General features: G+C 38.0%; 55 protein-coding genes (2 of these 55 cut by a window edge). 35 read left to right on the top strand and 20 right to left on the bottom strand.

The window, feature by feature from the left end; translation table 11 throughout:
• From cyoB to alr, 11 genes are all read left to right on the top strand, one after another.
• A protein-coding gene (cyoB, locus tag F959_RS07095; protein WP_004878648.1) for a cytochrome o ubiquinol oxidase subunit I crosses the window boundary here: on the top strand, positions 1 to 1640 show its 3' portion. It extends 352 nt beyond the left edge of the window; 1640 of the gene's 1992 nt are visible here — the last part of the coding sequence; the start codon falls outside the window, past its left edge; the stop codon is at positions 1638 to 1640.
• A 4-nt stretch (positions 1641 to 1644) separates the two neighbouring features.
• Entirely contained in the window at positions 1645 to 2265 is a 621-nt protein-coding gene (cyoC, locus tag F959_RS07090) for a cytochrome o ubiquinol oxidase subunit III (protein ID WP_004878646.1), read from the top strand.
• A complete protein-coding gene (locus F959_RS07085) occupies positions 2265 to 2594 on the top strand; it encodes a cytochrome o ubiquinol oxidase subunit IV (protein ID WP_004878644.1) in 330 nt (109 codons plus the stop codon). Before cyoC ends, F959_RS07085 begins: the two co-directional genes overlap by 1 nt.
• Before the next feature lie 10 nt (positions 2595 to 2604).
• Positions 2605 to 3483, top strand: coding sequence for a heme o synthase (cyoE, locus tag F959_RS07080; RefSeq protein WP_004878642.1), 879 nt, complete (start codon positions 2605 to 2607; stop codon positions 3481 to 3483).
• An 86-nt stretch (positions 3484 to 3569) separates the two neighbouring features.
• A complete protein-coding gene (locus F959_RS07075; RefSeq protein ID WP_004878640.1) occupies positions 3570 to 5681 on the top strand; it encodes a PA5441 family protein in 2112 nt (703 codons plus the stop codon).
• Positions 5682 to 5687: 6 nt separating this feature from the next.
• Entirely contained in the window at positions 5688 to 6425 is a 738-nt protein-coding gene (locus F959_RS07070; RefSeq protein WP_017196925.1) for a DUF3142 domain-containing protein, read from the top strand.
• Positions 6426 to 6554: 129 nt separating this feature from the next.
• On the top strand, positions 6555 to 6938 hold the full coding sequence (gene rpsF / locus F959_RS07065; RefSeq protein ID WP_004878637.1) for a 30S ribosomal protein S6: 384 nt from the start codon (positions 6555 to 6557) through the stop codon (positions 6936 to 6938).
• Positions 6939 to 6949: 11 nt separating this feature from the next.
• Positions 6950 to 7177 carry a 30S ribosomal protein S18 gene (rpsR, locus tag F959_RS07060; RefSeq protein ID WP_000090661.1) on the top strand — a complete coding sequence of 76 codons (228 nt, stop codon included), beginning with the start codon at positions 6950 to 6952 and terminating at the stop codon, positions 7175 to 7177.
• 9 nt (positions 7178 to 7186) lie between these two features.
• The gene (rplI, locus tag F959_RS07055) at positions 7187 to 7633 is read left to right on the top strand and encodes a 50S ribosomal protein L9 (RefSeq protein ID WP_004878635.1); all 447 of its coding nucleotides are present in this window, start codon (positions 7187 to 7189) and stop codon (positions 7631 to 7633) included.
• A 170-nt stretch (positions 7634 to 7803) separates the two neighbouring features.
• Positions 7804 to 9249 (top strand): replicative DNA helicase, encoded by a 1446-nt coding sequence (gene dnaB, locus F959_RS07050; RefSeq protein WP_004878633.1) that lies wholly within the window; start codon positions 7804 to 7806, stop codon positions 9247 to 9249.
• 56 nt (positions 9250 to 9305) lie between these two features.
• On the top strand, positions 9306 to 10376 hold the full coding sequence (gene alr, locus F959_RS07045) for an alanine racemase (RefSeq protein ID WP_004878632.1): 1071 nt from the start codon (positions 9306 to 9308) through the stop codon (positions 10374 to 10376).
• Between the two features lie 41 nt (positions 10377 to 10417).
• Here the strand turns inward: alr and F959_RS07040 are convergent, their stop codons facing one another.
• From F959_RS07040 to F959_RS07025, 4 genes are all read right to left on the bottom strand, one after another.
• Positions 10418 to 11152, bottom strand: coding sequence for a proteasome-type protease (locus F959_RS07040; protein WP_004878630.1), 735 nt, complete (start codon positions 11150 to 11152; stop codon positions 10418 to 10420).
• A gap of 16 nt (positions 11153 to 11168) precedes the next feature.
• Entirely contained in the window at positions 11169 to 11948 is a 780-nt protein-coding gene (locus F959_RS07035) for a transglutaminase family protein (protein WP_004878629.1), read from the bottom strand.
• The gene (locus F959_RS07030; RefSeq protein WP_004878627.1) at positions 11945 to 12547 is read right to left on the bottom strand and encodes an alpha-E domain-containing protein; all 603 of its coding nucleotides are present in this window, start codon (positions 12545 to 12547) and stop codon (positions 11945 to 11947) included. The genes F959_RS07035 and F959_RS07030 overlap by 4 nt, the downstream gene beginning before the upstream one ends.
• Positions 12548 to 12634: 87 nt before the next feature.
• Positions 12635 to 14188 (bottom strand): circularly permuted type 2 ATP-grasp protein, encoded by a 1554-nt coding sequence (locus F959_RS07025; RefSeq protein ID WP_004878625.1) that lies wholly within the window; start codon positions 14186 to 14188, stop codon positions 12635 to 12637.
• A gap of 213 nt (positions 14189 to 14401) precedes the next feature.
• Here F959_RS07025 and F959_RS16790 point away from each other — a divergent pair, with 213 nt between their 5' ends.
• Together F959_RS16790 and F959_RS07015 are read left to right on the top strand one after the other, a co-directional pair.
• Positions 14402 to 15406, top strand: a complete 1005-nt coding sequence (locus tag F959_RS16790; RefSeq protein WP_004878623.1) for a helix-turn-helix transcriptional regulator — start codon at positions 14402 to 14404, stop codon at positions 15404 to 15406.
• Positions 15407 to 15579: 173 nt separating this feature from the next.
• The gene (locus tag F959_RS07015; protein WP_004878621.1) at positions 15580 to 16536 is read left to right on the top strand and encodes a hypothetical protein; all 957 of its coding nucleotides are present in this window, start codon (positions 15580 to 15582) and stop codon (positions 16534 to 16536) included.
• A 369-nt stretch (positions 16537 to 16905) separates the two neighbouring features.
• On the opposite strand, the gene F959_RS07010 is transcribed toward F959_RS07015, so the two are convergent.
• The 6 genes from F959_RS07010 to F959_RS06985 all read right to left on the bottom strand — a co-directional run bounded on the left by F959_RS07010 (position 16906) and on the right by F959_RS06985 (position 22929).
• A complete protein-coding gene (locus F959_RS07010; RefSeq protein WP_004878619.1) occupies positions 16906 to 18225 on the bottom strand; it encodes an adenylosuccinate synthase in 1320 nt (439 codons plus the stop codon).
• A gap of 61 nt (positions 18226 to 18286) precedes the next feature.
• The gene (locus F959_RS07005) at positions 18287 to 19453 is read right to left on the bottom strand and encodes an ATP phosphoribosyltransferase regulatory subunit (protein WP_004878617.1); all 1167 of its coding nucleotides are present in this window, start codon (positions 19451 to 19453) and stop codon (positions 18287 to 18289) included.
• A gap of 205 nt (positions 19454 to 19658) precedes the next feature.
• Positions 19659 to 20753, bottom strand: coding sequence for a hypothetical protein (locus tag F959_RS07000; RefSeq protein ID WP_004878616.1), 1095 nt, complete (start codon positions 20751 to 20753; stop codon positions 19659 to 19661).
• A gap of 138 nt (positions 20754 to 20891) precedes the next feature.
• The gene (locus F959_RS06995; RefSeq protein ID WP_004878614.1) at positions 20892 to 21419 is read right to left on the bottom strand and encodes a GNAT family N-acetyltransferase; all 528 of its coding nucleotides are present in this window, start codon (positions 21417 to 21419) and stop codon (positions 20892 to 20894) included.
• Between the two features lie 143 nt (positions 21420 to 21562).
• A complete protein-coding gene (locus F959_RS06990) occupies positions 21563 to 21874 on the bottom strand; it encodes a hypothetical protein (RefSeq protein WP_004878612.1) in 312 nt (103 codons plus the stop codon).
• 29 nt (positions 21875 to 21903) lie between these two features.
• Positions 21904 to 22929 (bottom strand): type I glyceraldehyde-3-phosphate dehydrogenase, encoded by a 1026-nt coding sequence (locus F959_RS06985; protein ID WP_004878610.1) that lies wholly within the window; start codon positions 22927 to 22929, stop codon positions 21904 to 21906.
• Positions 22930 to 23184: 255 nt separating this feature from the next.
• Between F959_RS06985 and alaS the strand changes: the two genes are divergently transcribed.
• The 3 genes from alaS to csrA all read left to right on the top strand — a co-directional run bounded on the left by alaS (position 23185) and on the right by csrA (position 27680).
• Positions 23185 to 25833, top strand: a complete 2649-nt coding sequence (gene alaS / locus F959_RS06980; protein WP_171056577.1) for an alanine--tRNA ligase — start codon at positions 23185 to 23187, stop codon at positions 25831 to 25833.
• 63 nt (positions 25834 to 25896) lie between these two features.
• Complete coding sequence (locus F959_RS06975) at positions 25897 to 27177, top strand: aspartate kinase (RefSeq protein ID WP_004878607.1); 1281 nt, start codon at positions 25897 to 25899, stop codon at positions 27175 to 27177.
• A 239-nt stretch (positions 27178 to 27416) separates the two neighbouring features.
• On the top strand, positions 27417 to 27680 hold the full coding sequence (csrA, locus tag F959_RS06970; protein ID WP_004878605.1) for a carbon storage regulator CsrA: 264 nt from the start codon (positions 27417 to 27419) through the stop codon (positions 27678 to 27680).
• 70 nt (positions 27681 to 27750) lie between these two features.
• Here csrA and rnhB read toward each other — a convergent pair whose 3' ends face one another.
• The 3 genes from rnhB to F959_RS06955 all read right to left on the bottom strand — a co-directional run bounded on the left by rnhB (position 27751) and on the right by F959_RS06955 (position 29271).
• The gene (rnhB, locus tag F959_RS06965; RefSeq protein WP_004878602.1) at positions 27751 to 28317 is read right to left on the bottom strand and encodes a ribonuclease HII; all 567 of its coding nucleotides are present in this window, start codon (positions 28315 to 28317) and stop codon (positions 27751 to 27753) included.
• A gap of 151 nt (positions 28318 to 28468) precedes the next feature.
• Positions 28469 to 28747, bottom strand: a complete 279-nt coding sequence (locus F959_RS06960; protein WP_004878600.1) for a hypothetical protein — start codon at positions 28745 to 28747, stop codon at positions 28469 to 28471.
• A gap of 149 nt (positions 28748 to 28896) precedes the next feature.
• On the bottom strand, positions 28897 to 29271 hold the full coding sequence (locus F959_RS06955) for a hypothetical protein (RefSeq protein WP_017196753.1): 375 nt from the start codon (positions 29269 to 29271) through the stop codon (positions 28897 to 28899).
• Between the two features lie 212 nt (positions 29272 to 29483).
• Here F959_RS06955 and F959_RS06950 point away from each other — a divergent pair, with 212 nt between their 5' ends.
• A complete protein-coding gene (locus F959_RS06950) occupies positions 29484 to 30038 on the top strand; it encodes a cytochrome b (protein WP_004878597.1) in 555 nt (184 codons plus the stop codon).
• Positions 30039 to 30081: 43 nt separating this feature from the next.
• Here F959_RS06950 and F959_RS06945 read toward each other — a convergent pair whose 3' ends face one another.
• The 4 genes from F959_RS06945 to F959_RS06930 all read right to left on the bottom strand — a co-directional run bounded on the left by F959_RS06945 (position 30082) and on the right by F959_RS06930 (position 35581).
• The gene (locus F959_RS06945; RefSeq protein WP_004878596.1) at positions 30082 to 31080 is read right to left on the bottom strand and encodes an adenosine deaminase; all 999 of its coding nucleotides are present in this window, start codon (positions 31078 to 31080) and stop codon (positions 30082 to 30084) included.
• A 114-nt stretch (positions 31081 to 31194) separates the two neighbouring features.
• Positions 31195 to 32514, bottom strand: coding sequence for an NCS2 family permease (locus tag F959_RS06940; protein WP_004878594.1), 1320 nt, complete (start codon positions 32512 to 32514; stop codon positions 31195 to 31197).
• Between the two features lie 325 nt (positions 32515 to 32839).
• Complete coding sequence (locus tag F959_RS16855; RefSeq protein WP_004878590.1) at positions 32840 to 33040, bottom strand: hypothetical protein; 201 nt, start codon at positions 33038 to 33040, stop codon at positions 32840 to 32842.
• 333 nt (positions 33041 to 33373) lie between these two features.
• Positions 33374 to 35581 carry a TonB-dependent receptor gene (locus tag F959_RS06930; RefSeq protein ID WP_004878589.1) on the bottom strand — a complete coding sequence of 736 codons (2208 nt, stop codon included), beginning with the start codon at positions 35579 to 35581 and terminating at the stop codon, positions 33374 to 33376.
• A 599-nt stretch (positions 35582 to 36180) separates the two neighbouring features.
• Between F959_RS06930 and F959_RS06925 the strand changes: the two genes are divergently transcribed.
• The 3 genes from F959_RS06925 (at position 36181) to F959_RS06915 (ending at position 38283) form a co-directional block, all read left to right on the top strand.
• Positions 36181 to 36402 (top strand): DUF6500 family protein, encoded by a 222-nt coding sequence (locus tag F959_RS06925; RefSeq protein ID WP_004878587.1) that lies wholly within the window; start codon positions 36181 to 36183, stop codon positions 36400 to 36402.
• A 160-nt stretch (positions 36403 to 36562) separates the two neighbouring features.
• Positions 36563 to 37573, top strand: coding sequence for an AraC family transcriptional regulator (locus tag F959_RS06920; protein WP_004878585.1), 1011 nt, complete (start codon positions 36563 to 36565; stop codon positions 37571 to 37573).
• A gap of 86 nt (positions 37574 to 37659) precedes the next feature.
• Positions 37660 to 38283, top strand: coding sequence for a sterol desaturase family protein (locus F959_RS06915; protein WP_004878583.1), 624 nt, complete (start codon positions 37660 to 37662; stop codon positions 38281 to 38283).
• A 73-nt stretch (positions 38284 to 38356) separates the two neighbouring features.
• Here the strand turns inward: F959_RS06915 and mnmG are convergent, their stop codons facing one another.
• A complete protein-coding gene (gene mnmG / locus F959_RS06910; RefSeq protein ID WP_004878581.1) occupies positions 38357 to 40237 on the bottom strand; it encodes a tRNA uridine-5-carboxymethylaminomethyl(34) synthesis enzyme MnmG in 1881 nt (626 codons plus the stop codon).
• 252 nt (positions 40238 to 40489) lie between these two features.
• Here mnmG and F959_RS06905 point away from each other — a divergent pair, with 252 nt between their 5' ends.
• From F959_RS06905 to F959_RS06865, 9 genes are all read left to right on the top strand, one after another.
• Complete coding sequence (locus F959_RS06905) at positions 40490 to 40879, top strand: hypothetical protein (protein WP_004878577.1); 390 nt, start codon at positions 40490 to 40492, stop codon at positions 40877 to 40879.
• Between the two features lie 175 nt (positions 40880 to 41054).
• The gene (gene prmA / locus F959_RS06900) at positions 41055 to 41960 is read left to right on the top strand and encodes a 50S ribosomal protein L11 methyltransferase (RefSeq protein WP_004878576.1); all 906 of its coding nucleotides are present in this window, start codon (positions 41055 to 41057) and stop codon (positions 41958 to 41960) included.
• 14 nt (positions 41961 to 41974) lie between these two features.
• Positions 41975 to 42838: a DUF3426 domain-containing protein gene (locus F959_RS06895; RefSeq protein WP_004878574.1), complete on the top strand. Its 864-nt coding sequence runs from the start codon at positions 41975 to 41977 to the stop codon at positions 42836 to 42838.
• A gap of 375 nt (positions 42839 to 43213) precedes the next feature.
• Positions 43214 to 43483 (top strand): DNA-binding transcriptional regulator Fis, encoded by a 270-nt coding sequence (gene fis / locus F959_RS06890; RefSeq protein ID WP_001086304.1) that lies wholly within the window; start codon positions 43214 to 43216, stop codon positions 43481 to 43483.
• A gap of 74 nt (positions 43484 to 43557) precedes the next feature.
• Positions 43558 to 45132: a bifunctional phosphoribosylaminoimidazolecarboxamide formyltransferase/IMP cyclohydrolase gene (gene purH / locus F959_RS06885; RefSeq protein ID WP_004878570.1), complete on the top strand. Its 1575-nt coding sequence runs from the start codon at positions 43558 to 43560 to the stop codon at positions 45130 to 45132.
• 104 nt (positions 45133 to 45236) lie between these two features.
• The gene (gene purD, locus F959_RS06880) at positions 45237 to 46523 is read left to right on the top strand and encodes a phosphoribosylamine--glycine ligase (RefSeq protein ID WP_004878568.1); all 1287 of its coding nucleotides are present in this window, start codon (positions 45237 to 45239) and stop codon (positions 46521 to 46523) included.
• Between the two features lie 599 nt (positions 46524 to 47122).
• Positions 47123 to 47998, top strand: coding sequence for a MetQ/NlpA family ABC transporter substrate-binding protein (locus tag F959_RS06875; RefSeq protein WP_004878566.1), 876 nt, complete (start codon positions 47123 to 47125; stop codon positions 47996 to 47998).
• Positions 47999 to 48068: 70 nt separating this feature from the next.
• The gene (locus F959_RS06870) at positions 48069 to 49094 is read left to right on the top strand and encodes a methionine ABC transporter ATP-binding protein (RefSeq protein ID WP_004878564.1); all 1026 of its coding nucleotides are present in this window, start codon (positions 48069 to 48071) and stop codon (positions 49092 to 49094) included.
• Positions 49091 to 49786 carry a methionine ABC transporter permease gene (locus F959_RS06865; RefSeq protein ID WP_004878561.1) on the top strand — a complete coding sequence of 232 codons (696 nt, stop codon included), beginning with the start codon at positions 49091 to 49093 and terminating at the stop codon, positions 49784 to 49786. The genes F959_RS06870 and F959_RS06865 overlap by 4 nt, the downstream gene beginning before the upstream one ends.
• Positions 49787 to 49839: 53 nt before the next feature.
• Here the strand turns inward: F959_RS06865 and F959_RS06860 are convergent, their stop codons facing one another.
• Together F959_RS06860 and F959_RS06855 are read right to left on the bottom strand one after the other, a co-directional pair.
• A complete protein-coding gene (locus F959_RS06860) occupies positions 49840 to 50706 on the bottom strand; it encodes an arginase family protein (RefSeq protein WP_004878559.1) in 867 nt (288 codons plus the stop codon).
• Positions 50700 to 51686 carry a hypothetical protein gene (locus tag F959_RS06855; RefSeq protein ID WP_004878558.1) on the bottom strand — a complete coding sequence of 329 codons (987 nt, stop codon included), beginning with the start codon at positions 51684 to 51686 and terminating at the stop codon, positions 50700 to 50702. The genes F959_RS06860 and F959_RS06855 overlap by 7 nt, the downstream gene beginning before the upstream one ends.
• Before the next feature lie 369 nt (positions 51687 to 52055).
• Here F959_RS06855 and gloB point away from each other — a divergent pair, with 369 nt between their 5' ends.
• The 6 genes from gloB to F959_RS06825 all read left to right on the top strand — a co-directional run.
• Complete coding sequence (gene gloB / locus F959_RS06850; protein WP_004878556.1) at positions 52056 to 52787, top strand: hydroxyacylglutathione hydrolase; 732 nt, start codon at positions 52056 to 52058, stop codon at positions 52785 to 52787.
• Between the two features lie 296 nt (positions 52788 to 53083).
• Positions 53084 to 53290 carry a hypothetical protein gene (locus tag F959_RS06845; protein ID WP_004878555.1) on the top strand — a complete coding sequence of 69 codons (207 nt, stop codon included), beginning with the start codon at positions 53084 to 53086 and terminating at the stop codon, positions 53288 to 53290.
• 297 nt (positions 53291 to 53587) lie between these two features.
• Positions 53588 to 54970 (top strand): adenosylhomocysteinase, encoded by a 1383-nt coding sequence (ahcY, locus tag F959_RS06840; RefSeq protein ID WP_004878553.1) that lies wholly within the window; start codon positions 53588 to 53590, stop codon positions 54968 to 54970.
• Between the two features lie 73 nt (positions 54971 to 55043).
• Positions 55044 to 55880, top strand: coding sequence for a methylenetetrahydrofolate reductase [NAD(P)H] (gene metF, locus F959_RS06835; protein WP_004878551.1), 837 nt, complete (start codon positions 55044 to 55046; stop codon positions 55878 to 55880).
• Positions 55881 to 55902: 22 nt separating this feature from the next.
• Positions 55903 to 56625, top strand: coding sequence for a 16S rRNA (uracil(1498)-N(3))-methyltransferase (locus F959_RS06830; RefSeq protein ID WP_004878549.1), 723 nt, complete (start codon positions 55903 to 55905; stop codon positions 56623 to 56625).
• Positions 56626 to 56737: 112 nt separating this feature from the next.
• On the top strand, positions 56738 to 57671 hold the beginning of the coding sequence (locus F959_RS06825; protein WP_004878547.1) for an EAL domain-containing protein. 1943 nt of this gene lie beyond the right edge of the window; 934 of the gene's 2877 nt are visible here — the first part of the coding sequence; its start codon is at positions 56738 to 56740; its stop codon lies beyond the right edge, outside the window.

Raw genomic sequence — 57671 nt, 5'->3', positions numbered from 1 at the left:
TGGGTCTCGTTGTAGGTATGATGAACATTTCTGTTCCATTACAGATCGGTGCTCGTGACGTAGCATTCCCATTATTAAACTCTTTAAGCTTCTGGTTATTCGCAGGTGCTGCTGGCTTAATGATGGTTTCACTTGTATTAGGTGAATTCGCTGCAACAGGTTGGATGGCTTACCCTCCTCTTTCTGGTATTCAGTATTCTCCTGGTGTTGGTGTTGACTACTATATCTGGGCACTACAGGTTTCTGGTCTAGGTACGCTTTTATCTGGTGTTAACTTCTTTGTTACCATCATCAAAATGCGTGCACCTGGCATGAAATTGATGGATATGCCTATTTTCACGTGGACTTCACTTTGTACGGCTGTATTAATCATTGCATCATTCCCTGTATTAACAGGTACACTTGCAATGCTTACTTTAGACCGTTACTTCGGCTTCCATTTCTTCACAAATGAGCTTGGCGGTAGCCCAATGCTTTACGTGAACTTGATCTGGACATGGGGTCACCCAGAAGTATATATCTTAGTATTACCAGCATTTGGTCTTTACTCAGAAATCGTTGCAACCTTCTCTCGTAAAGCGTTGTTCGGTTATAAGTCTATGGTGTATGCAACTATCGCGATTACTGTACTTGCGTTCGTTGTATGGCTTCACCACTTCTTTACTATGGGTGCTGGTGCGAACGTGAACGCGTTCTTCGGTATCATGACCATGGTTATTGCGATTCCTACAGGTGTGAAAATCTTCTCTTGGTTATTCACTATGTATAAGGGTCGTATCACGTATACAACACCTATGCTTTGGACACTTGGCTTCCTTGTGACTTTTGGTATCGGTGGTTTAACTGGTGTACTTATGGCTGTTCCACCTGCGGACTTCCTTGTACACAACTCATTATTCTTGATCGCTCACTTCCATAACGTAATTATCGGTGGTGTGGTGTTCGGTATGTTTGCCGGCATCATCTTCTACTGGCCGAAAATGTTTGGTTGGAAGCTCAACGAAGCATGGGGTAAAGCTGCATTCTGGTTCTGGTTCATCGGTTTCTATTTTGCATTCATGCCACTTTATATCCTTGGTTTCATGGGTATGACTCGTCGTTTGAATACATATGACAACCCTGAGTGGGACCCATACTTAGCAATTGCGTTGTTTGGTGCTGTTCTTATCGCTATTGGTATTGCATGTTTCTTAATGCAAATCATCGTTGGTTTCTTACAACGTAAGGACAACATGGACCATACTGGCGATCCATGGGATAGCCGTACCCTTGAATGGGCGACTTCGTCTCCTGCTCCATTCTATAACTTTGCGCATGTACCAGATGCTAGCGGTGTTGACCGTTTCTGGACTGACAAAGAAAATGGTGTAGCATACGCGCGTAACACTAAATATGAAGATATCCACATGCCGACTGATCGTGCTGCGGGCTTCGTCATTGCAATGTTCATTACTGTTCTTGGTTTTGCATTAATTTGGCATATTTGGTGGCTTGTCGTTGTTTCATTCGTTGCTGCTGTAGTTAGCTTGATCGTAAGCTCATTCACTAAGAATGTTGATTACTACGTTCCTGCTGCTGAAGTTGAGCGCATTGAGAATGAACGCTACGCGTTACTTGAAAAACACTTGAAGAAGGACTAAGGAAATGGCTGAAGTACTTCATCACGACAACCACGGCCATGATGGTCATCATGAACATGATGATACTGACTTAACGGTCTTTGGTTTCTGGACATACTTGATGAGTGACTTGATTCTTTTCGGATCACTCTTCATCGCATTTGCTGTATTAAGCAGTCATATTCCACCGGGCACACCAAGTCCAAAAGAATTATTTGGCGAGTCATTAGGTTTTGTACTTACTGAAACTTTTGCCTTATTGATTTCTTCGGTTACTTTTGGTTTTGCTGTACTTGCATCTTATAAAAAGAATGTAAATCAAGTAATCACTTGGTTATTCATTACATTCCTTTTCGGTGCATCGTTCATTGGTATGGAAGTCTATGAGTTCCATCACCTTGTACACGCAGGTCATGGTCCAACTCACAGTGCATTCTTATCATCGTTCTTTACTTTGGTTGGTACACACGGTATCCACGTAACTTCTGGTTTAGTGTGGATGTTGGTATTGATGTATCAAATCAAAAAGAATGGTTTGACATTACCGAATACACGTCGTCTTGCTTGCTTAAGCTTGTTCTGGCACTTCCTTGACATCGTTTGGATCTGTGTATTCAGCGTCGTTTACTTACTGGGAGTTGTCTAATGAGTAGTCATGACCATAATGCTGCAGGTGCATCACACGGTAACTTCAAGCAATACACTGTTGGATTTATCCTATCTGTTATCCTCACCATCATCCCTTTCGGGATGGTGATGGCTGGCGGTTTCAGTCGTGGCATTTTAGTTACAGTAATTGCAATCACTGCTGTTGCTCAGGTTCTTGTACAACTTGTGTACTTCTTACACATGAATACATCGTCTGAACAACGTTGGAATCTTATTGCATTTATCTACACAATCTTATGTATCGCTGTACTCTTAGTCGGCTCTGTGTGGATTATGAATTACTTACACTACAACATGATGATCTAAACTGATTGTCATGTGGAAAAAGTATTTATTCCTGACTAAACCAGGAATTCTCTTCGGTAATTTTATTACCACCTTGGGCGGCTTCTTCTTAGCCGCCCAAGGCTCTATAGACTGCCTCTTATTATTACTTACACTGATTGGAACAACTTTTGTAGTTGCCTCTGGTTGTGTCGTAAATAATGTAATTGATCAAGATATCGATCAAAAAATGCAACGCACCATGAACCGTGCACTTGTTAAAAAAACGATTTCCCCTACTGTTGCGATGTTTTATGCATTGGTCTTAGGTGTCATTGGATTTAGCATTCTTTGGTTCTATGTGAATGCTTATGCTTTTTTATTCGCTGTGATTGGTTTTGTTGTCTATGTCGGTTTTTATAGTTTGTGGACAAAACGTACTACAATCCATCAAACCGTCATTGGTAGTATTTCTGGAGCGAGTCCTCCTGTTATTGGTTATACGGCTGTAACGCATCAGTTCGATATGGCGGCCTTGTTGATTTTTGTTGCATATGCTTTATGGCAAATGCCACATTCTTGGGCGATCGCGATTTATCGTTTTGATGACTACAAAAATGCAGGTGTACCAATTTTACCCGTAGCACGTTCTATTCTTAGAACAAAAATTGAATCACTAATTTATGTGGTTTTATTTACACTTGCTATGAATGCACTATATTTTTATGGATATACCAATATTATTTTCTTGGTGATCTGTAACTTATTATGCGCATATTGGTTCTATATTGGTGTTTTAGGATTTAAAGCTGAAAATGATCAGCTTTGGGCAAAGCGCTTTTTCTTATTTTCAGTAATTTTAATTACTGTGATCAGTTTGAGTTTTAGCTTTACTTTCAAAAGTCCTGCACCTATGTTCCCTCTTTTCTAAAAAAGATAGAGGATATCTCTATCTTTTTATTCTCTGCTTCTATTGTTATCATTTTGCTGAATAATTAATTAATATTTATCACCATAATGAATCTACATAAAAATCTAATCTCAAAAGTTATCATTTATTCGTGCTTTTCATTCATTGCTTATCATAGCCATATTGCATATGCAGGTGCGGATATCACTTGTGAACCTGATTTCGCTATGAATAGCAATGAATATCAATCTTGCAGCAATTTACCCATTCTCTACCCAGCCAATGATAATCAAACTAATATGTTGTTATTGCTCAGCGATTCAGGCTTAGCAACGATTGCACCATTATCCGCTGATCCAAATTTATGGGATGCTTTTTATGGCTCAGTTCCATTTGAAGCCTCTTCTTTCCCTTATGTTGTCAGTAATAAAATTCCAAATCAAAGAAAACAACTTGATAGTGACGATACGTTTTTTGATGAACGCTGTGCAACATTGAGTTCAGGTAAACAAGTTTTTAATTCCCAAGTAAAAAAACAAAAATTAATTCCTGAAAATGAAAAACAAATTCTGATTCAAGCGAGAGAAAAAGTAGATCAATGTGGTGACAAAATTGAGCTAATTGCGGTAGACCCAAATTGGTCTGTAACCACTAGGCAATATGCATCCTATCTCAATGCCAGCATTTTATTTTATAAAGCAAATTATGTAGCAGCTACTAAAATATATACCGTTCTCGCGACCGTTGAAGATACTTGGTTAAAAGAAACTTCGCAATATATGCTCATTCGTACATCGCTTAATGCCGCTTATGCAACTGGCATGAATCAATACGGCGACGTAAATTTAGACAAAATTAACGCCCCTCTCATAAAAGCCTTTTTAGATCACATTAGCACCTATTTAAAGACCTATCCAAATGGGCAATATGTCGCGAGTGCTCGTGGTTTTATGCGTCGTGGTTTTTGGCTTGCTGGACGACAAGATTTACTGATTAATGAAATTGTATGGCAAATCCAAAATCCAAAATCAAAGTTTTACAATCTGACGGTCAATCAACTCCCTGCTGAAGTTAACCGCCGTATTTTTGAAAGCCGGAATTTCGATCCCAAACAGCTCAAAGATCCATTCTTTTTGGCAACCTATGATCTCATGTATATGAGGAAATCATCCTCTGATCAATATCGTCCAATTTCATGGACACAATTGAATGCTCAAAAGCCTTACTTCAAAGATCAGCAGGAATTGTTTCAATATTTACAGGCGACGCATCTATTCTTTATTCAAAATAAAGCCAAAGAAGCGCTTAGTTATCTTCCACAAGAAAGTTATACCGCTAAAAACTATTTGCAACTCAGTCAGATTTTTTTGAGAGGTCAAATTTTAGAAAAAACTGGGCAAAAGAATACTGCTGAGGCGTACTGGGGACAATTACTTGCACATGCAAAAGATAACTATCAAAAATCGCTGTTTGAAACCGCTCTCTCAAATCACCTAAATGCAAAACAAGACTATTCTGCATTTATTGGTAAAACTGCAAAAATTAGCCAAGCAAATCTTCAAAGAAACTTTATTACTCTAGTTGCTGACGCAAAAAGCTTACAAGCGATTATCCAGTCAGATAAAAGTACGATTGATCAAAAACAAGCAGCAACTTTTACCCTATTAAGTAAAAGTTTAATCCACCAAGACTATGCATTATTCAAACAAACTTATGCTTACATGCCAAAAAATGCAGATCAATACCAAGGTTATAACAGCCCAAACGAACAATTAAAAAGCAAGCCTGAATTTGCAGAATTTATATGGAATGGAACAACAATTACGCCTCAACTCAAATGTAATCGTCTTGAAACGCTAATTACACAACTCATTTCCTCACCCAAAGATCCATTATTAAATGTATGTTTAGGTGAATATATTCGGAGTGAACAAGGATATTCATTACAGCAACTTACTTACGCCGAAAAGCAACATTCAAGTTTTTCTGGACAGATTTTTTCTCGTGGGCAAGTGTATAAAGACATTATCAAGTCTTCATCAAAAGGTGACTTGCAAGCTTATGCTCTTTATCGTGCTGTACAGTGTTATGCACCAAGCGGAATAAATGATTGCAATGATGCTGAAGTGAGTTCAATAACACGAAAAAATTGGTTTGATCGGATTAAAAAAGAGTATCCAAATACGTCGTGGGCAAAATCACTGAAGTATTATTGGTAAATCAATATGTTGAAGTTAATAAAGCTTGTTGCGTGCTTCTTTCTCATGTTTAGCATAAATGCATGCCAACCCACACAGTCAGCGACTTCAACAATTGATGCAAATAATTTTGACAGTTTCTGGATTTGGGGTGACATTAAAACCGCCTCTTATCTAATCAATGCAAAAGAGCTTTATATCTTACAAGGTGAGATTCGCTACGTTAAACAAAAGCAAAGTTCTATCCTTATTCCACAAGGTATTTCTGTTTTAAAACTCCCCCATCAAAAAATCTGGTTAGTGTTTAGGACTCATCATTTAAATTGGACTGAACAGGACTACCAAAATATTTTTAATCGTCTCGCTCAGTGGAAAAATCAAGGAAACAATGTCATTGGTATTCAAATTGATTTTGATAGCAAAACCAAGAATCTTAGAGATTACGCCTTATTCCTACAAAAACTAAGACATAAACTTCCTCAAAACTATCAATTGAGTATTACTGGCTTGCTTGATTGGACTAATTTTAAAGATCAAACGACCTTAGCTATTTTTAGACAAAATATTAATGAGTTAATTATTCAAACCTATCAAGGTACAACCACGATTCCGAATTATTCACAATACTTAAAGCGAATTTCGAGCTTAAAGCTGCCCTATAAAATTGGTTTTGTACAAGGTGGTCGCTATCAAAAAGATGTGAAATACACCAACGATCCCAATTTTAAAGGCTATGTGATCTTTTTGCTTCGATCAAAAACATGAATTAACTTGCGATTTTAGTGAAAGGTGTCTAAAATCGCAGCTTCGCAATTTGCGACATAACTTTTTAGTTATGACTCCTTGCTTCTAATTTTTATATTTAGGGGCTGCTTAAACCGTAAGGAGCTGACAATGCGTCACTACGAAATCGTACTATTGGTACATCCAGACCAAAGCGATCAAGTTGTAGGTATGGTTGAACGCTATATCTCTCAGATCAAAGAAGCTGAAGGTCAAATTCACCGTTTAGAAGATTGGGGCCGTCGCCAATTGGCTTACCCAATTAACAAAATTCACAAAGCACACTACATTCTTATGAATGTTGAATGTGGTCAAACGACTCTTGATGAATTAGAAGAATTATTCCGTTATAACGACGCAATCATTCGTAACATCATCATCCGTCGTGAAAACGCAATTACTGAAGAATCTTTACTTGCTAAGAGTGCTGAAGAAAAACGTGCGCGTAAAGCTCAACGTGAAGAAGCACAACAAGCAGTTCAAGAAGCTGAATAAGGAGAACATCAATGGCACGTTTTTACCGTCGTCGCAAGTTCTGCCGCTTTACAGCTGAGAATGTTGCGTACATCGACTACAAAGATATCGACACTTTGAAACAGTACATCACTGAAAATGGCAAGATTGTTCCTAGCCGTATTACAGGTACTAAAGCTCGTTATCAACGTCAATTAGCGTTAGCAATTAAACAAGCTCGCTATTTGTCTTTGATTCCTTACACTGACAATCATAAGTGAGGTTGAGCCGTGGATATTATCTTATTACAACGCATTAAGAACCTTGGTAAATTAGGCGACAAAGTATCAGTTAAAGCTGGTTACGGTCGTAACTTCTTGATCCCTCAAGGTAAAGCTGTAGCTGCAACTGAAGCAAACACTGCTGCATTTGAAGCTCGTCGTGCTGAACTTGAAAAACAAGAAGCTGAAGTATTAGCTGCTGCGAATGCACGTGCTGAACAATTGAACGAAGTTAACATCGTGATCACTGCTAAAGCTGGTGACGAAGGTAAACTATTCGGTTCTATCGGTACTCGTGACATCGCTGATGCTTTAACTAATGCTGGTCTTGTTGTTGACCGTGCAGAAGTTCGTTTACCAAACGGTGCGCTTCGCCACACTGGTGAATTCAACATCGCAATCCAATTGCATCATGATGTTGTTGCTGAAGTTCTCGTTACTATCGTATCTGAGTAATTTCTGCAAAGAAAAGAGCATGTTTTACATGCTCTTTTTTTATGCCTAAAATTTAGGCTGTACTTTTTCACCAATTAAACAATTTTATTCCAATTAAACCCTCCTGTTTGAATCCATTTGGATTAAGATAGTCATTCATTTACGGTTTCATTTTTTTATTAGGTCTAGTTATGTCACAGGCAAATGCCAATTTTGCAAAAAATACTCCCAACACAGAGAGTAAAGTGAATGACTCAGGTCAACTCAAAGAATTCAGGACCCCCCCCCATAACCTTGCAATTGAACAAGCAGTTTTAGCAGCACTAATGACTGTTGCAGAATCATTTGAGCAAGTGGGTGATTTACTCAAAGAAAATGATTTTTACGCGACGCGCCACAAATATATTTATCGCGCAATTGAAAAGCTTGCTCAAGAAAACTCACCTTATGATGCTGTACTCGTTAATGACTGGTTGCTCAAGCAAAACCTATTAGATGCAATTGGTGGTGAAGAATATTTAATGCAACTCATGGCAGACTCCCCTTCAAGTTTTTATAACTTGGAAACCTATGCCAATAAAATTAAAGAATTCTCAACCCTACGCAGCATGATTAAAGTCAGTAGTGATATTTTACAAAATGCTTATGATACGAAAGGTCGACCTGTCAGTGAAATTTTAGATTTAGCTGAAACCAATATTTTTTCGTTAGCAGAACAGCACAATAACAATAAAAAGGATGCTGGCCCTAAATCAATTAGCTCAGTTACTGCTGATGTGATTAGCAAGCTCGATGAACTATCCAAAATGGATGGCAATATCACAGGTCTTTCGACAGGTTTCCTTGAGCTAGACAATAAAACCTATGGCATGCAAGCAGGTGACTTAATTATTGTCGCTGCACGTCCTTCTATGGGTAAAACAACCTTTGCAATGAACTTAGTTGAAAGTGTTTTATTTAACTGTAATTTACCCGCGCTGGTTTATTCAATGGAAATGCCAGCCGACTCCATTGCGATGCGTTTAATTTCTTCTTACGGCAAAGTTCACCAAGGACATTTACGTTCAGGGAAACTTGATGGTGATGAGTGGTCAAAAGTTACAGGTACGATTCTTCAACTTCAAGAAAAGCATTTGTATATTGATGATTCCTCAGCACTACCACCAACAGAAGTACGTTCTCGTGCACGTCGAATTGCAAAAATGCATGACGGTAAAATTGGCTGTATCATGGTCGATTATTTACAGTTGATGAAAGTTCCAGGTATGGGCGACAATCGTGTCGGCGAGATTTCTGAAATTTCACGAAGCCTTAAAGCTTTGGCCAAAGAAATGAATTGTCCTGTGATTGCACTTTCACAGCTTAACCGTAGTCTAGAGAACCGACCAAACAAACGCCCTGTTATGTCAGACTTACGTGAATCAGGAGCGATTGAGCAGGATGCCGATTTGATCATGTTCATCTACCGTGATGAAGTCTATAACAAAGAATCTAAAGAAGCTGGTACAGCAGAAATCATTATCGGTAAGCAACGTAACGGTCCTATTGGTACTGTTCGCCTTGCTTTTGAAGGTCAATATACGCGTTTTAGTAATCTCTCGCCTGAGTTCTATGCTCAATATGATGACGAGGAATAATTTTTAATTTCTAGCTCTTATATATCTTCCCAAGCCGTCCCAAAGGAGTACTCAGGGTGCGCCAAGCAACAGTTTATATTGATAGTCAAGCACTTCAATATAATTTAAACCGTGTCAAACAACTTGCACCACATTCAAAAATTGTAAGTATGGTAAAAGCCAATGCTTACGGACATGGAGTCAAAAACTGCTTAGCTGCCTTAAATACCACAGATGCTTTTGGTGTCGCCTGCTTAGAGGAAGCCTTAGAAATCAGGCGATTGGGATATCAACAATCCATTACCTTGATTGAAGGCATATTTTCTGAAGATGAAATGACGCAAGTGATTGAGCAGAAACTTGAATGTATTGTTCATCATCGTCAACAAGTTGAATGGCTATTCGCTCACAAACAAGCTTATAACGCTTTAGGCTTAAAGGTTTGGGTCAAACTCAATAGTGGTATGAATCGCCTAGGCTTCAAAATAAATGAAATTATTGATGTTATTCAATGCTTAAAAGCTGAAGGATTCACCTGTGTATTGACCATGCATTTCGCCAATGCTGATGCAGATCACCCACTCAATCAGCAGCAAATTGAACAGTTTTTATCTGTAAAACAGGCTTGTGGACCCATCCTTGCTTCATGCTGTAATTCTGTTGCAATCTATAAATATCCAGAGCTACATTTTGATTATGTCCGCCCAGGTATCATGCTTTATGGTGCGAGCCCATTTGCAGATAAAACTGTGCACGACCTAGACTTAAAGCCAGTGATGACTTTTAGTGCAGAAATTATTGCACTGAATCATATCCAAAAAGGCGAATATGTGGGCTATGGTTCTACTTATACTGCTACACAAAATGCTGATATTGCCATAGTTTCAATTGGCTATGGGGATGGCTATCCACGAGCATTTATTCACCCTAACTTTGTTGCGATTCATCAGCAACTTGTTCCTATTGTAGGGCGAGTAAGCATGGATATGATTGCAATTGATATTAGTCAGGTTAAAGCTGAAATAGGCACTCAAGTCGAACTTTGGGGAAATACTCGCTTAGTGGATGATGTTGCGACTGCAAACGGTACTATTGGTTATGAGCTACTATGCAGACTGAGTAACCGACCAGTGCGAAAATTGAAATAAAAATATTGAAAAAATCCAAGCAATTGCTTGGATTTTTAGTTTTACAAACCATAATCCGAAGTTGGCTTTGGCAATTCCTGCAAACCACGTCTTAATGTCTCAGACCATTGCTTACTAATTTGACTAAAATAAGGATCTTCCTCATTGATTCTCTTCCCTTCTGGAATCAAGAAACTATCCTTATGATAAACCAAGACATCTAAAGGCAGCCCAACAGAAACATTTGATCGTAGAGTCGAATCAAAAGAAATCAAGGTACAGCGCAATGCATCATCTAGAGGCATTGTAAAATGTAAAGCACGATCTAAAATAGGTTTGCCATACTTACTTTCACCGATCTGAAAATATGGTGTATCCGTTGTCGCACAAATAAAATTTCCTTGAGGATAGACATTATAAAGCTCCATATCCTCCCCTTTAATTTGGCCACCTACTAAAATACTGCAAGAATAATTCATTTGCTCTTGCGTATCCGTCGTGATGTCTTCTAAAACTTTACGTAATGTTTTGCCCACAAGTTCTGCAACTTCAAACATTGTTTTTACGGTATATAAATTAGGCTCTTGATCTAAGGCCAAAGCATTTTGTAAATGTCCAATAACGGCCTGTGTTGTTGCTAAATTACCCGCTGTTTGTAGCGCGATAAATCGTTCACCTTCAACACCAAAGGTATGTAATTTACGAAAAACAGATATATGATCGACCCCTGCATTCGTCCGAGTATCACTAATCAATACCAAACCTTGCTCTAATCTTAATGCACAACAATAGGTCATCTTTCTCTCTTTACACTCAACAAGCTAAAACCTGAACCACAGACATCATACTTTCTACTCCGCCTTGCTCACGCACACCACGTACTGGTGCGACATCGAGATAATCTCGACCAACCGCAACATAGATATGATTTTGAGGCGTAAATATCTGGTTACTAATATCGAAACAATACCATTCATTTTCAATAAAAGCTTCCGCCCATGCATGACTGGCGAGGTGTGGTTGGTTCTGGTCATACAAATAACCAGAAACATAACGAGCTGGTATCTGTAAGGCACGACACATAGCGATAAACACATGTGCATGGTCTTGGCAAACCCCCTGGCCTGCATAAAATGCATCAATCGCCGCGGTAGTCACTGAAGTACTCTCAGGCTGATATGGCATTTGTTGTAATATTTTTTCAGATAAAAGTATCAAATGCTGACGATCTTTCATTTTGATTACCGACTGCGCAAAATCAAACATCATTAAATCACAATGCGTCATCGCAGTACGCTGTAGAAACAACATAGGCGAAACATCAATTTCAAAAAAACCAAGTTCGGTGTCAAAAAGCTCAACTATTCCCTGCGCCATAATCGTCAGGTAGCGATAATCATGTCTTTGAGTTGCCGTGATCCATAAATTATTAAAGGCATCTCTTTTACAGGCGTATTCTCCCGGAACACTAATATGCCAGTTTTCAATCGTCTGATGCCTCGAACTCTGAGGCATCATCTTAATCGACTGCACACTATTTCGTGCAATCTGAGTATAACGATAATGCGTTTGATGATTCACCATCAGCTTCATGCGTATACCTCAAATTGATTTTCTAGCTGGTATGTAAAGGCATAGAACTGGTTCACATAAGGTTGATTTTTTAGAATCTCCCAAGTGCTTTGCAAGTCTTGCCATCCTAAGTCATATAACTGAACGACAACTGGATCAACCGTTTCTAATACATTGTGAATATTATGTTGGAACCGAAAATAAGTATCTATTTGCTCTATGCTTTGCCCTAAATAAAAAAATAAAAATATATCTGGTTGTTCAGCTTTTAGAATTTCACAGCAATCATCAATTACTGCACGAATATTTTCAGCCTCACACTTCACATTTTTGATTAAATGATTCAACTCTGCATATGCTTTTGCTGTTAAAAGGCCTCTAAGTTCTTGAATATTATCTCTAGCGATCTCAAGCTGGCTGATTAAAGAATATGGTTGCTGCGGATCAAGCATAAACTGATTCAAATTTTCAGCATCATCAATATGTAAACATAATGCTTGAGCAAATGTCTCGGCTTGCTGGTCATTTGTAAAAGGCAAATGTTGAGCAACATAACCGATGCGAAATAAATAACGTCCTAACCAATAAATATGTTGTGCGCTTGAGCTGAGTAAATGCATAAATGTCCTCCCTTATCGTTAATAAAAGACCTAAACACTCACTCATGTTTAAATAAGTGTTTAAGCTAAAGTTCCATGTGGAAGATTCTAAGATCGTAGTGTTTCAACAACCCATGTATCTTTAATTCCACCACCTTGAGAGGAATTTACAACTAGAGAGCCTGCTTGCATTGCAACACGGGTCAATCCACCCGGCACGATTTCAGTACGATAAGGAGAGCTCAATACAAAAGGACGTAAATCAATATGTCTTTCAGCAACACCTTCCGTCGTTAAAGTCGGTGCGACAGAAAGTGCTAATGTCGGCTGAGCAATATAAAGACATGGCGACTCAATAATTTTCTGTCTAAATGCTTCTATTTGCTCTTGGTCTGCTTGAGGGCCAATCAACATGCCATAGCCACCAGATCCCTGAGCTTCTTTAACAACCAACTTTTCTAAGTTATTTAATACATAATCCAAATGCTCAGCATCACGACATTGATAAGTTGGCACATTATTTAGAATTGGACTTTCTCCCAAATAATATTGAATCATTTGATCAACATAAGGATAAATCGACTTATCATCTGCCACACCCGTTCCCGGCGCATTTGCAATCACTACATTATTTTGCAGATAAGCAGACATCAGCCCTGCAACCCCAAGCGTGCTATCTGGTCTAAAAGTTAAAGGATCTAAGAAATCATCATCTAAACGTCTATAAATCACATCCACTTGCTGACGGCCACGAACTGTTTTCACAAAAACATGATCATTTTCAACAAATAAATCTCGACTTGTCACTAGTGGAACATCCATTTCACGGGCCAGAAATGCATGTTCATAATAAGCACTATTAAAACGTCCCGGTGTTAAGACAACAATCAACGGATTATCGACATGTGCATTCTCTGCTAAAACTTCTCTTAGTAAAGTTGGATATTGCTCAATCCCCTGTAAATTATTACTAGAACATAAATCAGGCATGAGTGTTTGGCTGATTTTGCGGCTTTCGATCATATAAGACACCCCAGATGGTGTTCTTAAATTATCTTCCAGTACAAAAAAATCACCCTGACCGTCTCGAATAATATCAATCCCACTAATTTGCGAATAAATCTTACCTTTTAGATTATGCTTCAACATATGTGGCTGAAATGCTTCATGCGACATGATTTGAGCTGCTGGAATCAAACCATCTTTTAAAATGTTTTGTTGATGGTAAATATCATCTAAAAATAGATTCAATGCTTTGACACGTTGTGCACAGCCTGTTGAAATTTTTTCCCATTGTTTCTTTTCAATGACTCTTGGAATTAAATCATAAGGAATCGTTCTTTCAGTACCCTCATGATCACCATAAACGTTGAATGTAATACCTTGATAGAGAAAATGTTGTTTAGCTTGTGCACCAAGTAATTTAAGATCCTCCAAACTACGCAGACTTAACCATTGTTCAATCTTTTTAGAAGCTTCACCGTTAATACTTTTATCGTCTAACATTTCGTTGAAAAATTGCGATTTGAGTTGCTCAAATAAATTTGGTGTGACATTGAGCTGTTGAATAAATGTAGACGAATGTACTGATACTGCTGCAGCCGTTTGATCTGGCGCATAATAATCTGTGCTGACATGTAGGTTGTGTTCTTGTTCTGACATAGAAACCTCGTCTCATCATTTATTTATATAACTAGCAAAGCAATTTCGATGCCACTTATATCTGATGGATATTTTTTATACAGCCTAAACATACTCCTGCAAAGCTGCCGACGTTTCAGTCGTAAATACGTAATCTCGATATGATGCGCTTGCCAAATGCCAATAGTTTTTTTATTGTGTGTGCTTTAGAGCATTGAATTATTTATTACGCATATGTCATCTGCACAAGAAAAAGAAACATCCAATAGTCTTTATCGCCAATGGCAAATCTTATCTCGTCTCTCGACAGGGAAATGGATGGGAACACGTGAACTTCAAGAAATATTAGAACGAGAAGGGATCGATATTAGTTTACGCACCATTCAACGTGATCTAAATCAAATTGCACAACGCTTTCCAATTGAAAGCAACAAAACAGTTCCTCAAGGTTGGCGCTGGCGCTCAGATGCACCAATTCAAAGCTTGCCACATATGACTAGCTCTCAAGCTGTTACGTTTATGATGGTTGAGGAACACCTAAGACATTTGCTACCACCAAGTTTACTCGAAGAAATGATGCCTTGGTTCGACCTCGCAAAACGCAGTTTATCGACTCAAAATAACGTTCGACAATGGATCAATCGCGTTCGTATTGTGCCTGCCAATCAACCACTCATTCCACCAATGGTCGATAAACTAGCTCAACAAGCGATCTATGAAGGTCTTTTGCAAGATAAACAAATTGAGTGCATTTACAGCGCACGAACAAACCAAGGCGAAGATAAAACGTATATTTTGAATCCACTCGCTTTGGTTCAAAGAGGTGCTGTTATTTATCTTATTTGCACGAGAAATGATAAAACTGATGTCCAAACTTTTGCGCTGCACCGTTTTAAAGCAGCCACCGTTTTAGAAAGCCGTGCCTTACATCCTGTAAATTTTGACATTGATCATTATATTGATTCTGGTGCATTAGGTTTCCGTGTCGATTACAGTAAACCGACTGAACAAATTCAGCTTAAACTCACAATGACTGAGAATACTGCCAAAAGCTTTTATGAAAGTCAGTTAAGTAAAGACCAGATCATCACGCCATTAGAAGAAAATATTGTTGAAGTCTCAGCAAATGTTCCTTTTACATCTCAGCTCGTTTGGTGGCTAAGAAGTTTTGGCAAAAAGCTACTAAATATCGAACCAACTGTTGTTTATAATGCAGTCAAAGAAATTGAAGAAAAATAAATATTTTTACATACTATATATACCTAAACTTTACTATAAAGATGGAGTAAGTTGATTAGGGTGACTAATAACAGATGGTAAAATATACATAATATTCTATATAATAGCTTTGCACAAATTATCAGTCATTGAAGACAGATAATTTATATAAAATATCTATTGGTAGAATTAAAATGTATAACCACATTAAATATATTTCCTTACTAGGACTTATTACAACAACTATCTTTTTATCGGCCTGTGGTGGTAGCTCTACAAACTCGGATAGTAGTTACACCCCACCAAAAGTAATGAGTGAAGTTAAAACTAATTTAAAATTCTTAAATACATCACTACCCTCTGCTCAATCAACAAATGTAGATACTCCAGTCTATCGCTATACTCAAATTTTTAATAAAGAAAATGATCAGTTCAAGATAAGCTATCGATTAGAGTTTGATTTTAATATTGATACAAATACACTTTACCGGTTAGAAGCCCACTATGATCAGTTAGTCAACTCAATACCATACTCAATCAAACTCATAGAATTTAAGAAAAATGGTCAGGAATTAACCTACAACAAAGAATTCTACTGCTCAGAAGAAGATAATCCATGTACAAACATTATCAACTCAATCAATATGAGAACAGGTCAAGCTAAGCTAAAATTTAATAACTTATTACTAACCAAATCATCATGGTCAGATGGACAGCTCAATACAATTACTCTTGCAGGCTATGTTGAAGGAACACTTACAGAGGCTCCGACTAATGTGCAATTAACAACGAGTCAAAATCATGAACTCAAATGGTCAACAAATCCGTCAAGTCAGGAAAGTTTCAGTGTAATTAGTGACTATCATCAACTTGATTTTACAAATCATAATGAAGCGACCTTACATTTAGGAGACGGATCTTTTTGGGAGGCTTGGGGATATATTTTAATCAAGAACAATCAGGTCAATAGTTTTTATTATCAACCAGCTTCCTCAGCAGGCCTAACATTATTCTTCTCATGCACACCACAAAGCACACCATGTCGAAATACATCATATAATTCAAATAATTATGAGGTCATTTTCTCTAATACTAAAGTGGATAGTACTTTATTAGGTATTGGCTATCTAAACGGATCAACTGGTTTATAAATAAAAAAGAGAACCATCAAGGTTCTCTAAAATTTTTATATAATTTATCCTAAATAATCAGTATTTTTTTCTTAGATTAATTTGAATTAAGCCAATTTCCCCCACTGTTTAAAATTGGCTTGAACTGTATGATCACGATGAGTTTAATTAAAAACAGCATGCAAGTTCATAACCATTATAACGAATCCGCTTTTTGGTCATTATAAAAGCCCTCTTTATTTAAATGAAGAACCAATATAACAATGATTTTTTAGCTAGAGAAGTAACAAAGATTGCAATTAAAAGCTATTTTTCTGCTAGATATACTGAATATATAAATCTATAAAATAAAAAAGCTCCCCAAAGGGAGCTTTAAATCATACCATTAGCTTAAGCTGAAAATGGATGACGTAAAACGATTGTTTCTGCACGGTCAGGACCAGTTGAAACGATATCAATTGGACAACCAATTAAAGCTTCGATACGACGTACATAAGCCAATGCATTTGCAGGAAGTTGCTCAATTTGAGTTAAGCCAACTGTAGATTCGCTCCAACCTGGCATTGTTTCATAGATTGGCTTCAAGCTTTCAAATGAAATCGCATCAGAAGAACCTGCACAACCCGAATCCACATCTTCATAACCGACACAGATTTTAACTTCTTCTAAACCATCTAATACATCAAGTTTAGTTAAGCAAATACCAGATAGTGAGTTCACCTCTACAGAACGACGCAGAATTTCAGCATCGAACCAACCACAACGACGTTGACGACCAGTAGAAGCACCAAATTCATGGCCCACAGTACCTAAATGACGACCAATTGCATCACCTGTATCTGTCGAAGCATCATAGTGCAATTCTGTAGGGAAAGGACCAGCACCTACACGAGTTGTATATGCTTTTGTAATACCCAATACATAATCTAAATGTAATGGCCCCATACCCGAACCAGAGCTTACGCCACCAGCAGTGGTATTTGAACTCGTAACAAATGGATATGTACCATGATCGATATCAAGTAAAGAACCTTGTGCACCCTCGAACATGATTGCCTTACCTTCTTTGCGGTAATCATGTAACACTTTAGTGACATCAATCACTAATGGTGCAAGCACTTCACGCCAAGCGTTACAAAGTGCAAGTACGTCTTCAAACTTAACTTCTTCAACGCCATAGAATTGAGAAAGTTGGAAGTTATGAAGCTCAAGCATTTCCTTGAGTTTTTCTTCAAGCAATTCACCGCCACGAATCAAGTCAGCAACACGCACAGCGCGGCGAGCAACTTTATCTTCGTATGCAGGACCAATACCTCGACCAGTTGTACCAATCTTCGCGTTACCGCGTTTCTTTTCACGTGCTTGGTCAAGTGCGATATGGTTTGGCAAAATTAAAGGACAGTTTGGAGAAATACGTAAACGTTCTTTAACAGGTACGCCTTCTTCTTCCAAAATTGCCATTTCTTTGATTAAAGCTTCAGGTGATAACACCACACCATTACCAATTAAGCACAATACGTTTTCACGTAAAATACCTGATGGAATGAGGTGTAATACAGTTTTCTTACCACCTACGACAAGCGTATGCCCTGCATTGTGACCACCTTGATAACGTACAACGGCAGCCGCTTGATCTGTGAGCAGGTCGACGATTTTACCTTTACCTTCGTCGCCCCATTGGGTACCAAGTACCACAACATTTTTGCCCATAATAGCCTCATTACATCATGCTGTTAAAATTGGAAACCAAGCTGTTGAGTCAGCTTAGCAATTAAATTTTTTCAATGACCCATTGCCCATTTTGAGACACCATTTGATGTGTCGCATATGGCACTGAGCTTAAATCATCATTACCTAACAACTGCACGACACGTAAACCGTTCAGACGTGCATCTGCAATTGCTTTTAATAAATCTTGTTCACTTCCTTTAGGTGCAACAATCGTTTCAATTTCTACAAATTGAGTTGCGCCTAAAGCGTATAAATCACAACTAAAACCAGTTGCTGGTCGTGCACGTCCAAAGTGCTCACCAATACCATCATAACGGCCGCCTTGTGCAAGTGGCGCAGCACGATTTGGCGCATAAATGGCATACATCAAACCAGTATGATAGTGATAACTACGTAACTCGATAACGTCGATTCCAATATTTAAATTAGACCAACGTGACTGAATTTGAGTCAAAGTAGATTTCAATGCATCAAATGCATTTTTAAAATCAATATCATTTAAAATATCTTGGCTTAGATGCGTTTGTAATGCATCTAGATCACTCGCATAACGACCTAAAGCATAAAAATCAGCACCCATTGCAAGATCTTTAGTAAACTCTTCAAGTTCAGGTAATGCTTTACGCTGATATAAATCAGAGAGCTGATTTTCTGTATTTTTATTTAAACCAGCACGCTTTACTAAACTACGGAATAAACCAACATGACCTAAATCTAAATGAGCGCCATCTAAAGTATGCGTATGCTCAATCAAAGCCAACATCACATCAATCATTTCAACATCAGCTTCAATGCTGTCATGACCATATAACTCTGCACCAAGCTGTAAAGGCGCACGCGTTGCATTAAAATTCTGTGGTTTAGTATGAAGCACAGTACCTGCATAGCAATAGCGAGCCACACCTTCAATTGGTCGTACATGCGCATCTATACGCGCAACTTGTGGCGTCATATCTGCACGCACACCAAGCAAACGACCAGAAAGCTGATCAATGACTTTAAAAGTCACTAAGTCTAAATCTTGATTAGATTCTGATAATGACGACAACGATTCAATGTATTCAATAAATGGTGTGTATACCAATTGATAACCTCGAACTGCAAGGAAATCTAAAGCTGCGCGACGCAAAGTTTCAACGACTTGCGCTTGTTCTGGCAATACATCTGCTACCCCATCTGGTAGCAACCATGTCTCTGAAATGGTCATGTTTCAAACCTAAAATCTGTTCAATGTGGAGGCATCCACATAAAAAGCAACCACATAAAAAAATCGGGTGAATGCCCGATTCAGCGTAGTGTAGCACGAAGATTTATGCGATGCACCTGAGAATTTGAATAATTCGGTATCGTATTGCCTCCAGCACATCAGCACATATTTATGAATTTAATAAATAGATTCAATTAATTAAAAATCACTCATGACTAGCGTCGACTATCGTTCGTGATCCAAAGAACTGTCCAACATCTGAACTATCACCTTGTTTCCAATTGATCAGATTTAATTTTTTGAGTGTTTTAATCGCCTGTAAGTTAAACGCAAAGCAGCCTTTTTCTAAGTTTGCAATTCGCATCTTTTGACCCAATATAATCATTTGACTAATTTGATCATCCCTATCATATTTTTCAAATGAATTTAGCTGATCGCGAGCATAGCTTAAGCTCTGCTCTACCGACCACGGCTGCGATGGCGTATAAATAGCATAAGCAGATTGATCAGTAGCATCACCTATTGTTCCAACTGTTTCTTCTACATCTAAATTATTTAATAAGAATATCCAATCATATCCATGCCAATTTCCCCAAGCCAGTTGATAATCAGATTGATTTGAAATCGGAGGATATTTCAAGCCTTCATATTGGTTAACAATCCGCTCACGTACTTCTGCGAAGGAAGGACTATCGAATGAATCGACTTGAGTAATATGATTCTGGTTCCATTGCGTTTCCTTTAAACGATAGCAAATGCTATTTTTAGGAAAAACAGTATCTTTATAATTTTGATAAAATTTAATTAAATTTTGATTTAATCCATTTGTTTCATTGGAACTTAAATTAATATTTTCACGGTATCCTGGCAATACGCGATCAAAAACATTTTGCCCATCTAATTGCACCAACTCAAAACTCAAATCCTGTTGCAACTCAGATGTACGCTCATATCGCCATTGAGTAGGTGTAAGTCTTTTGAAGACATTGCTCTGCGGTGTTCCAATTTCTAAAATTTTAGATTCAGTTAAAATTCTTCTGTCTAAAGGTTGGTTATGTGATTTATTAAAATTAATTTGATCGTCTTGAATCAGATATGTTGTTATCTCAAAAAAATCTGTGATCAAACCAGATGAGACATTAAATGGTTGATAATATACTTTGTACAGTGCATTTTGTTCAGATGATTCATCATCAGATTTTTTATCATTACTCTGATTCGAGCCACCACCGCAGGCTGTTAAAAGAAGTGTTGAAAATATAATAAGAGTTCCTGTTATTTTTTTTGATCCAAGCTTCATAGGTTAACAATCATTTTTAATTTATTTAGGAGCTAAAATAATATCAAAAACAACAAAAAGCTAACAAGAAAAAAATCCTAGAGTTTATTTTTAGTTTTCATAAATATCAAAACAGTTAGTTTAATAAAATTCTAATGATTAATCTAAGTCTATACCTTTAATAAAACACTCCATTTTTTGACTTTTTGTATCAGTTGTATCAGAACAAAGAGAGATTCCATCTAAATTAGATATAAATTGAAAACCATGTTTAAGATAAAGATTTTTCGCATGCAGATTATGATCAGAGACGCTTAGTACAATTCGATGATGTCCTTTAGAAATCGCTAACTTTTTAACTGCAACAATCAAATGATCTGCTACACCACTGCCACGAAATAAAGGGTTAACCCACATAGCAATCACATTAAACTCTAACTCAGAATTAAGAGTTCCACCAACTATACCCACTGCCCGAGCATTGTGAATCGCGAGAATATATTGATTGTTAGTCCTTTGAGCTGCCCGATTACGCCATTCTTTCTCATCATATTTCTCAGTAGTTGCATAAGTTGCAGTAAATGCATCAGGACTATCAAATAATGACTGCAAACGAATGGCTTTAAGTATCTCCCAATCATCTTCACAAGTAAGACGGAATTCAAAGTTACTTAAATTATAGTTCATTCACATCCTCAAAATTATTATGAATTTTAATAGTTTGAAGTTAAATAAAAATAGTAAGATCATTCCCATGTCTGAAAATAGGTTTATATCATTAAACTAAATGCAATCAATTTGAAATTTTAAACATATAACAACCTAATTTACTATTTCCCTTTACCACTTTTAACTACGATCTCTAAAACATTTACTAGTTCGGCATTTTGTTTTTCTAGTGCGGCAATATTCGCCACTGTTCTATCCAACACCTCTTGTTGAACATGCATTTTCTTTGCCAAATCCTGCATAATTTCTAAGCTTTTTTTAAGGTGTAGCTCTAAGTGAAGCACTTTCTCTTCAAGCTGGAGAACCTCTACATCCTGATTTTTAACTTCTACATTTTTAAATTGAAACCAAAATAAAAAAATAACTGCCAACATTAATAAGATAATGAAACCCCACATCATCATTAATCCCATTTCCCCTCTCCAATTTTTATTTTCTAAAATTATTTATTAAATGATTCACACAGATCTAGTAAGCGATTCGCATAGCCCCATTCATTATCATACCAAGCAAAAACTTTCGCCTGATGACCAACAACGATTGTTTGTGTTAAATCCACAATCAAAGAATATGGTGAATGATTAAAATCACTTGATACAAGATCCTCATCTGTCACTTGCATAATTTGAGCATAATCAAATTGTGCCGCTTTGACCAACACCTCATTTATTTTATGTACGGTAATTGGTAATTGAGAAATAAAGGTGAGATCAATTGCCGCCACATTTATGGTCGGTACACGTATCGAATATCCATCAATACGATCTTCCATTTTAGGCATAACACGTTTCAATGCACCTAAAGCACTTGATGTCGTTGGAATGATATTTTGTCCAGATGCTCTTGCTCGACGTAAATCTCGATGTGCATGGTCTAAAACAGATTGATCCGCTGTTACCGCATGAATTTCAGTCATCAGTGCTGTTTCAATACCAAAAGCATCATCAATGATTTTAACCAGTGGTACCAATGCTTGCGTTGTACATGAAACACTTGAAATAATTTGATCCGAGGGTTTTACGTCTGCGTGATTTACACCATAAACAATCGCAGCATCAACGGTATCAAAAGGTGCAGCCCCGATAATGACTCTTTTTGCTCCTGCCTCAACATGACGCGTTGCATCAGCTCTGGAGCGGAAAAGACCTGTACACTCAAGTACAACATCAATATTTAATTTTTCCCATGGTAGACATTCAGGACATTCGTTATTAAACACTTGTAATCTGAGTTGACGTTGATTTGACTGAATGTTCAAAAAAATGTGCTCGCCATCAATTTGAATATCGACTTGCCCAGCAAAACGACCATGCGTTGTATCATATTTAAAAAGATGTACTAAAGTTTGTACATCAGCAACGTCATTAATAGCAACGATTTCAAATTGAAACTTCTTTGAGTTTTCAAACCATGCACGTAACACATTCCGACCAATTCGACCAAATCCATTGATAGCGATACGTTGCATGTAGCATCCTTATTCATCAAAACATCATCTTTTCTATGCTATATGGTAAAACATGAGAAGCATTGTTGAATATAGATTTTTAGCTTAAACACAGTTTTATATGATATTGCTTGTAAAATCGTTGGTTGGGCACACATTTTCCGTTATAATTTAGCACTTTTAAAATCTATGCCATGCAATAGGTTCGATTGTAGAACTTAAAACAACTTTCCTCATTGCATATAGCCAAATTCAAAATTATGGAGTGTCTTGGTTGTGAGTACTCGTTTTATGACATCAGCTGAAATTCGTGAAGCTTTTTTGCGTTATTTTGAATCGCAAGGCCACACACGTGTCGCGTCGAGTTCTCTCGTTCCCGCCAATGACCCAACGTTGCTGTTTACAAATGCTGGAATGAACCAGTTTAAAGATTGTTTCTTAGGCTTAGAAAAGCGCGACTATGTACGCGCAGTATCATCACAAAAATGTGTACGTGCAGGTGGTAAACATAACGACCTTGATAATGTCGGTTATACTGCTCGTCACCATACATTCTTTGAGATGTTAGGTAACTTCTCTTTTGGTGATTATTTCAAACAAAATGCACTTAAATTCGCTTGGGAGTTTTTAACCAGCGAACAATGGTTAGGCTTACCAAAAGATCGTCTTTATGTCACGGTTTATCATACTGATGATGAAGCCTTTGACATATGGAATAAAGAGATCGGCGTAGATGCCGAGCGTATTATCCGTATCGGTGATAACAAAGGCGGTCAATACGCTTCAGATAACTTCTGGGCAATGGGTGATACAGGTCCTTGCGGCCCTTGTTCTGAAATTTTCTATGATCATGGCGACCATATCTGGGGTGGATTACCAGGTACACCAGAAGAAGATGGCGATCGCTTCATCGAAATCTGGAACAACGTTTTCATGCAGTTCAACCGCACTGCGGATGGTGTTATGCACCCTCTTCCAGCACCTTCTGTCGATACAGGTATGGGCTTGGAGCGTATTTCAGCTGTGCTTCAGCATGTCAATTCGAACTACGAAATTGACTTATTCCAACATTTGTTAAAAGCAGCTGCTGACATCATTGGCATTCAAGAAGAAGGTCAACCTTCTTTACGTGTTCTTGCTGACCATGCCCGCTCTTGCTGCTTCTTGATCGCGGATGGCGTGAATCCTTCAAATGAAGGTCGTGGTTATGTGTTACGTCGTATTATCCGTCGTGCAGTACGTCATGGTAATAAACTAGGTGCAACAGGTACATTCTTCTACAAGATGCTTCAACCACTCATCGAAGTCATGGGTGAAGCTTATCCTGAATTAGTAACACGTAAAGATGTTATTGAAGCAACTTTAATTCGTGAAGAAGAACAGTTTGCCAAGACACTTGAGCAAGGCTTAAAACTTTTAGAGGGTGAACTCGCTCAACTAAAAGGTAGTGTGATTGCAGGTGAAACTGTATTCAAACTTTATGATACTTATGGCTTCCCAACTGACTTAACTGCTGATATCGCACGTGAACGTGATCTAACGATTGATGAAGCTGGCTTCGAAGTAGAAATGGCTGCTCAACGCCAACGTGCTCGTGATGCTGGTAAATTCGCAGTTGACTATAACAGCATTGTTAAAGTCGAAGGCGAAACACAATTTGATGGCTATGATGCAACTCAGGGTCAAGGTCGAATTGTTGCGATCTATAAAGATGGCGTTCAGGTTGATGAAGTTAACGAAGGTGATGAAGCACTTATTGTATTGAACCAAACCCCTTTCTATGCAGAAAGTGGTGGTCAGATTGGTGACACAGGTATCTTCAAGAACGATACAGGTATCTTTGAAGTTCAAGATACTAAAAAATCTGGTGGAGCATTTGTACACCAAGGTATCGTTACTGTTGGTAGTCTAAAAACTTCACAAAATGTAGAAGCGACTGTTAAAGCAGATCTACGTGATGCAACCGCCCGAAATCACTCTGCGACTCACCTTTTACATGCTGCATTACGTCAGATTTTAGGTGATCACGTTCAACAAAAAGGTTCTTTGGTCGAAAGCGATATTTTACGTTTTGACTTTGCCAATGATCAACCTGTTACGTTTGAACAAATTCAACAGATCGAACGTTTAGTCAATGCTGAAGTGATCGCAAATACTCCAGTAAATACCGAACTTCTCGATATCGAATCTGCAAAAGCGAAAGGCGCAATGATGCTTTTCGGGGAAAAATATGGCGAAGAAGTTCGCGTATTATCTATGGGCTCTGTGATTGAAGAGAAGAACTTCTCGATCGAACTATGTGGTGGTATTCACGTAAAACGTACAGGTGATATTGGTTTATTCAAGATCACCTCTGAAGGCGGTGTTGCCGCAGGTGTTCGTCGTATCGAGGCGGTAACAGGTTCAAAAGCACTCGAAGCTGTTCAAAAAGCCGATCGTGATATTCAGACAATCAATGGTTTACTTAAAGCTCAGAAAGAGCAAACTGTTGAGAAGGTTGAAGCAATTGTTGATACGGCGTCTAGCTTGCAAAAGCAGATTGAACAACTTAATCAGAAGTTAGCAAGTTTCCAAGCAGCTGAATTACTCGGCCAAGTAAAAACAATTGCTGGTCGTCAAACACTTATCACGACTGTTCAAGGTCTGGATGCAAAGTCACTACGCAATCTACATGACAGCGTAAAATCAAAATTGGAAGATGCAGTCATTATTTTAGCTGGCATTGAAGGCGATAAAGTGAGTTTAATCGCGTCCGTCGCTAAACAATATGCTGCAACTCTAAAAGCAGGTGACATCATCAAACACTTAGCTCAAGAGCTTGGTGGTAAAGGTGGTGGTAAACCTGACTTAGCACAAGGTGGCGCGCCACTAAACGAGAAGTTTGATCAAGTGATCGCAGCATTACCTGCATGGCTTGAGCAATAAGAACTTCACTTTTGTGTAACTGACCCTGATGCCTCTCAGGGTCATGGCTTATATGGAACAACTATGGCATTAATCGTTCAAAAATATGGCGGTACTTCTATGGGTACTCCTGAGCGCATTTTAAATGTTGCTCGTCGTGTCAAGCGTTGGCATGATCACGGTCACAAGGTGGTCGTTGTCGTGTCTGCAATGAGTGGTGAAACAAACCGCTTACTTGCGCTTGCTAAAGCCATTACCACCACCCCTGACCCACGTGAATTAGATCAAATGGTGTCAACGGGTGAACAAGTAACGATTTCCATGTTAGCTATGGCACTGAACTCAATTGGTGTAGAAGCTAAATCTTATACAGGTCGCCAAGTCGGTATTAAAACGGATAGTGCTTTCACCAAAGCACGTATTGAATCTATTGATACTGATGTGATGACAAAGGACTTAGATGCTGGTCGCGTACTCGTCGTTGCAGGTTTCCAAGGCTTTGACGCTGAAGGTAATACAACAACACTTGGTCGTGGTGGTTCGGATACTTCTGGTGTAGCACTTGCAGCAGCACTTAAAGCAGATGAATGTCAAATTTATACTGATGTTGATGGCGTATACACGACTGATCCGCGTGTTGCACCAAAAGCGAAGAAAGTTGACCGTATCTCTTTTGAGGAAATGCTAGAAATGGCATCTTTAGGCTCAAAAGTTTTACAAATCCGCTCTGTTGAATTCGCAGGTAAATATCAAGTTCCACTGCGTGTATTATCAAGTTTTGATAATGATGATGATGGCGCATTTGATGAAGATTTCAAACAAAACGTAGGCACACTAATTACGACTGAGGCAGAGGACGATATGGAACAACCAATCATTGCAGGTATTGCATTTAACCGTGACGAAGCAAAACTCACTATTTTGGGTGTTCCTGATGAGCCAGGTATTGCATCTAAAATCTTGTCACCAATCAGCAATGCCAACATTGAAGTGGATATGATTATCCAAAATGTTGAAGAAGATGGTACGACTGATTTTACCTTCACAGTTAATCGCACTGATTTAGCAAAAGCAAAAGCTATCCTAGAGCAAACTGCAAGCAGCATCGAAGGATGTGAAGTTGTAACTCGTGATGACATCGTTAAAGTATCTATCGTTGGTGTTGGTATGCGTTCACATGCAGGTGTTGCGAGCAAAATGTTCACTGCATTAGCTGATGAAAGCATCAATATTTTGATGATCTCTACCTCAGAAATTAAAATTTCTGTATTGATTGAAGAAAACTATTTAGAGCTTGCTGTTCGTTGTTTACACACTGCATTTGGCTTAGACCGTGAACACGGCGAAAGCAGTGCACGTGCTTAATTAATAGCTGCTTAAACATATTTACTTTCAAGTAAATAGCAAAAAAAAACAGAGCCACTATAGTTTTTCCTACAGTGGCTCTGTTATATTAATCCGTGAGGTTTTTCAGGAAGTTCCAACAGAACTTACGAAAAAGAATGTTTTTTACATATTTCTGTTAGAATTTTCTGTATATTAAGGCTGTGCTTTCTAAAATGAATTCCCTGTCGCAAGTTTAAGCGTTTAGCAAGGAGATAAACATGCTGATTCTGACCCGTCGTGTCGGAGAAACATTAATGATTGGGGATCAAGTCAGTGTTACTGTGCTTGGCGTAAAAGGCAATCAGGTGCGTATTGGTGTAAATGCTCCAAAAGAAGTTTCTGTGCATCGTGAGGAAATTTACCAACGTATCCAACATGAACGTGCCATGCATGAGCATCTACAACATCTTGATCAAGATTATCAACTTTCTTATGAAGAAGATAATACCGATTTTACTCGAAATAATAACTTCAATCGTTAATGCACAGAATTTTTCTCCAATAATTAAAGCGACTTTTTACAGTCGCTTTAATTATTTTGGGCAAAGCATTTTATAACCCTAATGCTTTTCTCACTGGTGCATAACTACGTCGATGCTCATCTATCACACCATGAGTAGCAATCGCCTCAAAATGCGCTTTTGTAGGGTAGCCTTTATGTTTTGCAAATCCAAAGTCAGGATACTGTAAATCTAAAGCTTTCATCTGATGATCTCGAGTTACTTTCGCTAAAATACTCGCAGCACTAATTTCAGCATGACTCGCATCCCCCCCAACAATCGCTTCACAAGGAATAGTTATTCCTTTAGGGATTTGATTACCATCCACGATGACTTTTTCTGGTTGAGTTTGTAAACCCTCTACTGCTCTAAGCATTGCCAAGAATGTCGCTTGTAAGATATTGAATTCATCAATTTCAGCATGAGTTGCTTCTGCAATTGACCATGCCAATGCTTTTTCTTTAATTTCTAAAAAGAGTTTTTCTCGTTTCTTCTCAGTTAATTTTTTAGAGTCATTTAATCCTTCAATCGGATTATTCGGATCTAAAATTACAGCCGCCGCAACCACTGAGCCAACCAATGGCCCACGCCCTGCCTCATCTACACCAGCAACAAACATATCTTTTCCACAAAAAATTAGCTGCCTTGATCGCAGCTAACTAAACATTATTAACTAATTTATTATTTTATCACTTCTGACACACAAGCATTCATCGTTTTTGCAACAGCAACACCTGTTAACGCTGTTCTAGCTTTTGAATCGACGGCAGCTAAAGCAAGTTCAGATGGAGACAGAACAGTTGGTGCATTCTTTCCAACACATTTACATATTTGTTTTTCTTTTGCTTCTTTAATTCACTGCTCATTAATCGACTCGCCACCTTCCACGCAGCAAAATCATCTATATCATGACTACACTTTGTTTGCGCTGCAAACTCAATAGCAGATGTACCTAATTTTAATTTGCTCTGTTCAGCACTTTGAGCACTGCTACATACCAATAGAGTTAAGGATGTTGATAGAATGAATAACAAATGATTCTTTTTCATTACTTATAGCCTAATTATGTGATTAAAGTTTTAATTGTTCAAACTAGAATATCTAAGCGTGATTTAAAATTGAAAAATGGTATTGATTTTCTTTTTATTAAAAAAGCAAAGCTGAAATATCCAACTTTGCTAGTAATGTACTGAATTAATTATTTATTCAATGCTTCAGCAACACATGCATTCACCGTCTCAGATACCACTTGGCTTACGATTGTTGCACGAGCAGTTGGATCAATTGCAGCAGTCGCTAATTCTACTGTTGTGACGCTATTTGGAGCTTTCTCACTTACGCAACCACAAACATTCGTTTGAATGTTTTCACGTTGTTCAGTCGTCATCAAACGTGTCGCTGTTTTCCAAGCTGGTAAAGTATTTATTTCATTGATACATTTCGCATTTACAGCAACTTTCAATGCTGTCATGCCTAACTGTTGAGATGTGGTAGCTGTAGTGTTATTCGCATTTGGTGCTACACAACCATTAAGCGCAAATAGTGCTGGCAATACAAGTAATAATTTTTTCACGACCTTAGACCTATATCCAAAATTTTGGCAGGCGTATTTTGACGAAATAAAAGATTTAATCAATTGACTCTGTAGACTTATTACATAATATAACAATAGGCAAATTTCATTGACCGTTGCATGCATAAAACGCTCTGTTACGTATACACTGTATAAGCAATAAAAAGAGCTAATTAAAATCAGATCACTCATATCACAGCTAGGATGTTGCGATGTCAACCTCAGCACAATATTACACACGCACGGCGCAAGTTCTGCATTGGCTCATGGCTGCTATTTTTATTACCGCATGGCTGATCGGATTCTATAGCGGAAACTTTTTAAGCTATGAAGTCGATGGTGGATTTAAGGGAACTGTCATTACCCTACATAAAAATATAGCAACAACAATTATTTTCTTGGTTGTTATTCGTATTTTTTGGCGCTACACACATCCTGCACCAAAGCTACCAGCAACGATGTCACCAATGATGAAAGGCTTAGCGCATATAGGGCATTTATTCCTTTATTTAATGTTATTAGCTCTACCAATTACGGGTTGTTTGTTTAGTTGGAGTGCTGGTCATCCTGCACCTGTTTTATATTTATTTGAGATCCCTCGTTTAGTACAAGATAATCCCGATCTACTTGCAATTGTAAAACCGCTACATATTTATTTATCTTGGTTTGCAGGTCTACTAGTTGCTGGGCATATTTTGGCTGCGATTAAACACCATGTGATTGATAAAGATAACGTCTTGCTGAGTATGTTACGTCAACCTAAATAAATATAAAGGCATAAAAAAAACCGCATAATGCGGTTTTTTTATTTTAAATGGCTTTAATTTCTTCAATCCACTTTTGCTTTTCTTCATCAGAAATAAACGAAGCTTCAAAAGAGTTGATCGCAAGCTGCTTTAATTCATCATGACTCAGTGCTAACGCTTCTTGAATCGCAATAAAGTTATCATTCATATAACCACCAAAATATGATGGGTCATCTGAATTGACCGTAACATGTACACCTTTCTGTAATAGACGACGAATATTATGTTCGCCCATATCTTTCACAACGCACAATTTCAAGTTACTGAGTGGACAAACCGTTAACGGCATCTTTTCAGCAATTAAACGTGTCATCAAACGCTCATCTTCTTCTGAACGTACACCATGATCGATACGATTCACTTTGAGTAAATCCAGTGCTTCCCAGATATATTCTGGAGGACCTTCTTCACCAGCATGTGCAACAATCAAAAACCCTGCTTCACGCGCTTTCGTGAAAACACGTTCAAACTTTGATGGTGGATGACCAACTTCACTTGAATCCAATCCAATTGCAATAATGTCATCTTTAAACGGCAAGGCTTGCTCAAGTGTTTCAAATGCTTTTTCTTCACTTAAATGACGCAAGAAGCACATGATCAACTGAGAGCTAATCCCTAATTTTTCTTTTGCATCTGTACAAGCACGTTTTAAACCAGCCAATACTGTTGCAAATTCAACTCCACGCTCAGTATGCGTCTGTGGATCAAAGAACATTTCTGTATGGACAACTCGGTCTTCAGCACATTTTTCAAAATATGCCCAAGCGAGATCATAAAAGTCTTGTTCATGAACAAGTACATTTGCACCTGCATAGTAAATGTCTAGAAATGATTGAAGATTGTGAAAATTATAAGCTTGTTTCACTTCTTCAACTGATTGATAAGGAATCTGAATCTGATTACGCTGTGCAATTGCAAACATCAGTTCTGGTTCAAAAGTCCCTTCAATGTGCACATGCAATTCGGCCTTTGGTAAAGCACGAATCAGCTCGATTTGATTCATATAAACTCCGCGTCTAAATAAAAAAGGGTGTTACCTGAACGAGTACACCCTTTTAGGGTTCTCTTTGAGAAAATATTTCACAAAGAGAATAATAAATGAATAGTAACGATTTGCTTAGCCACCAAATGCGATGAATTTAAATACCCACAAAGCAGCAATAATCCAAACCATATATGGAACTGTTTTTGCTTTGCCTGTCAGTAATTTAACTAGCGCATAGCTAATGAAACCCATTGCAATACCATCTGCAATCGAATAAGTAAATGGCATGAATACGATGGTTAGAAATGCAGGAACTGCTTCCGTAATATCATCCCAATCAATGTGCGTGATCCCTTGAATCATCAACACACCGATGAATAACAAAGCTGGTGCAGTCGCAAAACCTGGTACAGATTGAGCCAAGGGTGCAAGGAATAAGCATCCAATAAATAAGAATGCAACCACAACCGCTGTTAAACCTGTACGTCCACCCGCTGCAACACCCGAAGCAGACTCGATATATGGTGTGGTGGATGATGTACCTAAGGCAGCACCTGCAACAATAGCAGTAGAGTCAGCAAATAACGCTTTCTTTAAACGAGGTAATTTACCATCTTGAAGTAGGCCTGCACGATGTGAAACACCAACTAAAGTCCCTGTACTATCGAACAAATCTACGATAAAGAAGACAAAAATTACCCCAACCATACTTGCAGTAAATAATCCTTCAAAATCCATTTGCATAAAGGTTGGCGCTAAAGAAGGAACTTGACCAACAACGCCCTTGAATTCGTTTAAACCCATTGCTGTTGCAATTGCTGTTACGACCAAGATACTAATAATAATTGCGCCACGCACTTTAAATTGGTGCAATACAACAATCATTAAAAAGCCAAATAGTGCCAATAAAACTGTAGGCTGTTTGATATCACCCAAACCCACTAAAGTTGCGGGATTATCTACAATGATTCCAGCATTTTTAAGTGCAATCAAAGCAAGGAATAAACCAATACCACCACCGATTGCAAACTTTAACGACATAGGAATTGCATTCACGATTGCTTCACGAATTTTGAAAAAGCTAATCGCTAAGAAAACCAAACCTGAAACGAACACAGCCGCCAAAGCCGTTTGCCAAGGCACCCCCATGCCTAAACACACTGAATAGGTAAAGTAAGCATTTAAGCCCATACCTGGTGCAAGTGCGATTGGATAATTTGCAACAATCCCCATGACCAAGCAGCCAATTGCAGCTGCCAAACAGGTCGCTACAAAGACAGCGCCATGATCCATTCCTGTTTCAGAAAGAATGAGTGGGTTTACAATGATGATGTAACACATGGTCAAAAATGTAGTTACACCAGCTAGAACTTCTGTTCTAAAGTTGGTTTTATTATCGCTCAACTTAAATAAGCGTTCTAACAAACCAGCCGAAGCATTAGGCGTTGTCATAACATAGCACCTGTTAAAATCTAAGATCGTAGAATTTGAAATCTATACGCTTGTGTTTCAAATAGTTTTTTGAATGTACACAAAAAGGTATACAAGACAATAAAGCAATCTATATGCCAATATTGCACTTGCTACGCAGACGATAGGTATAAATTTGATTCCGATATCAAAACGTAAAAAGCTGCATAACGAGATGCAGCTTTTTATTTAATGGTAAATATTTTAACAGATTCTCATCAAAACTTGAGTATCACAGCATAAAAAAAGCATAAACAATCCATTCATCCTGAGTCACCTAATTTTTGATTAGATGATCAAGCAAAATTCAACTCTTTTGCTTATAAGAAGACAAATGCGTATTGTGCTTTACATAGTTAGGATTATGTTGGATCTCATTTAAACTATGCTCAGCATCATTGACAATCTTAATAAGCTCTTCCCGCTTTTTGTTTTGGGCATCCGCATATGATGCATATCCTAAAACAAAGACGGAACAAACAACTAATAGTGCAAGTAATATCTTCATTATTATTATCTCAATTGTATGCTTTTCTTTAATACTAACAAAATAGAACAAAAATGAGAACCAGTTAACATTCAACAACCACTAATTAGCAATAAGTCACAATTATATAACCTTTCACAAATTGGTTCTGTACATTTTATATCCAAATAAATACTAGAATAATCTAGTTTTTAAAGCAATAGCATTTTATATAATTCAATTAGATAGCAAGATTTTGTATAGCTAAATTTTACCAATTGGTTGATTTATCAATATATAAAGCTGTTACATTTAGTTAAAAAAACATCTTTGCTCAAAGAGCAAAGATGTTCCGTATTGCAACAATTTAGATATTTAGAATTGATAGTTTAAACGAACTAAGAAATTACGCGGTGTTCCCGGCATTGATGCTGAGCGCCAATATTCTTTATTCGTTAAATTATTCACTGCTATCGTTACATTCCAAGGATCAGTACTGTAACCAATTGCCGCATCTACTCGAGTAAAACCATCAAATGACATAGGATCATTATCCAAATTACCGCGTGCATAGACTGTTGCATCACCTACATAAGTTGCACCAACCTCTGTATAGATTTTATCTGTCGGCAAATAGCGTACAAATAAGTTACCTGTATGTTTTGGCACGTTATTCAGTACTTTACCAATATTCTGTGGTTTCTCCTTATCCTTTGTAACTTCGGCTTCGTTATATCCATAACCACCACGAACAAATAAATTATCCAACACACGCCCAATGAAGCTAAATTCAACACCACGAGAACGATGTTGCCCACCGACAGCCCAGACATTTGGCTCATCATCTGGATTAGGCTTATAGCGAATATTGTTTTTACGAATATCAAATACAGAAAGTTGAGTATTTAAACGATCATTGATCCAATCACTTTTAACACCCACTTCATATTGTTCGTTGTATTGCGGCTCTGCATCAAATGCATCTAAGTTTGTATTTGCAGACACTACATTTACACCAACACTCCCCCCAAATGGTGCAAAACTTTTACTATAAGACGCATAGAAACTTTGACTTTCAATTGGTTGCCAAATTAAACCGATGTTCGGGCTAAAGCTTTCACCATCAATGCTACGTTGATAATCAGGATCATTACTGTCTTTCAAACGGTTGGTTGTCTTCGAATGGAAATAATCATAACGCCCACCGAGCATAACTTTGAAATAATCATTAAAGCTAATTAAATCCTGAATAAATAAGCCATAAGCTTCACTCTGATTATAGTTATGCGTATTAAGCTTTAAATCACTGCCGTCTCGTGAGTTAGAACGTTCACCTGTCAATGGATTGACATATCCCCACAGAATTGAACCATCTTGATTTTTATTTGCGAGTTTTGGTTCACGTTGCTCATAGGTCCAATCTGCACCCACTAGAAGGTTATGCTTTAAGCGACCTGTATCAAATTCACCACGAATATCAAAACTATTACTGGTCGTCTTATTACTTGTTTGTTGCCAATAATAAATTTGAGAGATTTCCCCTGCATGCCCATCACAAGAACCAATGTTTTTAGCTACCGTCTGATCAGTCTGACAATACGTACCAGAATAAAAGTGATCAAAGTTTTGTTCAGCTTGACGATGACTTAAAGCCCAGTGAAAGTTCCAATTTGGCGCAAATTCATAATTCAAGTCTGAACGGGCTATCTGTAATACGTCATTGACATAATCACCTTTTTGCGCAAATCCTGTTTTGATCGAAGTTCCTTTTGGAAGCTCAGAAAATTCAGGTCCTCGATCTGGAACGCGATGCAATTTGTCATAGGTGTATTGCATCGTCCAAGTTAGACCATCATCATTCTTATAAGTAAAACTTGGAGACAACATTTCGATTTTATTTTCAATGCCTGAACGGAAACTATTAGATTCTCCATATTCGCCAGTCAAACGTACAGCCACGTTATCCGTTAATACTTGGTTTAGATCAACTGTTGAACCATAGTTATCATATGATCCACCATAAATACCAACAGAACTTTTAGAATCAAAATTGGCAACTTTACTGACCATATTGATTACACCGCCACCAGAACTACGTCCATAAAGTACTGAGGCAGGACCTTTTAAAATCTCAATTCGCTGAACATTAGCAGTACTACGGCGCACCTGCCCACTTTCGCGAATACCATCACGATAGATATCACCAGTATCTGCATTAAATCCTCTTAGGCTAATCCCATCTCCACGCATGTCATAACTCGTAGAAACACCCGGTGTTCCTTGCAACATGACGCTCAGATCATTGGCTCCATAGATTTTATATTTTTGAACATCAATGGTATCAATTGTCTGGGGAATATCTTTTTTCTTGAGACCGTTACGAGTCACACTTGCCTGTTCATAATCAATATAACTTTTGATTGGATCAAGCTCACTCATCGCCTCGATTTTAATTGTAGGCATAACAGCTGTTTGCGTATTTTCTTCGTTCGCAATCGCATATTGCGCTTGGATCAGCATCACCGTAAGTAAACTGAACTTAAAAACAGGCTTAGTATGTGCACTAGGTATCGAGAGACTCATAAAAATATCCAAACTCAAATAAAAATTAAAAAAAGCTTAAAAATATAAAAACGATACAATTTTAATAAAAATAATTCTCATTTTCATCATCTTTAAGTCTATTTTTTGCTTTTAGTGCTTATTTATCGCCCAGATGAGATAGATAGAGCGGATACAGTGAGTAAAAAATTGCCAAAAATATTTTTAACATCCATGTGTTATTCTTTTTAAACAATTTTACATTCGGCTACGCACAAAATAATTCAATCTTTTTTAGGGTTCTAATAAACATCCATTCTAATATGGAAGATTGAGTGTTCTTAGTTCCTTATCGCTCAGCATAAATTTTCTACCCCTAGCCGCTGACAAGACGATTGACCTTCCCCTTCTCCAACTTCCAAAGTAATGAATGAGGGGATTCCATCGTTGGAGTTAACGCTAGAAAAGAAACTCTAATTTTAGAGACTTAAATATTATGTATGATCGGTTAGCTACTACAATTTAACGGTTAAATCATCACTTATACGAAATACTTCCCTCCCTAAACTTCACATTCATTCATGTTCCGCTTTATGTATATTATGATGCAATTATCCATCAATGAAGATTTGAAGAGTTAGATGCGTACAGAACTGAGAACTAAAATCATAGAAGTATGTGATGATAAAATTGCTAAAAAAGGCAGTAATGTTGGTTTATCTTTTTATGCATTTTTTGCCAATAAAAATGATGATCCTGAGCAGCTTATGGAAGCAGCACATTGGTGGATTATGGAACATCGATTAGATCATTTTGAAAAAGCAACTAAAATTAAAACACTCATCTTGGAACAATCAAACTGACTCCTAATAAAGACTGATTGCTTTAACTCGTGTTGCTTGAACTCAAACAAAAATATTTCCAATGAATAGCTTAATATCCATATTTAAGTAAAAGGAAATTCATTTCCATTATGAAAAGAGCATAGTATATTGATTTTAAAACTCGTATTTATGTTCTTTTATGCACTCAAGAAAAACCAGCGATGCAGGCATCTTTTTGTGGATGGTGTATCAAACCATGCAAAAGATGGATTTAGATGCAGCAGCAATTTTTGCTAATGTGCATTTACCTGACCAACCCCCAGATAAATTTGTTCGACGTGACAATTCAACCCAACAACGTTTTTGGCAAGCGGCTGAACAAATCAGCCATGATCAAGATATTGGGTTACATGTCGGCGCGAATGTCCCCGCCTTTCGCGGTCAAGTAATTGAATATCTTTTTTTGAGCAGCCCAACATTTGGTGAGGGATTAAAACGAACTGTTCGTTATCAAGCCTTACTTACGGATGCAATGTCCTTCAAACTGGATGAATCGAATAGCGACTATATGATCATCTCAGGTTTAACACACCCTGTAAGACATTACCTTGAATGTGCGATTGGAATTTTTTTAAATTTTTTCAAATATATTAGTCAAGATGCTTTTTCGCCTTTAGAAATTTGGCTGCCCTACAATGAGGGTGCTTGTTCTGAAGAATATCAAAAAATATGGAAATGTAAGGTTCAACTGGCACAAACTGAGGGTGCAATCTGTTTTGATCGAAAACTATTGGATCAACCCTCACCCGCTTACGAACCTGAATTATTAAAAATTCATGAGCATCATGCTAAATCACAACTTGAGCTTTTAGATAAACATCAACTAATTACCGAAATAGAAAGAATTTTAGCAAGTGGCTTATTGGAGTCAGGTGAATTCGATCAAAATTGTGTAGCTCAACATTTAAATCGAAGTGCTAGAAGCCTCAGAGCAGATTTACAACTGATTAATACCAGCTATGAAAAAGTGATTGCACAATATAGAGAACGCCTTTCTCGACGACTTTTATCACAAACCCAAGAAACAATTGATCAAATCGTATATTTAACAGGATTTTCTGAACCCTCTGCCTTTTCTAGAGCATTCAAGCGCTGGACGGGAGAAACACCTACTGCATATAGACAACGTAAGCAATCTGCATTTGATTAAGTCGGCAATATAAAGCTGTCAGTTCAGTCAAAAGGAAACCTAATTATTTTTCTAAAATCCAACTCATGTTTTAAGAGATTTTTTACATGATTGGTTTTCCAGTAGGTATATTCGTTGCAAATGGCATGGAATGGTATTTTCATAAAGTGTGGTTACATGAGTTCCCAAGCAAAAATAGAAATAGCCCTTTCTTCACCCATATTGCCCATCACAAACGTGCTCGTCTAAATGACTTTCATGATGAAGGCTATGCTGAATCTATGTTTAAAAATTCAGAAATGTATAATGAAAAATCAGCTTTAATTGGCTTAACCATTGCATCAACAGTGTTTTTACCAGTAGCGCCTTTTTTTACAGCGGGTCTGTACTATGGAATTTGGAATTATTGGAAAGTTCATGCCAAATCTCATCTTGATCCAGAATATGCCAAAAAGCGCATCCCATGGCATTATGATCACCACATGACTAGCAATCAAAATGCAAACTGGTGTGTAACTAAGCCTTGGTTTGATTACATCATGGGGACTCGTGTTTTAACTGATGTATCGGATACCGAAACAAATCCTTTAGCGATTAAAATGCCATTATGGTTAGAAAAAAGAGTAAATCGCACTGCACGACGTCTACTTCCGAAAGCATTTGCTAAAATTGATAAGAATACACAAACAGATCAATTCAATTTAAGCCAAGGCATTGAAGTCGCACTTTAGAGAAGTTTAAGCTATAAAAAAGCCTAATCATAAAGATTAGGCTTTTTAGCAAAACCAACTTATTCAATAAAAATTAAGCTGTTTTCTTCGCCATATTATTTTTACGAATCGTAATCATCAGCAATTGAACTGCTGCTGGCGTCACACCAGGAATACGGCTTGCTTGTGCTAACGTTTCTGGACGTACTGTTTTTAGTTTCAATGTGATTTCACGAGACAAACCTGAAATACCATCATATTCAAAATCAGCAGGGATTCGGGTTTCCTCAAGACGCTTTAATTGAGCGACATCTTCGTGCTGACGGTTGATATACCCTTCATATTTCACAGCAATCTCAATCTGCTCACCAACTTGCTGAGATACCTCAGAGCCTGTTAATTCAGCAATTTGAGTGAAGTTAATGTTTGGACGCTTAAGCAAATCAATTGCACTACATTCTTTACTTAAATCAGCACCTGTCATTTCAACAAACTTTTTACCCATTGGGTTGTTTGGTGCTGCCCATAAATGTTGTAGACGCGAAGTTTCACGCTCAACTGCTTCCATTTTTTCACTATAAGCAGCCCAACGTTCGTCATCAACTAAACCAAGCTCACGACCAATTTCAGTTAAACGCTGATCTGCATTGTCTTCACGCAACATCAAACGATATTCCGCGCGTGAGGTGAACATACGATATGGTTCTTTCGTTCCTAATGTAATCAAGTCATCAACGAGTACGCCCATATAAGCTTGATCACGTTTCGGCGTCCATTCTTCTTGCTCCCACGCACGGCGCGCAGCATTTAAACCAGCAAGTAAACCTTGTGCACCCGCTTCTTCATAACCCGTCGTACCATTAATCTGGCCAGCGAAATATAAGTTTTGAATGGCTTTAGTTTCGAGCGTGAATTTTAATGCTTGTGGGTTAAAATAATCGTATTCAATCGCATAGCCGGGACGTAGGATATGCGCATTTTCCATACCACGGATCGAACGAACTAAATTAAACTGTACGTCAAATGGTAAAGAAGTCGAAATTCCGTTTGGATAAAGCTCATGGGTATCTAAGCCTTCTGGCTCAAGAAATACCTGATGTGAATCTTTGTCAGCAAAACGATGAATTTTATCTTCAATCGATGGGCAATAACGAGGGCCAACACCTTCGATCACGCCTGTGTACATTGGTGAACGATCTAAACCACCACGAATGATTTCATGGGTTTTTTCACTTGTATGGGTAATATAGCAATTGACTTGTTCTGGGTGCATAGAGACATCACCCATAAATGACATCACCGGCGATGGAAAATCACCTGGCTGTGGAGTCATGACTGAAAAATCAACTGAACGTGCATCAATACGTGGTGGTGTACCAGTTTTCAAACGTCCCACAGGAAGTTTGAGTTCACGTAAACGGTGAGCAAGCGCAATCGAAGGCGGATCACCTGCACGACCACCACTTGAGTTTTGTAAACCAATATGAATCACACCACCCAAGAACGTACCGGTCGTCAACACAACTGTTTTGGTATCAAAACGAATACCCATTTGTGTTACGACACCTTTAACAGTATCGCCTTCAACAATCAGGTCATCAGCCGCTTGTTGAAAAATATCCAAGTTTGCTTGATTTTCTAAGGTTTCACGAATCGCGGCTTTATAACGGACACGGTCTGCTTGTGCACGTGTTGCACGTACAGCAGCACCCTTACGTGAATTTAGGATACGAAACTGAATACCACCTTTATCAGCAGCCAACGCCATTGCGCCGCCCAATGCATCAATTTCACGTACTAAATGTGACTTACCAATACCACCGATCGCTGGGTTACAGCTCATCTGCCCCAAAGTTTCAATATTATGCGTTAACAATAATGTTTGTCTTCCCATACGTGCAGCAGCAAGTGCCGCTTCCGTACCAGCGTGACCGCCACCAATTACAATAACGTCGTAAACCTTAGGATAGTGCATAGTGGTAAATGTGTATTCAAAAAATGACAGAGTATTATACAGGAGTTTTGCATTAAATTGACAAAAATGGTCAATATTCTTGTTTTTAGCAATCCGTTGAAATGGCTGCAAAATACACAAAAAGTAACGTTATGTTGCAATTCAACCCTACTGTTAACATAGCGCCCCATAATCGGTAACTTGAACACCACTGTTTTATTTAAGGAATTTCTTATTCTAGATAATGCATAACAAATACTTTAGGAAAATGATATGAACACTAAGCTTTTATTATCATCGCTAATTTGTGGCTTATGTTTCACAGTAGCGGCACATGCAAATACCAAATCAAACACAGACCAACTCGCTCAAAAGTATGTGCAAGTATGTAAGAGCAAGAAACAAGGTGATATGGTTTCTTTTGCTCAAAAAGGTGTGATTTTCAATGGTGTTTGTCAACCAAATGACGCTGGTAAATTAGTATTCCAACCACCAATGCCCGCAAGTAATGCAATGCCTGAAACGCAAAGCAAGATTTCAGAAACACAATCCGCACCTCGCCCAGTAAGTGCGCCGATGCAGGCACCAATGCAACATCAAATGATGCAGCAACCACCAGCAATGATGGCACCATCTGGTGATATGGATCAAACTGCTCCATAAACTTATATTTTCAAAAAAGGATGCTTAAATGCATCCTTTTTTATGGATTTTGAATACATAGATAGCTTAATTTCTAAAAAAATAGCCTTAAAATTGTAATCAGCTTATTTTATTGTCCCTTTCATGGTCATGAATCTATTACAATAATCGCAAATATATTTTCTTAGGTTTTCCTGTGAACTGGCTACAAATTCATATTACTATTGATCAAAATCAAGTTGAACTCACCGAAACATTGCTTCTTTCTTTAGGTGCTGTCAGTGTGACTTTAGACGATGCAGAAGATCAGGCTTTACTTGAACCACTACCAGGCGAAACCCCTCTTTGGAATAAAGTTATCGTTACAGGGATCTACCAACAAGACGAAGAAGATCCAATCGACGTTGATACATTAGAAGCTTTCTTAAAAGCTCAACTTCCAGATGTTCCAATGCGCCATGAGTATTTGGAAAACCAAGTATGGGAACGTGCTTGGATGGATTATTACGAGCCAATCCAAATCGGTGAGAAATACTGGATCGTGCCAGAATGGTTAGAACCACCTGAAGCAGACGCGACAAACATCAAACTTGATCCAGGTTTAGCATTTGGTACAGGTAACCATGCAAGCACCTTCTTATGCTTACAATGGTTAGGCAAAACCGATGTTAAAGACAAAATTGTCATCGATTATGGTTGTGGTTCAGGTATTTTGGGTGTTGCAGCATTGTTACTTGGTGCTAAAAAAGTTTATGCAACCGATATTGATCCACAAGCTGTGTTGGCAACAAAACAAAATGCAGAATTAAATGGCGTACTTGATCGCCTTTACGTTGGTCTACCTGAAGAGTTTGATCAGGAGTTTAATCAACAACAAGCTGATGTGTTAGTAGCAAATATTTTAGCTGCACCACTAATGGCACTAGCGCCTGAATTCTCAACTTTAATCAAAAGTGAGGGAGAGTTCGCACTTGCAGGTGTAATCGAAGAGCAAGTTGCTGATGTTTCTAGTGTTTACTCTGAGTTTTTTGATATATTAGACATCGAAAAGCGTGAAGAAAACTGGTGTCGCATTTCAGGAAAACGCAAAACAACAATTTGAGAATACTTTTTCTTATGAGTGAAAAACAGACCCGCTGCCCCAAATGTTCAACTGTGTACAAAGTGACCCTTTCACAACTCAGCGTTGCTCAGGGTATGGTTTGTTGCCCAAAATGCATGATCAACTTCAATGCATTGACCAATCTTTTAGATTCAGAGGCGAATGAAACGGTTCCTAGCACTACGAACCGTTCACTCTTTTCATCAATACAACCAGACAGCTCATTTGCAGAAAAGCAAATGCAGATCTTGAGTATTTTTGATCAAAAAATTGAAAACTCAAATATCGACTTACTGACTTATTTAAATAACTTAAATTACTTTAATACCGAACCCGTTACAGCCCTTCCTAACCTAAATCTTTCGGAAGATGCCTTATTAATAGAGCACGAGCCAAATACCAAACAACACGGATGGCTTTATTACTCTTTATGGGGAATCGGCAATATTGTTTTAATTCTTGTATTTGCTTTTCAAATATTGTGGTTCAATCCAAAGCTTATGCATGAAAGCCCAGCATTGAATCGAATTTTCAATTATGCATGCGGTATTTTGACCTGCAAAACTTTAGATGAACAATATAAGTATCTCAGTTTTGAAAAAGTGAAAGTAAAACGTATCAGCAAAGATGAAACCAAGTTTTCTGGCGTGCTAATCAATCACCATGAAAACAGCATTTTGATTCCTTCTATTAAAGTTGTTCTAAAAGAAAAGGGTGAAACCATCACCGACATCACATTGAAGCCACAAGACTATCTTGTAGACAGTCTAAAAATGATTCAACGTATTCCATCAAACAGTCCTTTTAGATTCGAATTTACCATTCCAAAAAGCAAAAATAGCTTTGATGACTATAGTTTAGAAATTGTACAGCCCTAAAAGCATAAAAAAGTGACAAAAAAACAAAAAAAAGTGCAGTTAATTTGCTCACTTTTTCACAGACAGTGGTATGATACGCGCCACGAATGCTTTGACCTACATACTCCTCGTTATTTATAGACAATAAAATCGTTAAACGAACTGTGCTTCTATCCCATAAGCGCATTGTTGGTTTTTTTGTTTTTGAAAGTAGGCGGTAACAAATATTTAACTATTGTTACGCTTATTTTTTACACAAATCGAGGAATTGTGGCAAGCTAATAGTCCTTTTGTTTTAGAGTCACTGTTTTAGGATCTAAAACAGGGCTCAGTAATTTAGACCACATTTATATATCGCTTTACCCAAGCGATATTTGATTTTTCGGATTAACACGCATGAATAGCAAATCTCCTATTTTTACGGCTCAATCTGATGTCGCTCTTCGCATCCATGTAGATCGCGCAGTTCGTCATTATTTTGCACAATTGCAAGGTGAGCAACCATCTCAAGTTTATGACATGGTTTTAGCAGAAATGGAGAAACCTCTTTTATCTGTGGTCTTAGAATATACTCGTGGCAACCAAACACGTGCCGCTGAGATTTTAGGCCTTAACCGTGGAACTTTACGTAAAAAGTTAAAAGCTCACGGTTTAATGAGTGAATAATTGATAAAATGCTCACGTTCTCGTGGGCATTTTTTTATGCTTAATCTGTAGACTTCAAATTGTTGACTAAAATCATGACTATCAAACGTGCTTTAATCTCTGTCTCCGACAAAACTGGAATCGTTGAATTTGCTCAAAACCTTGTAGCTCTTGGGGTGGAAATCCTATCTACAGGCGGCACATATAAGTTGCTTAAAGACAACAACATCGCCGTAGTAGAAGTTTCAGAACATACAGGTTTCCCAGAAATGATGGATGGTCGTGTAAAAACACTTCATCCCAAAATTCATGGTGGCATCTTAGCTCGTCGTGGTCTGGACGAAGCTGTGATGCAAGAACACAACATTGATCCGATTGATCTTGTGATTGTGAATCTTTATCCATTTGCTGCAACTGTTGCAAAACCAAACTGCTCTCTTGCTGATGCAATCGAAAATATTGATATCGGTGGCCCAACAATGGTTCGTGCAGCCGCGAAAAACCATGCTTCTGTGGGTATTATCGTAAATGCATCTGACTATGACAGCGTCATTGCTGAATTAAAAGCAAATGGTTCATTGTCATACGAAACGCGTTTCGATTTAGCTGTTAAAGCATTTGAACACACTGCTCAATACGATGGCATGATTGCGTCTTACCTAGGTGCACGTGTTGGTAAAGTTGAAGGTGAAGCTGACTTATTCCCTCGTACTTTCAATACTCAATTGAATAAAGCACAAGATTTACGTTACGGTGAAAATCCTCACCAAAATGCAGCATTCTATGTAGAAGAAAATGCAAAAGAAGCATCTGTTTCTACTGCGAAGCAATTACAAGGTAAAGAACTCTCTTATAACAATATTGCAGATACTGATGCAGCACTTGAATGTGTGAAATCATTTGCGAAGCCTGCGTGTGTGATTGTAAAACATGCAAACCCATGTGGTGTTGCAGTTTCATTAGACGGCATTAAAGCCGCTTACGATCTTGCTTATGCAACTGATCCAGAATCTGCATTTGGTGGCATCATTGCATTTAACCGCGAATTAGATACTGCAACTGCACAAGCCATTGTCGATCGTCAATTCGTTGAAGTGATCATCGCACCAAGCATTGCTGATGGCGTACTTGAAATCACAGGCGCGAAAAAGAATGTCCGTGTGATGGTGTGTGGCGACCTTCCAGCAATTGACGCTCGTGCTCCACAACTTGACTATAAACGTGTAAATGGCGGTTTGTTGGTTCAAGACCAAGACTTAGGCATGATCACGAAAGACGACCTTAAGGTTGTAACTAAGCGTGCGCCAACTGAACAAGAAATTGATGACCTTATCTTTGCTTGGAAAGTTGCAAAATACGTGAAATCAAATGCAATTGTTTATGCGAAAAACCGTCAAACAATCGGTGTTGGTGCAGGTCAAATGAGCCGCGTGAACTCTGCTCGTATTGCCGCAATCAAAGCAGAACATGCTGGTTTAGTGGTTGAAGGCGCAGTAATGGCATCTGACGCATTCTTCCCATTCCGTGATGGTATTGATAATGCTGCAAAAGCAGGTATCAAATGTATCATCCAACCGGGTGGTTCTATGCGTGACGAAGAAACAATTGCAGCAGCTGACGAAGCTGGTATTGCAATGGTATTCACGGGTATGCGTCACTTCCGTCATTAATACCCCGAAGTCCCTCTTTTCTGCGATGCCTTAGTCGCATTAGAGGGACTTTTTTATTCTTAACAGGTATATTCTTAAATACGGAAAAGGGAAATAACTTAATAATGAATATTTTAGTTTTGGGTAGCGGTGGCCGTGAACATGCACTTGCATGGAAAATCGCACAAGATCAGAAAGTGGCTAAAATTTTTGTTGCGCCGGGTAATGCAGGCACAGCAACAGAAGACAAATGTGAAAATGTTGACCTTGATATTTTAAACAACCCAGCGATCATTGATTTTGCTAAAGCCAATGATGTTGCACTGGTGATTGTTGGTCCAGAAGCACCGTTAGTCAATGGCGTTGTTGATGCTGCTCGTGTAGCGGGTGTTAAAATTTGGGGTCCAACTCAATATGCTGCGCAGCTTGAGGGTTCAAAAGCATTTGCTAAGCATTTCTTAAAACGCCATAACATTCCAACCGCTTTTTATGATGTATTTACAGAAGTAGATGCAGCTAAAGCCTATGTAGAACAAAATGGCGCGCCAATTGTTATTAAAGCTGATGGTCTCGCGGCAGGTAAAGGCGTTATCGTTGCAATGACCAACGAAGAAGCTTTTGCTGCAATTGATGACATGCTTGCAGGTAACAAGTTTGGTGATGCAGGTTCTCGTGTTGTGATCGAACAGTTCCTTGCTGGTGAAGAAGCAAGTTTTATCTGCATGATTGATGGTAAAAATATTCTTCCAATGGCAACCTCACAAGATCACAAGCGTATCTTTGAAGGTGATCAGGGTCCAAATACAGGTGGTATGGGTGCTTATTCCCCTGCTCCTGTTGTAACTGCTGACGTTTTCGAGCGTGTCATGAATGAAGTTATGCGTCCAACTGTTGAAGGCATGGCTGCTGATGGTCATGTTTACACTGGTTTCTTATACGCAGGCTTAATGATTGATGAACAAGGTCAACCTCGTGTGATCGAGTTTAACTGTCGTTTTGGTGATCCTGAAACCCAACCGATTATGATGCGTTTAAAATCATCTCTTGTTGATTTAGTTGAAGCTGGTATTGATGGTAACTTACCGAGCGAAGCTGAATGGGATGAACGCAAATCAATTGGGATCGTACTTGCGGCTGAAGGTTATCCTGAAACTGTACGTAAAGGTGATGTGATTTCTGGTATCGGACAATCTCCTGAAGATACAAAAATCTTCCATGCTGGCACAGCAACCACCGAAGATGGTCATATCATTACTGCGGGTGGACGTGTACTTTGCGTCACAGCATTAGGTGATACTGTGCTCGAAGCCCAAATTAATGCGCTAGAAGTATGTGGTCAAGTGACATTCACGGGTATGCAATACCGTAGCGACATCGGCTATCGTGCAATTGCACGTGAAAAAGCTGAATAAGCCATTCTCTAAAGAGGCCTTCTACGGAAGGCTTTTTTTATTCCTGAAAATGCATAAAAATAAATTCTATATTCATTATTTAGATATAAAATTCAGAAAAATATATATTCATTATTCCACTGATTCAGCTCAATATCTTTTCTGAAAAATTTATAAAACTATCATCCATTTATATTTACTATGAATGCAATTTCCCTCAAATAATCATACTCTTATACGCTTTAGTTCAATTTACGCCCCTATAACCTTATGTAAATTATTGGTATGATTGCCCAAATTTTAGATGTTGTTTTTTTGTTAAACCAATGATCTTTTTCATTTATTTCAAATAATTAAGACATTGTAGTTTAGGGATTGAATTACAGCTAGATCCAAATTTGATGATGAAAATAATATGAAGGTTTCATTGTTCAAATAAATTGTATTAAATTTGAACATGAATATTCATCTATTTTTATAATGTTGCAAGACGCAGATTTTAAAAGCAATTCACATGAATGTTTATGCATGATGCTAATTTGCAACATACAAAATTATTGCAATCACTAATGCTAGAGAAATACGAACATTCTCAACATTATTTCGATTAGGATTTATACATGAAAAAGCTGATTGGTCTTTTTTTAAGTGTATCTGTGTTATTGCTTGCAGCGTGCAGCAAACAACCAGATACAGCATCGAGTGAACAAAAAGGTGATGCTGGCGCGTTGCAAACTGTTGTAATTGCTTCTACTGGTTCTGATGCAGACATTTGGCGCTATATCGCAACATTACCTGAAACCAAAGCTGCTGGCGTTAAATTAGAAATTAAAAACTTCACAGACTATGTTGCAATGAATACCGCGGTTGCAAACAAAGAAGTTGATTTAAATGCATTCCAATCATATGCATATCTTGTTGCTTTCAATGCGGCAAATAAAGATAAGATTGCACCTGTTTCAACAACTTACTTAGAGCCAATGGGTATCTACTCAAGCAAAGTGAAAAAAGTTGAAGAGTTTGCTGAAGGCGCAACGATTGCGATTCCAAATGATGGTGCAAATGAATCACGTGCTTTATTACTTTTACAAAGTGCTGGCTTAATCAAATTAAAAGCTGATTTCGACCCTGTAAAAGGCACACCTGCTGACATCATTGAAAACAGCAAGAAAATCGTAATTAAGCCAATTCAAATGGCAACTGCTGTTCGTGTTAAAGACGAAGTGGATGCAATCTTGTTAGGTAATACGCTTGCAATGGAAGGTGGTTTAAACGTTCTTAAAGATGCAATCTTCTACGAACCAATCGATCAAAGCACAAAATTAAATGTGAACGTTTTAGCAACGGCAGAATCACGTAAAGATGATGCTGTATTGCAAAAGGTTGGTGCGTTGTATCACACCGAAGCTGTTAAGCAATATGTACAAGAACATTTTGCTGGTACTAAGGTTGACGTGAACAAACCAACAAGCTATCTCACAGAAGCAAATTCGTAATATAATCTTCTCAACGAAACAGGCAAAGTGACTTTGCCTGTTTTTTCTTTTTTGCTTAGTATTGACGAACATGATCCAATTTAAAAACATTTCGAAACACTATCAGCTAAAGGGTCAGACGATTAATGCGTTAGACCAAATTAATTTAAAAATTCCTGAAGGTAGTATCTTTGGGATTATTGGCTATAGTGGTGCAGGTAAAAGTACGTTAATTCGTTTGATTAATTTGCTAGAGCGTCCATCACAGGGACAAGTCATTATTAATCAAAAAGACTTTACTGCTATGGATGCGCGTACACTTCGTCAAGAACGTGCAAATATCGGCATGATCTTTCAGCACTTCAATTTATTGCAAACAAAGACTGTCTCTGAAAATATTGAAATGCCGCTTAAATTACTTGGGCATAGTAAGATTGAGCGTGAAAAGCGCTTAGCAGAATTATTAGATTTTATCGATTTAAAACATAAGAAAGATGCCTACCCTGATGAATTATCAGGAGGTCAAAAGCAACGTGTAGGTATTGCTCGTGCGCTTGCCAATCATCCTAAAATTCTACTCTGTGATGAAGCAACGTCTGCGCTTGACCCACAAACGACCAAATCTGTTTTAGCCTTATTAAAAAAAATCAACCAAGAGCAAAACATCACCATTGTGATGGTGACACATGAAATGGATGTAATCGAGTCAGTGTGTGATTATGTCGCAGTAATGGAATCAGGTCATGTGATTGAAACAGGTTCAACACTCGATATCTTTAGCCAGCCCCAACATCCAACGACTAAAACATTTATTCAGACTGTGTTACAGCAACAACTCCCTGTCAATATTCTAAATAACCTTGAGCATAAGCATCATAAGAGTATCTATAACCTCCAGTTCTTAGGAACTTCAGCTCAAGAAACCGTTATTCAAGCGGTGATTAAACAATTTGATTTAAGCCTCAATATTCTTTTTGCCAATATGACTGAAATTAACGGAACTGTTATTGGCCAGATGTTTATTCAGCTCTTAGGTGATCCAAATATTATTCAGGAAGCAATTAAATTCCTTGAACAGCAAGGCGTTAAAGTTGAACAATCTGGAGTAAGCCAATGAGAGACTTCATCGTACAATGGCTAACAGAAGTCACAGCACCATTTTGGCATAGCTCACTGTCAATAGATCAATTCGTAACAGCTTTACAAGAAACATTTCAAATGGTGTTCTTCTCATTGTTGTTTGGTTGTATTTGGGGAATGATCCAAGGCATTACATTAGTCGTAACACGCAGTGGTGGTATTTTACAGAATCGCGCGGTTTATTATTTTCTCAATCCAATTGTGAATGCGCTGCGTTCATTGCCTTTCATTATTTTACTGATTGCAGTCATTCCATTAACCAAAATGATCGTAGGCACATCGATTGGAACATGGGCCGCGATTGTACCGTTAACGATTTATGTTGGTCCTTATCTCGGTCGTTTGATTGAAACTTCTTTACTTGAAGTAAATGAAGGTATTGTTGAATCCGCTCAAGCAATGGGTGCATCGCCTTGGCAAATCATTTTTAAGTTTATTATCCCCGAAGCTCGTAGTTCTCTGATCCTGAACTTAACGACTGGTACGATTTCTCTTATCGGTGCAACAGCGATGGCGGGAGCAGTCGGTGCAGGTGGTATTGGTGATTTGGCAATTTCTTATGGCTATCAACGCTTCGATACTAGTGTTGTGATTTTAACAGTTATTGTTTTATTACTTTTGGTACAAATGGTTCAAATGCTTGGAGATTGGTTAGCCAAATTACGTTAACCAAGCTCAATCAAAAAGCACTCTTGTTTGAGTGCTTTTTACATTTTAATTTCCTATGGAAAGTAGATTTCGTTCGCAGCCTTGAATGTATTGACATGCAATGGAACTAAATCCTCAAGCTCCTGATATCCCCCCGCCAATACAAACAACATCGGAATTTTCATTTTTTTTGCCATTTCAAAAACCAATCGATCTCGTTCAAACAACAACTCTGTTGTAAACCATTTAGAACCATATTTATCCAGTTGATGACAATCCATTCCTGCTTGATAAATTATAAGATCCGCCTCCCAACGGGAAGCATAATTAAACGCTTCAAAGATCGCTTCTCGATAGAGATCAAAATTACCTTGTTTTGGATGAATATATCGGGTCAGACTGCGTTCATTCGCTTTACAGCCGAAACGGATACCAAAAATCCCAAAGTTGACTAGATTGGTCATTCGGTTGGTAAATATTGCTGTACCATCGCCACCATGCTGATCGCAATCCAAAATAAAGATTCTTTTTTCAGGGAGTTGCTTTGCTACCAGCGCTAAACCATTGAATGTGCAATATGCAGCGCCTGACTCATAACTTGCATGATGAAAGCCCTGTGCAATATTTGCAGCAATACCCTCTTTTAATGCGATTTCCGCTCCCAATAACTGCCCCGCCTGAACGGATAAAATCGCATCACGTAATTGCGTATTCCAAGGTTTAAATCCTTGCACCGTGGCAAAAGCAGATTCACCTGAGATAAAAGCTTCAACATATTGCGGATTGTGCAATTTCTTTAAAATTTCTACATCAATCATTCCAGGATCAATGAGCTCAACCATTTTATTTTCATACAGTACATCCGCAACTGCGGTCAATTTTTCCATGCTGTTGGTATGCGTTTGGGCATAATAGCGCGGAGAATAACAAGCTTTTAGCATGGATGTCCTACGCATATTTGATCTTGAGCAATTTCCATGAGTTGGCTCAACTCAGTTGTATCTGGTCGGAACAACCCATTATCCACTTGCTGTTTAAAATGATAACCAAATGCACGCGCACGATTTTGCGGAGAAACAGCTAAAGTGGTTAACCGTAAAAACCAAAAACCGTTCATTTGTGAAATAGGAATGACATAACCTTTGTATTGCTGATTCTGATGTTTGTCCAAGTGATCTAAATCATAATTTGCAGAAAATAGACTCCCTGCAGGTAACCTTACCCCATTCATCATTAACGGCACTAAGCTGATACAGGAGTGATTGTCACCCATATTCATCTTTTCCATCATAATAGGCTGGTCTTGCTCATCTACAAAGATATTGATTTCACCTTGTCTGAGTAACCGATGATGTGCAATACGTAAGAAGAATTTTTCCGCCATTGGACATGAGCCTACTTTTGGCTTTTCCTCCAAAGACTCACACTCAATCATTTCTAAATTTTTAGCATCTTGCGGGAGAATAATATCCGCGAGTAACTGACAAATTAAAATACTTTCTTCAAGTTCAGCATGTTGATACAAGGTTCTTAAAGTCGCTTGAAAATCAACTTCCTGCTTTAAATTTTGTGCAAACGTTTCTTGCGAATTGAGTTTTCCTAGGCAAGTTTTCACCTCTGGATTGGTGTCCAAATTGCGCCAAGTTCCTAGCTCCAAACCATATAAAGAAGCTTGATTTAAAATATTCTTTAAACCCTTGGTTTCATATTCTTCAAAAATTCTAAAGTCTTGAAAACCGATCAGATCACGCGGTTGAGAAACAAATTCTGCAATCACCCGTGTTGCTTGAGTATAACCACAGCCCCGACGCTCAGTTTGGTGACTAAAGTGCTCATTCAACATTTCGGTAAGCTTGGCAGACAAAGGGTGTAAATATTTTTTGAAGATAACAACAACTTCATGATCTACCAAATCAGACATAACTTCCCTCGCTTTCTTCTTATGATTTCCCTACATTCGATCTTATGCATTCACTCTATACTTATCTTATTCACTGTAATCTTTTAAATTATTTAGCTTAAATTAAATATCTGTTATTCGAGTCAAGGTGAATGTAAATCATTAACTTATAAACCTTTTATATCATCTTTATTCAAAATACTACACTTGTCAACCATAAAGATAATGGCTGATTTCAGTCGTCATATACTGCCCTAAAAAGTCAGTAAAACACATCGAACTCCTACAGCTTTTGCACTATGAATCTTTTACACTTAAACTAATACAATCGGTTAAATTTCACAATTGGCCGCACAATAACCTCTTGAAACAAAGATTTAGGATTCGGCTATGCATTATAAAATTCATGCAATTGACGTTAAAAACGCCTTAAAAAATTATATTTGGTTATTGGAAGATACGCATACCAAAGAAGTTGTCGTCATTGATCCTACTGAGGCACATCTTGTGACACAGTTCTGCGCCGAACAGCAATTACAGTTAAAGCAAATATGGCTGACACATTGGCATCGCGATCATACGGATGGAGTTTCAGGCTTATTGGCAGATCAAAATATTCCCGTTTATGGCCCTCGTGATGAGCTAAGTAAAATATCTTTAATTTCAAATCCATTGCAAAACAATGATCATTTCCACTTTAATCATCTCAAAATTGAGATTATTGCAACCCCTGGTCATACTCTCGGTCATATCACCTATTTTATTGAAGAAATCGACAGCTTATTCTGTGGAGATACACTATTTGCGATGGGTTGTGGTCGTTTATTCGAAGGGACTGCCGAGCAAATGTATCATTCACTCAATCGGCTCGCAGCTTTGCCTATTCAAACCAAAGTGTACTGTACACATGAATATACATTAGCGAATGCCGAGTTTGCCTTAACCGTTGAACCACATAATGTCGCGTTGCAAGAACGCTTTAGAGAAGTTCAAGCACTGAGAGATGCGGGGCAAATCACACTGCCAAGTACAATTGAATTAGAGCTAGAAACTAACCCTTTCCTGCGTACAGAAAGTGCTGAAGACTTTGCTCGAATTCGCAGTTTAAAAGATCAGCTCTAAACAAGAACTTCCTCGCTGGGTACTCATTTTTCACTTTAGCAATAAAGTGAAAAATGAAATTATTTTTTACATCTTAAAATACGAAAAACTTAACAATAGCAATTGCTTATTTTGCGACCAACGTTAATTTTATAATTAAAATACAAGTACATATAAAATCTAATTTTTAAACCAATCTTTTTTGATTACTTCAGTTTTACAATATTTACAAGCCGAAAAATAAATATATGCATCACCCCTTTAAAAATTTTCAAGACACCCTTATTAATAATTACAAGTTCACAAGGAGTTCTGCTATGAAAAACAGAGTTGTTAAAGCAAAGAATTTAGTCGCTTTTCGTATTTGGTTAGAGAAATTAGGATATTCAGTTAAAAACTTAGCAGACAATCGTGGCTTTACTTTTAGTTTTAAAAAAGAATATGGTTTGGTGACTTGTGATCTTTCTGGTAATGCTTTAGCCATGCAACTTGGCGAAGAATTCGAAGATCATTTAAAAGCATAATGGTAAATTTTGCTGATTAGGGTTTCAAAAGGATAAGAAACCCTAAAATACGATTAACAATTTTTCTTTTATCTTTCCCCCTCCTCAATCTTTCATTTTCTGACCATCTGTCATAAAAATAACATTGGAACAAAAGTGATTTCCAAGTATTATATTGCCCTAGTCGAGGGATGCTGCGACAAGTGATCGGCACTAAAGATCAATTTGCCAGGCTCGACGATCGGTTGAACATTCGCTTTAACCAACAACGGCATCCGCGAACAGAATGATCCATACTATTTTTTCTAGGAGATCCTGATGAACGCGGTGAATGCTTCATTTACAGATTATAAAGTTGCTGATATTTCCCTTGCTGACTACGGTCGTAAAGAGATCAAACTTGCTGAAGCAGAAATGCCAGCTTTGATCGGCTTACGTAAGCGTTATTCAGCTGCTAAACCTCTTGCGGGCGCAAAAATCTTGGGTTGTATCCACATGACAATCCAAACTGCTGTTTTAATTGAAACATTAGTTGAGCTTGGTGCAGAAGTTCGTTGGACATCTTGCAACATCTTCTCTACTCAAGATCATGCTGCTGCTGCGATCGCTGCAAGTGGTGTTCCAGTATTTGCTTGGAAAGGCGAAACTGAAGAAGAATACGTTTGGTGTTTAGAACAACAGATCAATGTTAATGGTCAGCCTTGGGATGCCAACATGATCTTGGATGATGGCGGTGACTTAACTGCACTTGTTCATGAAAAATACCCTGCGCTTTTAGAACGTATTCACGGTATTACTGAAGAAACAACGACAGGTGTTCAACGTCTGTTAGAAATGTGGAAAGATGGTTCACTTAAAGTTCCAGCAATCAATGTCAACGATTCAATCACAAAATCTAAGAACGACAACAAATACGGCTGCCGTCATTCATTAAATGATGCAATCAAACGCGCGACTGATATGTTGCTTTCTGGTCGTCGTGCGCTTGTGATTGGTTACGGTGACGTTGGTAAAGGTTCTGCTCAATCTTTACGCCAAGAAGGCATGATCGTTCGTGTGACTGAAGTTGATCCAATCTGTGCAATGCAAGCATGTATGGATGGTTACGAAGTTGTATCTCCATACAAAAATGGCGTACAAACTGGTAAGAAAGAAGACATCAACCATGATCTATTAGGTAACACTGATCTTGTTGTGACCACAACAGGTAACTACCATGTTTGTGACTCAGCAATGTTGGATAGCTTAAAAGCTGGTGCAGTTGTTTGTAACATCGGTCACTTTGACACTGAAATTGACACAGCATATTTACGTGGTTACAAATGGGTTGAAGTAAAACCTCAAGTACACCAAGTGTATCGTTCAGAAGATGAAAGCAATTATCTAATCCTTCTTTCTGAAGGGCGTTTAGTGAATCTCGGTAATGCAACAGGTCATCCATCTCGTATTATGGATGGTTCTTTTGCGAACCAAGTCTTAGGTCAAATGCATTTGTTCGCTGAAAAATTTGCTGATTTGCCTGCTGACCAAAAACAAGCTGCGATTCGCGTAGAAGTTCTTCCTAAGAAATTAGATGAAGAAGTTGCTGCTGCAATGGTTGTTGGTTTTGGCGGTGTGTTGACACAATTAACTCAAGTTCAAGCAGATTACCTCGGTGTTCCTGTAGAAGGTCCATTCAAATCTGACGCTTACAAGTACTAAGAAATAGAGGGCAGACGTTTTACGGACTGCCCTTTTTTCTAAAATTTCTAAGCAATTTTAAAAAGGATTTGAAATGACGAAACGTGTTCCTATTTCTTTTGAATTTTTCCCACCAAAAACTGACGCTGGTGCAGAAAAATTACGAGTCGTTCATCAAGAGCTACAATTACTCAACCCTGAGTTCTTCTCGATCACTTATGGTGCTGGTGGTTCTACTCGTGAACGAACTTTAGCAGCAATTGATGACTTTAATGGTAAAGGCACGCCTGTTGCACCTCACTTGTCTTGTATCGGTGATGATAAAGCTCGTATCGCTGAGTTACTCGATTTGTATAAATCTCAAGGTATTGACCGTATCGTTGCGTTGCGTGGTGATTTACCATCAGGACAAGTTGGTCTTGGCGAACTCCCTTATGCACAAGACCTGGTACGTTTTATTCGTGAGCATTCTGGCGATCACTTCCATATCGAAGTGGCAGCTTATCCAGAAATGCATCCACAAGCAGAAAGCTTCGATGCAGACATCAAGCGTTTTGTAGAAAAAGTTCAAGCTGGTGCAAATGCGGGAATTACTCAATTCTTCTTCAATCCAGATGCTTATTTCTATTTCATTGACCGTCTAGAAAAAGCTGGAGTGAATATTCCAGTTGCACCAGGCATCATGCCAATTACAAATGCAAGCAACTTAATTCGCTTTGCTGATGGTACAGGTGCAGAGATCCCACGCTGGATTCGTAAGCAACTTGCAGCCTATGGTGATGACAGCGCAAGCATTAAGGCTTTCGGTCATGAAGTGATTGTTAAGCTTTGTGAACGTTTAATTGCTGGTGGTGCACCAACACTTCACTTCTACTCAATGAACCAAACAGAACCAACTCGACAACTCGTTGTTGATCTTGGTTTGAACTAATTTGTAAGAGCCGTACCTAAGCATGAATCGTTTTTATATCGAAACTGAATTAAATACTGGAAATACAATCGAATTAACAGAATCAGTATTTCATCATTGGGTACGTGTGCTTCGAGCAAAAGAGCAAGAACAAGCCATCTTTTTCAATGGAAAAGGTGGTGAATACCTCGTAACACTCACTGAAATTAATAAGAAAAATGCCTTTGTTTCGGTTGATCAATTTAATGAGTTAGATCGAACTGCACCATTTAACGTAATTTTAGGTCAAGTCATGAGCAAAGGTGATCGCATGGATTATGCGATTCAGAAAGCAACTGAACTTGGTGTTACGACGATTCAACTCTTAACCAGTGACCGCTGCGAAATGCGTCTAAAATATGATCGAGATCAAAAAAAATTAGACCATTGGCAATCTGTTGCTATCGCGGCCTGCGAACAATGTGGATTAAATAAAGTTCCCCAAATTCTTCCGCCGATTGCGCTGAATGATTGGGTAAAATCTGAATTACCTACATCTCGTTTTGTGCTTGCACCAAATAAAAATCAAGAAAATGTCTTGCTAAAAAGTGACAATCATCTTGCTTTACTTATTGGTCCAGAAGGCGGTTTAAGTGAAGTAGAAATTGAAACTGCCAACCAAAACAATTTTCAAAACTGGTGTATTGGAGATCGTGTTTTAAGGACTGAAACCGCTCCAGTCGTTGCTTTGTCTATTTTAAATTATCACTTCAGCATCAAAGCATGATTGGCATTGCTTTCGATTTGGTTTAGCTGTAATTTAAAATAAAACGCTATTGTGTTTACAAAAAAACATAGACTGTGAACATAGATAAAAAATTAAAAGGACTATTCTTTATATGTTAGGGGCTCAGGAAAAAAATTTGCCACAATTTATCTATACGGATCAAATTAACTATCCTAATCATGTACGTTTATTTGTCATAAGCGTGTTTTGCCTCACTCTATTAGATTATGTTTTATTTGGCTTTTTCTACTCATTTGATCTAAACGTTTTTTCAATTTGGACAGTTCTAACGCTTGTTGTTCTACTTATTTTTTACACTGTCTGCCATGTTTCTTTAAAACAATATTCTTCTGTCCGCTATGCAAAAAAAACCAATTTAATTTTTCAGGTCATTTGTTTCGTAACAGGCTTACTTCTAGGCTTGGGCGCAATCATCATTAATTACTTTTTAGCCAGAGATGTTCCAAACATTTCAAGCCCGCATATTTTAACGTTAACCGCCTTTCTACTGACATCGTCGCATATTATTGCACTTACTTTTTTAACGCAGCATATTCGCTATTTCTTCTTATTTTTCATTCCAAGTATTAGCCCTTTAGTTATTTCGCAACTATTGCATAAAGATCAAGAACACACGCTTTTTTATATTGCTTATTACCTCTCATTTTTCGCAACTTTGCTATGCGCTCAAGCGACATTCAAAATTCATAAACGTCTATTCCAAGTTCTAGAGAAAAATAAACAACTGATTGATGTAGCAGAACAGCACAATCAATGGACAGAAGAGTTATGTCAGCAGTTGCAACGTGAAGTTAACAAATCCAAAGACATCGAAGCGCAATTACAATTTAATAATCACCTATTAGAACAAAAGGTACGTGAGCGGACATTTGATCTCACTGAAATGAACGAGAGCTTGCAAGAACATCGACAAAACTTAGCTTTTGCCCATGAAACAGCGGGCATCCGCCCGTGGGATTGGAATTTAGAAAACCACACTGTCGGCATTACCAACTCACATCTCAAAGAAGTAACTCGAAATTCAG

The organism is Acinetobacter venetianus RAG-1 = CIP 110063 (genome assembly GCF_000368585.1).
Taxonomy (GTDB): Bacteria; Pseudomonadota; Gammaproteobacteria; order Pseudomonadales; family Moraxellaceae; genus Acinetobacter; species Acinetobacter venetianus.
This window is presented reverse-complemented; position numbering and strand designations above follow the sequence as displayed.

Excerpts from the sequence above, each read along its gene's own strand:
- F959_RS06895 (WP_004878574.1), top strand. The coding sequence starts at position 41,975 with ATGAGTGAAAAACAGACCCGCTGCCCCAAATGTTCAACTGTGTACAAA.
- csrA (WP_004878605.1), top strand. The coding sequence starts at position 27,417 with ATGCTGATTCTGACCCGTCGTGTCGGAGAAACATTAATGATTGGGGAT.
- F959_RS06975 (WP_004878607.1), top strand. The coding sequence starts at position 25,897 with ATGGCATTAATCGTTCAAAAATATGGCGGTACTTCTATGGGTACTCCT.
- rpsR (WP_000090661.1), top strand. The coding sequence starts at position 6,950 with ATGGCACGTTTTTACCGTCGTCGCAAGTTCTGCCGCTTTACAGCTGAG.
- F959_RS07030 (WP_004878627.1), bottom strand. The coding sequence starts at position 12,547 with ATGCATTTACTCAGCTCAAGCGCACAACATATTTATTGGTTAGGACGT.
- purH (WP_004878570.1), top strand. The coding sequence starts at position 43,558 with ATGACTATCAAACGTGCTTTAATCTCTGTCTCCGACAAAACTGGAATC.
- ahcY (WP_004878553.1), top strand. The coding sequence starts at position 53,588 with ATGAACGCGGTGAATGCTTCATTTACAGATTATAAAGTTGCTGATATT.
- F959_RS06915 (WP_004878583.1), top strand. The coding sequence starts at position 37,660 with ATGATTGGTTTTCCAGTAGGTATATTCGTTGCAAATGGCATGGAATGG.
- F959_RS06960 (WP_004878600.1), bottom strand. The coding sequence starts at position 28,747 with ATGAAAAAGAATCATTTGTTATTCATTCTATCAACATCCTTAACTCTA.
- F959_RS06940 (WP_004878594.1), bottom strand. The coding sequence starts at position 32,514 with ATGACAACGCCTAATGCTTCGGCTGGTTTGTTAGAACGCTTATTTAAG.
- F959_RS06950 (WP_004878597.1), top strand. The coding sequence starts at position 29,484 with ATGTCAACCTCAGCACAATATTACACACGCACGGCGCAAGTTCTGCAT.
- rnhB (WP_004878602.1), bottom strand. The coding sequence starts at position 28,317 with ATGTTTGTTGCTGGTGTAGATGAGGCAGGGCGTGGGCCATTGGTTGGC.
- rpsF (WP_004878637.1), top strand. The coding sequence starts at position 6,555 with ATGCGTCACTACGAAATCGTACTATTGGTACATCCAGACCAAAGCGAT.
- mnmG (WP_004878581.1), bottom strand. The coding sequence starts at position 40,237 with ATGCACTATCCTAAGGTTTACGACGTTATTGTAATTGGTGGCGGTCAC.
- fis (WP_001086304.1), top strand. The coding sequence starts at position 43,214 with ATGAATAGCAAATCTCCTATTTTTACGGCTCAATCTGATGTCGCTCTT.
- F959_RS06870 (WP_004878564.1), top strand. The coding sequence starts at position 48,069 with ATGATCCAATTTAAAAACATTTCGAAACACTATCAGCTAAAGGGTCAG.
- purD (WP_004878568.1), top strand. The coding sequence starts at position 45,237 with ATGAATATTTTAGTTTTGGGTAGCGGTGGCCGTGAACATGCACTTGCA.
- dnaB (WP_004878633.1), top strand. The coding sequence starts at position 7,804 with ATGTCACAGGCAAATGCCAATTTTGCAAAAAATACTCCCAACACAGAG.
- F959_RS06905 (WP_004878577.1), top strand. The coding sequence starts at position 40,490 with ATGAACACTAAGCTTTTATTATCATCGCTAATTTGTGGCTTATGTTTC.
- F959_RS07005 (WP_004878617.1), bottom strand. The coding sequence starts at position 19,453 with ATGACCATTTCAGAGACATGGTTGCTACCAGATGGGGTAGCAGATGTA.
- F959_RS06875 (WP_004878566.1), top strand. The coding sequence starts at position 47,123 with ATGAAAAAGCTGATTGGTCTTTTTTTAAGTGTATCTGTGTTATTGCTT.
- F959_RS06860 (WP_004878559.1), bottom strand. The coding sequence starts at position 50,706 with ATGCTAAAAGCTTGTTATTCTCCGCGCTATTATGCCCAAACGCATACC.
- F959_RS06855 (WP_004878558.1), bottom strand. The coding sequence starts at position 51,686 with ATGTCTGATTTGGTAGATCATGAAGTTGTTGTTATCTTCAAAAAATAT.
- gloB (WP_004878556.1), top strand. The coding sequence starts at position 52,056 with ATGCATTATAAAATTCATGCAATTGACGTTAAAAACGCCTTAAAAAAT.
- cyoE (WP_004878642.1), top strand. The coding sequence starts at position 2,605 with ATGTGGAAAAAGTATTTATTCCTGACTAAACCAGGAATTCTCTTCGGT.
- F959_RS07070 (WP_017196925.1), top strand. The coding sequence starts at position 5,688 with ATGTTGAAGTTAATAAAGCTTGTTGCGTGCTTCTTTCTCATGTTTAGC.
- F959_RS16790 (WP_004878623.1), top strand. The coding sequence starts at position 14,402 with ATGTCATCTGCACAAGAAAAAGAAACATCCAATAGTCTTTATCGCCAA.
- F959_RS06945 (WP_004878596.1), bottom strand. The coding sequence starts at position 31,080 with ATGAATCAAATCGAGCTGATTCGTGCTTTACCAAAGGCCGAATTGCAT.
- F959_RS16855 (WP_004878590.1), bottom strand. The coding sequence starts at position 33,040 with ATGAAGATATTACTTGCACTATTAGTTGTTTGTTCCGTCTTTGTTTTA.
- F959_RS06845 (WP_004878555.1), top strand. The coding sequence starts at position 53,084 with ATGAAAAACAGAGTTGTTAAAGCAAAGAATTTAGTCGCTTTTCGTATT.
- F959_RS06985 (WP_004878610.1), bottom strand. The coding sequence starts at position 22,929 with ATGCAACGTATCGCTATCAATGGATTTGGTCGAATTGGTCGGAATGTG.
- F959_RS06920 (WP_004878585.1), top strand. The coding sequence starts at position 36,563 with ATGCACTCAAGAAAAACCAGCGATGCAGGCATCTTTTTGTGGATGGTG.
- F959_RS06830 (WP_004878549.1), top strand. The coding sequence starts at position 55,903 with ATGAATCGTTTTTATATCGAAACTGAATTAAATACTGGAAATACAATC.
- F959_RS07025 (WP_004878625.1), bottom strand. The coding sequence starts at position 14,188 with ATGTCAGAACAAGAACACAACCTACATGTCAGCACAGATTATTATGCG.
- metF (WP_004878551.1), top strand. The coding sequence starts at position 55,044 with ATGACGAAACGTGTTCCTATTTCTTTTGAATTTTTCCCACCAAAAACT.
- F959_RS07040 (WP_004878630.1), bottom strand. The coding sequence starts at position 11,152 with ATGACCTATTGTTGTGCATTAAGATTAGAGCAAGGTTTGGTATTGATT.
- F959_RS07010 (WP_004878619.1), bottom strand. The coding sequence starts at position 18,225 with ATGGGCAAAAATGTTGTGGTACTTGGTACCCAATGGGGCGACGAAGGT.
- F959_RS06990 (WP_004878612.1), bottom strand. The coding sequence starts at position 21,874 with ATGGGATTAATGATGATGTGGGGTTTCATTATCTTATTAATGTTGGCA.
- F959_RS06865 (WP_004878561.1), top strand. The coding sequence starts at position 49,091 with ATGAGAGACTTCATCGTACAATGGCTAACAGAAGTCACAGCACCATTT.
- F959_RS07075 (WP_004878640.1), top strand. The coding sequence starts at position 3,570 with ATGAATCTACATAAAAATCTAATCTCAAAAGTTATCATTTATTCGTGC.
- F959_RS06995 (WP_004878614.1), bottom strand. The coding sequence starts at position 21,419 with ATGAACTATAATTTAAGTAACTTTGAATTCCGTCTTACTTGTGAAGAT.
- cyoC (WP_004878646.1), top strand. The coding sequence starts at position 1,645 with ATGGCTGAAGTACTTCATCACGACAACCACGGCCATGATGGTCATCAT.
- F959_RS07035 (WP_004878629.1), bottom strand. The coding sequence starts at position 11,948 with ATGAAGCTGATGGTGAATCATCAAACGCATTATCGTTATACTCAGATT.
- F959_RS06930 (WP_004878589.1), bottom strand. The coding sequence starts at position 35,581 with ATGAGTCTCTCGATACCTAGTGCACATACTAAGCCTGTTTTTAAGTTC.
- F959_RS07015 (WP_004878621.1), top strand. The coding sequence starts at position 15,580 with ATGTATAACCACATTAAATATATTTCCTTACTAGGACTTATTACAACA.
- F959_RS06925 (WP_004878587.1), top strand. The coding sequence starts at position 36,181 with ATGCGTACAGAACTGAGAACTAAAATCATAGAAGTATGTGATGATAAA.
- F959_RS07085 (WP_004878644.1), top strand. The coding sequence starts at position 2,265 with ATGAGTAGTCATGACCATAATGCTGCAGGTGCATCACACGGTAACTTC.
- F959_RS07000 (WP_004878616.1), bottom strand. The coding sequence starts at position 20,753 with ATGAAGCTTGGATCAAAAAAAATAACAGGAACTCTTATTATATTTTCA.